The sequence below is a fragment of the Nocardia rhamnosiphila NBRC 108938 genome (assembly GCF_000720425.1).
GTDB lineage: Bacteria > Actinomycetota > Actinomycetes > Mycobacteriales > Mycobacteriaceae > Nocardia > Nocardia rhamnosiphila.
In genome coordinates this window covers 399,781-457,451 of the sequence record NZ_JOAJ01000007.1, presented here as the reverse complement: position 1 = coordinate 457,451, position 57,671 = coordinate 399,781, and the positions used below count along the sequence as shown (strand labels likewise).

Sequence of the window (57,671 nt, the reverse complement as noted above, 5' to 3'; positions counted from 1 at the left end):
ACCCCGAAAACCTTCTAATATCGAGAAGACGGATTGGATAGGCTGCAACTTCCCGACTATGCCTACCGATCCGGCCGGCCACTGCGGTGCCGAGTTTTCGGTCCGGAGTGTGCGAGTTGTTTGCCGAGGGAGCTTGCGTTGGGCGTACGTGGAGAAATAGCGGAGGTCCGGATCCGGTCGGCCGTGCGAGAAGCGGTCGATCATGCAGACGCGGTTATGGATATCACCGGATTACGGGCGTTGCGGGTCTTGCTGCACGCCGGGGTGAGTGCCTACTGGCCGCTGGTCAAGTCGACGCCGGTGCAGCAGATCCACGCCTACTCCAAGACCGTGCAGACCCTGTGCCGGCACTGGGATTCGACCGCGGAGTATGTACCCGACCCGGTGGTCTCCAAGCGGCAGCGCGCCCAGCAACGCGATGTGATCGAATGGCTCGAGCTGTGTGCCGCCCGGTCGGGTACCCGCTGGATCGAGCCGGTCGAATCGGTGGCGTCCTACGTGATCATGGTGGTCCAGGGTTCGGTGCTGCGGTGGCTGGCCGATTGTGACGACGAGGTCGTCCTGGTCGCCTTCGACGATCTGGTCTCCAATCTGGTCACCCGGGCGATCGACGCCGGAAACTCGTCCCGATAAAGCTGGACGTTCGACCAGTACGGTGGTTGAGTGGTCGCGTGAGTGTGACCTCGCCGATCGCCCCCCTGCATGCGGCCACCGCGGATCTCGATCCGCCGCTGGCCGCGGTGGACCTCACCGCCCTGCGGGCCAATGCCGCCGACCTGGTGCGCCGGGCCGCGGGGCGGCCCATCCGGGTGGCCAGTAAATCCGTGCGCTGTCGCGCGGTCCTGGAAGAAGTGCTCGGCGCCGGACTGACCGCCGTGGGCGGTTTCGCGGGCCTCATGTCGTATTCGCTCAGCGAGGCGATCTGGCTGGTCCGGCAGGGCGCTCGCGATGTGCTGCTCGGGTACCCGAGTGCCGATCGCACGGCGCTGGCCGAACTCGGCGGCGACCCGGTCCTGCTCGGGGCGATCACGCTGATGATCGATGATGTGGCGCAGCTGGATCTCGTCCGTGCCGCGGTCGGCAGCGCGACCGTACATCCCCGGGTCTGCCTGGATGTGGACGCCTCGCTGCGGATCGGTCCCGTGCATCTCGGGGTGCGCCGCTCGCCGATCCGGACTCCGGAACAGGCCGCCGAACTGGCCGAGACGGCCGTCGCCCGCGGGTTCCGGGTGGTCGGGCTGATGACCTACGAGGCGCAGATCGCCGGACTACCGGACACCTCGCTGCCGGTGCGCCTGGTGAAGAAGGCCTCCGCCCGGGAGATCGGCCGGCGCCGGGGCGCGGTGCTGGACGCCGTGCGTGCGGTGACCGGTCCGCTCGAGATCGTCAACAGCGGTGGTACGGGTTCGATCGAATTGTCCGCCGCCGCACCGGGAGTCACCGAGATCACCGCGGGGTCGGGGCTGTATGTGCCGACGCTGTTCGACGGATATCGATCGTTCCGCCCAAGGCCCGCACTGTATTTCGCGTTACCGATCCTGCGCCGGCCCGCGTCCGGAATGGTCACGGTATTCGCCGGGGGATATATCGCCTCCGGACCGGCGGGGGCTTCTCGTGTACCTGAACCAGTGTGGCCCAAGGGATTGCGGCTGCTCGGTACGGAAGGGGCGGGCGAGGTGCAGACACCGCTGGCCGGAGCCGCGGATCTGTCGATCGGGGACCGGGTGTGGTTCCGGCACGCCAAGGCCGGTGAGCTGTGTGAACGGTTCGACCGGTTGTATCTGGTGGACGGTGACGGCTCGCGCGTGGCGGTACCGACATATCGTGGCGAAGGTAAATGTTTCGGATGAGCGGTGACCGAATCCGATACGGCGGGGACGCATTATTCCGGCAGTAATTCCCATTGCTTCCGCGTAATTCCGGGAACTGCGCCGACTGTCCCAGCAGGACGAAAAGGTCCGCGAATGCCTAACGATTATCCAGTCGGACGAATCGTGAAATATCCGCCGATTCGTCGAGGGTCTCCGGCAGGAATTCGGTGAGCAGTGGGGAGCGTACGATCACCGCTCGCCGGCGGGCCCGGCCCACCGCGTCGTGTACCAGCGCGGGCGACAGCAGGGCGCCGACGGGAATCGGCGAATCCTCGGGACTCGACGCCGCCAGAGAGAGCAGGACCACCGCCGCCTCGCGGCCCCGGAGCAGATCCGGAGTGCCCACCAGCACCTCCTCGAATCGTGCCCGTGCCAGCAGGTTCCGGATCCGGCCCACCTGGGCGCGGTAGGGGGACACCACGACGATGTCGTGCGGTTGCAGCAGCCGGGGCCCGGTGCCGTCGTCCCATCGCTGTCCCAGCAGGTCTCGGATCTGGTGCAGGACCTCGCGGGCTTCGGCGTCGGAGGCGGTGCTGTTGCCGTGGTGATCCACCGGCACCGTGACGATTCCGGGTTCGACGGCGTCGGCGAACGGCTCGGCGGGCGGCGGGTACGCCCGTAACCGGCCTTCGAAATAGAGAGGTGACAGTGCCTCGCTCAGCCGCGGATGCAGGCGCCGGGTCCGGCCCAGGAAGTAGCCGTGGGTGGCGGGCAGCGTCACGTGACCGGAACTCGGCCAGGTGAGGGCCGGGGTGTGCACCGGTTCCGGATGCGGCCCCGGGTCGGGGTCGTACCGGGCGGCCGGGTCGCCGGTGAGCAGCAGGTTGCGGGCACTCACCGAGACCGCGGCCGTGGCCGCCAGCGGGAGGGCGTTCGCGTCCGCGATCACCAGGAGGTCCAGCGAATCACGCGGGATCCGCAGGGGGTCGGTGAAGTCGGCGGGCGTACCCCCCACGACGCAGCCGCGGATCGCGTTCGCCAGGAACCGGAGGTAACGGTCGGCTTCGAGGATCAGCCATTCGGGGGCCACGGCCACCGAATCACTCTTGGCGACCAGTTCGGGCAGCACGCCCGCGCGCACGACGGCGTCGAGCAGGTTCTCGACCGGCGCCGCGGTCGGCGCGACGATACCTATCCGCCAGTTGTCCTCGGTGACCAGCGCGGCCAGTACATCGGCCAGGACGGCGGTCCGGCCGGTCCCGGTGGGTGCCTGCACAGCGAGATACGAGCGGTCCAGGTCGCGCAGCGCCGCGGTGATCGCGGCCCGCGGATCTTCCCCGGCGGGCGGGAGATGTGGCCCGGCGGAATCCGGGGTGGTGGCACCGAGGCGGGGTGGGCGGCGGGTCAGCAGGTCGAACAGCGGTGTCGCGGGGATCGCGGGCAGCGAGACGAGTAGCTGCCGGCCGATATCCTCTATCGCGTCCGCCGCGGCGACGGGCGGGTCCGGCAGTGCCGGTGCCAGCGCGACCGGTAGTTCGTCGTGCGGTTCGGCCCCAGGCGCCAGGGTCTCCTCCAGGCGCACGGTATCGGTGAAATCGGTGTCCGCCGCCCAGCCGAGGACCGTGGCGGTCCCACAGGTACGGATGGCCCGCGGCGCGCGTCCCGCGGGTTCGTAGACCACGCAGACCGTGGTGCCCGGCGCGAGACCCGGACCGGCCAGCCGGCCGGTGAGCCGCAGGAAGCGGCGCACCATATCACCGGGACCGATATGCCATTTCGTATCGACCGCGGCCGAATCGGCCACCATGACCCCGGGTTCGGCGGCCCAGTCGGCCGGCGGATGGGTCAACCGGTCGATATGCGCCCACCAGGCGGTCTGCTGTTCCCGCCGGTGATAGCCGAGCAGCGCGGCGGTCAGCGCGGCGACCCGGTGCGGTGCGGCCGGGTCCTCCGCTGCCGGGTCCGGGTGCCGGGCGGCGAATTCGGCCAGGGCGGCCTCGGTGGACGAGGGTTGCGCCGAGGGCGTGTCGCGCAGCAGGCGCTCCAGCGTCTGGACATGCCCGGCCGGCGGGTCGCTCCTCTGCGCACGCAACCGGTCCGCGAGCCGCAGCACAGTACGGGCCCCGGAATCCTCCGAGGTGCCCTCGAGCACCGCCGCGACGGCGGGCAGCGCGTAGGTCTGCGATCCGGCGACGAAAGCGCCCCGGATTATCGGATACAGGTCCACCAGGGTGCCCGCCCGCAGCAGCACGTCCACGGTTTCCTCGCCGAAGCCGAGCCGGGCACCGCTGTGCAGCAGGAACGTACGGGCCGCGGCGGTGTAGTGGTAGATGTGCAGATCGGGATCGGCCAGCAGCGGTTCGGTGAGCGCGGCGAGGATATCGGTGAAGGCCCGGCGCCCGGCGGCACGCAGTTCGTGCCGTCGCGCGAGGACCGGCGTGACACAGGGGAATTCGAGGCGGATCTCACGGGTCAGGCGGACGGTATCGCGGGCGGCGACCTCGATCCGTAACCGGCCGGGGGCGATCTCGTCCACGTGGAGTGCCAGGTCGCCGGGGGTGGCGGCGGGCAGCATGTCCAGGGCGGACGGGTCGGCGGTGACGTATTCGCCGCGGCCGGAATGTTCCTGGCGCAGCTGGACGACGGCCTGGGTGCGCAATCGGGTCAGCACTCGCGGGGGTATCTCCGGCGCGGCGACGGTGCGGGTGGTGAGCCGGTCGATGGTGGTGACACCGGCCGCCCGCAGCGCGGCCCGTGTGGGCAGATCCATCCCGGCGACCAGCAGCAGATCCCGGGCCTCGGCGCGAGCGGCGCGGCAGACGGCGCACCGATGGCAGGCACGGAAGCGGGGATCGCCCCACTGCACCGGCAGTAGTTCGCTGGAATGCTCGGCCAGGATCTCGGTGATCCGGCGCCGACGGGCCAGATACACCGGCCGGGTGTCGGAAAGCGCGACCGCCCGGCTTCCGGTTTCCGAGTGCACCGACAACTGCGGGTCGACCCGGATCGACCGTTGCTCGAACAGTGCGGCGGCGACGGTGATCCGCAGCGCCGTGGCGACCGGTCCGGAACTGCCGGTATCGACACCGTGCAACCGGATACCGTCGGCGGTGCGGGTCAGCAGATCGGCGGATGCGAACACCTCACCGTCGAAGACGACCGGGTTGCGCACCGCCGGCGCGCCGGTCTCGACGGCGGCGAGGGTCTCGGTATGCGCGGTGGACACTGCCGCGAGCGAATCGGGAAGTGCTCTCGGCGGGGAGATCTCGATCAGCGTGCCCGTGTACCGCTGCCCGATATCACCGAGTACCCGGTCCAATACCGTGGCCTCGTCGATATCGCGCGCGTGATCCGCTGTCGCGCAGTCGCTGTCGGCACCGGGGAGCGGGCCTACAGTGCCCAGTTCGGTGTCGAGCGCACGCAGCAGCGCGAATTCGCAGCGCGCGGCGCGCACCAGATCCGTGGCGCCGTACACCACCCGATCACCGACAACGAACAACTATGGCCCTCCTGCGCCCAGTGCCACCCCGGCCGGCGCTCGCGCGCGGGCCGGACGGGCCCCACTGTAGCCACCGGGTCGGACCTGGTGGAACGGGCCGTGCGTCAGGAACGCGGTTTCCGGCGATCCTGACGTTTGGGGCCGTCGCGGCGGGGGCCGCGGCCGATCGAGCGATGCCCGGGCGGGCCCTGATCGAGCTGCAGCTGGATCAGCACACCGCTGATGCGGGTGCTGCGCAAGGCCTCCAGCGTCTCCGGCGGCAACTGGGCGGGCAGTTCCACCAGGCTGTGGTCCGGCCGGATACTGATATGCCCGAAATCGCTACGCCGCAGGCCGCCCTCGTTGGCGATGGCGCCGACGATCGCGCCGGGCACCACCCGGTGCCGTTTGCCCACGCTGATGCGGTAGGTGGCCAGCTCCGCGTCGGTCGCGCGATGCCGGGACGGACCGCGACGCTCCTCGAAACCACCACCCTCCTCGAACCGGCGCGGCGCCCGTTCACGGCGCGGCCGCTCCACCGGCTCCGGTTCGGGTTCGAGGAAGAAGCTCTCACCGTCGTGCGCCGCCACCGCCAGCGCGGCCGCGATATCGGCCAGCGGGGTGTTGTGCTCCTGCTCGTAGTCCTCGATCAGTTTGCGGAACAGGGCGAGGTTGTCCGAGCTGAGGTTCTCGGTGATGGCGTCGCCGAACTTCGCGACCCGCTGGGCGTTCACATCGTCGACGCTGGGCAGCTGCATCTCGGTCAGCGGATGCCGGGTGGCGCGTTCGATGGATTTGAGCAGATGGCGTTCGCGCGGGGCGACGAACAGCAGGGCCTCGCCGCTGCGGCCCGCGCGGCCGGTGCGGCCGATGCGGTGCACGTAGGACTCGGTGTCGTGCGGGATGTCGTAGTTCACGACATGGGAGATCCGGTCCACGTCGAGTCCGCGGGCGGCGACATCGGTGGCGACCAGGATGTCGAGGGTGCCTGCCTTCAGCTGGCCGATGGTCCGTTCCCGCTGGGCCTGGGCGATATCGCCGTTGATGGCCGCGGCGGAGAAACCGCGGGCGCGCAGTTTCTCGGCCAGCTCCTCGGTGGCCTGTTTGGTGCGCACGAAAATAATCATGGCCTCGAAGGACTCCACCTCGAGGATCCGGGTGAGCGCGTCGAGTTTGCGCTGATGCGATACCAGCACCCAGCGCTGGGCGATATTGGTGGCGGTGCTGGTCTTGGCCTTGACCGTGATCTCGACCGGTTCGCGCAGGTACTGCTTGGAGATCTTGCGGATGGCCGCGGGCATGGTCGCGGAGAACAGTGCCACCTGCTTCTCGGCCGGGGTGTCGGCGAGGATGCGCTCCACATCCTCCTGGAACCCCATCTTCAGCATCTCGTCGGCCTCGTCGAGCACCAGATAGCGCAGCTTCGACAGGTCCAGGGTGCCCTTTTCCAGATGATCGATCACGCGGCCCGGCGTGCCCACCACGACCTGGGCGCCGCGCCGGAGACCGGACAGCTGGACCCCGTAGCTCTGGCCGCCGTAGATCGGCAGGACATGGGTGCCCGGCATATGCGTCGCGTAGCGGCCGAACGCCTCGGCGACCTGGATCGCCAGTTCCCGGGTGGGCGCGAGCACCAGCGCGGCCGGCTGTTTGCCGGTGGGATGCTCCTGCAACAGGCCCATCAGGATGGGGATGGCGAAGGCCGCAGTCTTACCGGTGCCGGTCTGCGCCAGACCGACCACATCCGTGCCCTCCAGCAGCGGCGGGATGGTCGCGGCCTGGATGGGGGAAGGCGATTCGTAGCCGACGTCGGCGATGGCCGAAAGGATGCGGTCATCGATACCGAGATCTGCGAAGGACGGTCCGGCGGTTTCGGGTTCGGTCTCGCCGGGGTGCTCGCCCAGGTTGTCGTCGCCCTCATTGGTGCTCATTGACCAGGAGTTTACTGGTACGGCCTGGTCGTCCGGCCCACCGGCCCATACGGTGTGAGCATGAACGCCGCCCCCACCGAGCTCTCCGACCCCCCGCACGACGGCGCGACGGTCCTCGCGGTCGTGCAGTTCGCACCGCATACCGATATAGATGCCAATCTCGTCGCACTCACCGCGCGGGTGCGGGCCGCGGCCGAGGAGGGCGCCCGGATCGTGGTGGCTCCCGAGTACTCGATGTTCGCGCTCGGCCGGCTCGACGAGCGGGCCCTGGCCGCCGCGCAACCGCTCGACGGCCCGTATGTCACCGCATTGGCCGGACTGGCCGCCGAAACGGGGGTGTACCTGGTCGCCGGGGTGGTGGAGACGGCCCCGCCCGGGGACGAACGGATATACAACACCCTGGTCGTGCTCGGTCCCGACGGATCGCTGCGGACGCGTTATCGCAAGGTGCACCTCTACGATGCGTTCGGTCAGCGCGAATCGGAGGTGGTGGCGCCCGGGCCGGTGGACGAACCGGCGCTGTTCACCGCCGACGGGCTCACCTTCGGCCTGCAGACCTGTTTCGATCTCCGGTTCCCGGAAGGGTTCCGGCGGCTCGCCGTGGCCGGCGCGCAGGTCCTGCTGCTGCCCGCGCAGTGGATTCCCGGACCGGGCAAGGTCGACCAATGGACCACTCTGTTGCGCGCCCGGGCCATCGAGAACACGGTGTATGTGGCCGGGGCCGACCAGTGCGGGCCGCGCGGCGCCGGCGCCTCGATGATCGTCGACCCCGCGGGCCGGGTGCTGGCCGAACTGGCCGATGCGCCCGGTGTCGCCGTCGCCGAGCTGGAGTCCGGCCTGGTAAACCGGGTCCGCCGCACCAATCCGAGCCTTGCGCTGCGCAGATTCGTGGTGACCGCGCCGGAAGCGAGTAGCGTCGAAAGGTAATGCTCTACGCCGACCGTCTCACCGCCGGGCGCGCACTGGGAAGCGAACTGACGCACCTGCGTGCGGAGAACCCGCTGGTGCTCGGACTGCCCCGGGGCGGGGTCCCGGTGGCGGCGGCGGTCCGCGATATCGTCGGCGGCGACCTCGACATCCTGCTGGTCCGCAAACTCGGGGTGCCCTGGCAGCCGGAACTCGCGGCGGGCGCGATCGGCGAGGAAGGCGCGCGGGTGCTCAATGCCGATGTCCTGCGCCAGACCGGACTGGATCGGGCGCGGCTCGAGGCCATCGAAGCGGACGAACGCGCCGAACTGGACCGCCGCCGCATCGTGTGGCGCGGTGATATCCCGCCGATCCCGCTGCGGGACCGGACGGTGGTGATCGTCGACGACGGGGTGGCCACGGGGGCGACCGTGGTCGTGGCCTGCCGGGTGGCCCGGGCCCGGCAACCGCGGCGGATCGTGGTCGCGGTACCGGTGTCGGCGCCCGAGGCGCTCGACCGGATCCGCGCCGAAGCCGACGAGGTCGTGTGCCCGCAGGCGCCGTCGGCGCTGGCCGGGGTCGGCGGGGCCTACCGCGATTTCCACCAGCTCGACGACGCCGAGGTGACCGACCTGCTCCGGCCGGACGCCCGGTGAACGGTACCGGGCGTCCGGGGCCGGGTGGGCCGGGTTACAGCTCCGGCTGGGCGTAGTCGGCGACCTGCGCGGTCAGCACCCGCAGATGCTCCAGCGAGCTACCGAGGGTGCGCTCGATGGCGGTGAGCCGGGCCACATAGTGGCTCACCGGGTACTCGGACGTGACGCCGATACCGCCGTGCATCTGGATCGCTTCCTGGCCGATATGCTTCGCCGACCGGCTGACCTGCAACCGTGCCCGGGACGCGATGACCGGGTTCCCGGCATCGTCGACCAGCGACGCCGTGAGGTAGTAACTCATACTGCGGGCCAGCTCGAGCGAAACGTACATATTCGCGGCGCGCTGGGTGAGGGTCTGGAACTTCGACAGCGTGACACCGAACTGTTTACGGGTCTTCAGATAGTCGGTGGTCAGCCGCAGCGACTCCTCCATCGCCCCGATCGATTCCGCGCACAACCCGGCCTGGGCCCGGGCGAGCACCTCGTCCACGACACTCGTGGCGTCGCCGCCGGTACCGAGCAGTTCGGCGGCCGCGCCGTCGAGGACGATCTGGGCGCCACGCAGGCCGTCGACCGTCGCGTAGGAGGTACGGGTCACCCCGGTGGCGTCGGCGGCGACCAGGAACAGGCCCACACCGCCGTCGGGCAGGGTCGCGCTGACCACCAGATCGTCGGCGCAGTCGCCGTGCGGTACCGGGTTCTTGGTTCCGCTGAGCGTGTAGCCCTCGCCCTGGGCGGTGGCCGTGGTGGCGATCGCGTGGTCGGGCCAGCGGGTGCCGGGTTCACCGTGCGCGAAGGCCAGCAGTTTCGACCCGGCGGCGACCTCGGGCAGGATGCGCTGGCGCTGGTCGGGCGTGCCCACCGCGCTGATCAGCCCGCCCGGTACCAGGACCGCGTCGAGTAGCGGTTCCGGCGCCAGCCGCCGCCCGATCTCCTCGAGCACCAGCATGGTCTCCACCGGGCCCGCCTCCATACCGCCATCCTTCTCGGCGAAGCTCAGCCCGAGCACGCCCAGTTCGGCGAGCTGATTCCAGACCTGACGGCTCCAGCCGAGGTCGGTGCCGATGACCTGCAGCCGGGATTCCGGGTTGTAATGGCGATTCAGCAGGTCGCGCACCGTGTCGCGGAGCAGGGCCTGTTCATCGGTGAGATCGAAATCCATTACCTGACCTCACAATCCGAGGATCGAGGAGGCGATGATGGTGCGCTGCACCTCGCTGGAACCTCCGTAGATGGTTGTCTTGCGGTAGTTGAGATAGCTCGGACCCGAGCGCTGCGCCCAGTCCGGCGAGGCGATATCCGCGGCGTGTACCGGCAGCGCGTCGGGGCCGGCGATATCGAGCAGCAGCTCGGTGGCGGCCTGCTGCAGTTCCGAACCGCGCATCTTCAGCACCGACGACGCGGGGTTGGGTTTGCCCTCGGTCGAGTTCGACACCACCCGCAACTGGGTGAGTTCCAGCGCGAGCAGCTCGTTCTCCAGTTCGGCGATGCGCGCCGCGAACAGCGGGTCCTCCAGCAGGGTCCCGGAACCCGATGTGGTGGCGGCCGCGTATTCCTTGGCCACGCCGATCCGCACCTTGGTGCGGGCGACGGCGGTGATCCCGGTGCGCTCGTTGCCGAGCAGGAACTTGGCGTAGGTCCAGCCCATGTTCTCCTCGCCGACCAGCTGATCGGCCGGGACGCGCACGTTCTCGAAGAAGACCTCGTTGACCTCGTAGCCGCCGTCGATGAGTTTGATCGGCCGGATGGTGACACCGGGCGATTTCACGTCGAACAGCAGGAAGGAGATCCCGGCCTGCTTCTTCGGGGCGTTCGGGTCGGTGCGGACCAGGCAGAAGATCCAATCCGCCCACTGGGCGAGGGTGGTCCAGATCTTCTGGCCGTTGACGATGTAGGAGTCACCGTCGCGCACGGCCGTGGTGCGCAGCGAGGCCAGGTCCGAACCGGCGTCGGGTTCGGAGAAGCCCTGACACCACCAGATGTCGAGGTTGGCGGTGGCCGGCAGGAAACGCTTCTTGAGTTCCTCGGAGCCGAACTGCGCGATGACCGGGCCGACCATGGTGGCGTTGAAGGTCAGCGGGTCCGGCACGCTGGCCAGCTGCATCTCGTCCTGCCACAGATGCCGCTGCATCGGGGTCCAGTCCTTGCCACCCCATTCGACCGGCCAGTTCGGTACGGCCAGGCCGTGCTCGTTGAGGATCCGATGGGAGGTCACGACGTCCTCGCGGGACAGTTCGTGACCGTATTTCACGCGTTCCCGGATCTCGGCCGGGATCGCGGTGGTGTAGATCTTCCGCAGCTCGTCACGGAAGGCGACCTCGTCGGGAGACAGAGTTAATTTCATACACATCTCCAAATATGTCTCGATTGTCCCGCATAGAATTTACACCCCTCCCCGATCCTGCCGTGTCGAGTGCATCACATGTGCCGGGAGCGCAGGGCCGATCACAGCGGACGAGAGCGGAGTGTGACCGGGCGGCGACCGGACCGGCCTGGTACTTTGCTGCGGTGGGCGGGGGGTCGCCGGCCGGATCCGGCACCGTCGCCCCGATCGGATGTAGGGAGTCAGCAGTGCACAACAAAATTGTCGCGCGCACCGCGGCCACGGCAGCCGCCCTCGGAATCAGCGCAGCGCTCGCCTTCACACCGGCGGCCGCCGCACCCGCGCCGACCCCGGCCGAAGCGGCGATGCAGGCGCTCACCGAGCAGACCGCCGGCAAACCGGAAACGCACGCCGGTGTGGACGCGCTGGACCGCTATGCCGACTACGTCGCGGCCAACCACATCAGCACCATCGGCCTGTACACACCCTTCGTCTACGCGGCACCCACCTTCGGCTGCGGCAGCAACGGCCTGATCACGACCATCATCGCGGCCGGCACCGCCAACGGTCCCAGCGCCAACATCGGCGGTACTCCCGGAACTCTGACCTTCCACGCGACCCCCGGGCATCCGGGCATCCCGCAGGCCTCCGGCCTGGTCGTCGCCTGGATCAATATCAACAACGGGCGCAGCGGTCTCGACATACTCGACGATCTGACCGAGTTCGGCACCCCGTCACTGTCCCGGACCGTGGACAGCGGTCCGGGTACCGTCCTCGCGTCCATGTGGGGCACCATCGACTACCCGGGCGCGCTCTGTGTGATGACGCCCACGGTCGGCATGTTCCCGGTGCCCGAGGCGCCCGCGCCGGCGCCGCAGTCCGCGCCCGCCGCGCCGCCCGCGGAACCTGGCGCTCCGGCTCCCGCACCTGCGCCTGCGCCGGAACCGGCGCCCGCGCCCGCCCCGGCCTAGATCCCCGGCGCGGACGATACGGTCCGCGGTAGCCGGCCACCGCCGCCGATCGTGGGCCACCAACGGCCTGTCATTCTTTGCCAGAATCCGGCCATGGGTTTCTTCGACGGCGTGCGCGGCCGCCTGCACTATCGGAACCGGCCGGTCGGTGGGGCCGCGACGGGCCTGGTGTTGCTGCCGGGAACCGGCCAGCACAGCGGGCACTACCACGAGTTCGCCCGGCAGCTGAACGGGGCGGGGATCGCCATCTGGACGCTGGACCCGGCGGGCCAGGGCCTCAGTGAAGGTGATCCCGGCGCCCGGCCGGTCCTGTCCGAACTCGTCGCCGACGCGGCCACGTTCTTCGCCCTGGCGCGGGCGCAGGCTCCGGAACTCCCGCTCATGCTCATGGGGCATTCACTCGGGGCGATCACCGCGCTCGCGACGCTGGGCGCCACCCCGCCCGCCCTGGACCCCGCCGTCGCGGCGACCCCGGCCGTTCCCGCCGACCTGCCGGCCGGACTGGTGCTGTGCGGTACTCCGGCGCGCGCCCTCGACGATCGCGCCGATGCCGCCGGGCCGCGGCTCCCACCCGTCCTGGCCGTCCACGGGGTGGACGACCGCCGGGCGCCGATCGACCCGGTCCGGGCGTGGGCGCGGCGGCGCGAGGCGGTGGAACTGCGCGAATACGCCGATGCCGGACACGATCTGCTGCACGAGCGCGTGCGCGCCCGGGTGACGGCGGATATCGTGCAGTGGACGCAGGAGATCGTCGCGGGGCCGGTGCGACGACCGTGAAATCCGCTGTGTGACAGCGGAGCAGGAAGGGGGACACGATGCAGCCGAATGCGATCACCACGCTCGATTCCGCCGTCGAAGACGGGCAGCTGTGGATCGACGGCGTCCTGGTGGCCGAGGGTGCGCCGGAACAGTGCGCACTGCGCTACGAACAACTCGCCGACCAGGTGGACGCGCAGATCGACACACTGTCCGCGGCGGTATCGCTGCCCGGCTTCGGGGGATTCGATTCGGGTGCGGCACTACGCTCCGGATTCGAGGGCAAGGCCACCGACGCGATCGCGGCGCTGCGCCGGTACTCCGATACCGCCCGGCAGCTCGCGCACACCTTCCGGGCCGCCGCGGCGGCCTACCGCGAATCCGATACCGATATCGCCGCGGCGCTCGGCGCCGCCGAACCGACGGGAGCCTCCGGTGCGTGAACTACCCCGCGCCGGGGCACGCGGTGTGCACTACCGCGTCGATCCCGAATACGCGCCCACCGTGGAAGTATTCGACAACCTCACCCACCCGCAGATCCACGCCGGGGTGGCCGCCATGAACCCGTCGGTGCTACAGAGCGGCGGGCAGGCCTGGCAGGGCGCGGCGACCGGCCTCACCGACGCGGTGGCGCAGGCGCATACCGAGATCCGCGGCGCCATCGCCGACGGCTGGCGCGGTTCGGCGGCCGGTCTGGCCGCGGCCGCGGTCCGCGATTTCGAGGCCGCCGGCCGGCACCTCGCCGATGTGCTCGCCACCGTAGGGCAGCGGCTCGGCCGGGCCGGCGACGCCGCGGAAACACTGCGCGCCGCAGTCCCCGAACCCGCCGGCACCGAACCGGATCTCGCGGCGGCGCTGCTGGACCCGCATGCGGCCACCGGCAATATCGCCGCGCAGCGGACCGCCGACGACGATCGCGCCGAGGTGGTCCGGGTGATGGACAGCGTCTACACCGGCGCCTTCATTCCGACCGGCGCCCGGATCCCCGCGTTTCCCGACCTCCCGGAGGCGCTGCACGGCACCGAGGTGCCGGCCGGTGCGGCCCCGGCCGCTCCCGTGGCACCGAGCCCGGAAACCACGGCGGGACAGCGGCCTCCCGCCGCGCTCGGGGGGACGACCGTGGCGGACCGGCAGCCGGCCACGGCTCCGGCCGGAGTCGCGGCCCCGGACGAACCCGGTTCGCCGGCGGTCACGGTCTCCGGTGTCCGGTCCGATACTCCGCACCTCGCTCCGGCCGGGTCCGGCCCCGAGAGCACGACCGCAGCGGCCACCGGGCAGATCGCCGCGCCCGCCACCGCGCCCGCGGCGGCGCCGGTCACCACCGCGGCCGCGTCGGCGAGTCCGGCCACGGCGGCGGGTGTCCCACTGTTCGCCGCCCCGGTCCGCCCGGCGGGCACGACCGGTGACCAGGAACGTTCCCGGGACGAACAGCAGCGGGCCGCGGGCGGCGAGGCGGTCACCGGAATGGGCGCGGGGGCCATCGGTGGGTTGATGGGCGGTGCCATGGCGGCCGATACGGTCCGGTCCGGCGCCCCGGTGGCGCCGCGCACCGAGCGGACCGCTCCGGCCGAGGACGATCTCCACTTCGCCGACGAGGAACTCACCTATCTGGAAGTGGGCGAACCGGCCGGGCAGTTGATCGGCGCCCTGGAGCCCACCATTCCGCCGGTGCTGGGTGAGTGGACGGAAGAGGAGTGAACTGGCTCCTCACCCCGGACCAGTTCGCGCTGGCATGGGAACGGACCGTCGGCGACCGTATTCCCTATCCGCTGGCGGTACGCCTGTCGGCTCGCGATTCCATCGAGCGCACCGCCCAACTGCCCGCTCTGCGGCAGTGGTGCGAAGGCACTCTCGACGCCGACCTGGAGGCCGCGCTACGCGTGCTGGCCGGCCCCGAGGTGAGTGTGGAGACGTTCGGACAGGACGGTGACCGGACTCCGGCCGTGCGGATACTCGCCGCCTCGGCGGGCCGTATCGGGGTGGTCGCCACCCAGCGGCGGGGCCCGCAGCCGGACCGGGGCGGTGAACTGCGGATCACTGCCGGCACCGCCACCTCGCTGCCGGTCCGGGTGATCGCGGCCCTGCCGGCCGTGGCCGCCGGCGCCGGGGGGCGGCTGCGCGCGGCGCGCAGCGAGGTTGTCGAGGACGGCCGGGACCGGGTGACCGTTCCGGTGTCCGGGCCCACCGTGGCGACCCGGATCCGTAAGCGGCTCACACTTCCCCGCGACGGAATCGGCCAGATCGTGGTGTCGGTGCACCGGCGCACCGGGCCGGCGCCGTTCGGTGTTTTGTGCTGGGTGGATATCACCGGCGACGGCCGTTACGCGGTCCACACCGGCAAGGATGTCGAGATCGCCCCGGTGGGCGCCGAAGGTTTCACCAACGCCCTGCGGCCCATGATCGCCGCCGCCCAGCGGTCGGTCGCCTACGCCGAACACTGAGTTTCGAGACCTGCTCCCGGAGCCTGCAATTCGAAGTTCGGCCGCCGCCGGCCGCGGGCGGCGCGATAGCCGGGGCGGTGGTTCGACGTCCTGCATCCTCTTCGAGTGTCAGGCCGCCCGGCGTGGCCGTCGGGACCATCGGCCGCAGTCGGAGTACCTGCCGACCGACCGTGCGAACCGGCCGGACCCGACCGCGCCGGTGATGACCGTGCTGATCGGTGGCCCGTGGCTGCTGGTGCGACCTAGTGCACTGTTCGCGGCGGTGCGCAGCTGTCGAAACAGCGTGATCGGCTCTCTCGGCGGCGGGAGGCAGAAGCAGCAGCCGGCACTCGTGGCCTGCCGGTGGGTCAGTTACCGGGTGCGACGGTGCCGGTCGGGGTGGGCAGGGGCGGTTCTTCGGCGACGTCCGGTGTGGTCACCTCGCCGGTCGTGGGTGCGGCGACCCGGGGCGCGACGGGGGCCTGTGTGGGCGTGGATTCCGCCGGGACGTCTTCCGCCGGGACCGTTTCCGGGTACCCCGGTTCGTCTCCCGCGGCCGGAGGTTCGGCCGGCACCGGGGCCGGAGGTTCGGCGGGCGGGGTCAGGGGTTCACTGGGTGGTGGTGCCAGCGGGGGTTCGACGGGCGGCGGGCCCGCACCCTCGGGCGGAACCGGGTCGATCACCACGGTGGTGACCGGAGACGGTGCGGGCAGCGGGGATTCGGTGTGGGCCGGTTCCAGCGGCGGGCTCGGCAGCGAGGCGGTGGTCCAACCGGGCTCGGCCGGGCCGGCCGGGTCGGGCGTGGCGGACAGGGTGACCCGGCGGGTGGTCTCGCCGGCGGTCGGCTCGGCGCCGGGGCCGGTGGATGCGGTGACCGAGATCCGGTATTCGGGCGGGAGGGTGCGCCGGGGCGGCGGCTCCGGGGCCATCCGCCACGACGGGGACGGCGGTATCAGCACTTTCGCGACACTGGTGGAGGGTTCGCCGGTGAACCCCGCCGGTTCCGCGGCCTGCGGACCGGAGCGGATCGGGGGCGGCGGCACGTAGGTGTCCTCTTGGCCGATTCCGCACGCGCCGATGAGCACCAGCCCGAGGGAAACCGCCCCGGCGGCCGCCAGGGGTCCGGCGACCTTCGTTTTGCTCTCCATCGGTGACGCTCCTGTGATATGTCAGTGGCCCAACCTTAATTCAGCGCGCCGGGGAGAACTAGACCCCCATCTGCTGATCCCCTGGTTACCGGGTGTAGAACGGCGGAGAAAGGGTACGGTTCAGGTATCGAATTGATATCAGCCGCGTGTCGCGGGCTTGTGTCGCGTAACAATCTTCGGGTTGTGGTCGTAGCGTATGTTGCTGAAGTGACGCATGAGGCACCGGTGTTTCTCGGTGACCGTGCACTGAAGTGGTAGGCGCGAAACGATTTCCGGATCGGCGCCATCGAGGAGTAGATGATGGGAGACCAGACCACCACCGACCTGCCGGGCGCGGCGGAGGAATCCGCCGCAGCGGAGGCTTCGGAGCCGGCGGATCCTGTATCGGGTGGTACGGGTGCGACAGTGGGCAGAGTACTGGGCTGGCTGGTCTTCGCCGGTGGGCTCGGTGCGGCGGCCTTCGGGATCGGCACCCTGCACGTGATCATGACCGTGATCGGTCTCATCCTGGCGTGCACCGCGGGGCTGACCCTGTTGAAGTTGCGCGCCGACGGGCCCGGTCCCGAACCCGAGGCGGGTATCGCCGGCTGAGTCGGCGATCGCGGCCCGTTCCTCTTTTCGGCACTCGCGATCCGAGCGGTCGCGCGGGTTCGGGCGGCTGCGATTGCGCACTGAGTGGGACACGTGTCCGATCAGTTTTTCGGACAGCTGTTCACTCCTCCATGTGGCCCGTCGTGGCTCGTTTTCCGGTTGATCGGGCGTTTGCTCGACTTCGGCTTCGTCGGTACTTTGGGCTCCGGTCGGGTGGGATCGGAAGGAAGAGAAGAACATGATCGAAGCCGGGTCCGCGGCCCTGAATCTGGCGAATCTCGTCACGTCCATCGCCGCCAATGTGACCTATCTGCTGCAGGCCTGGGGAGTTCTCTGAGTGTTTGCCGACAGTGTGGCGGTGCGCCCGGCAGGTGCGCCGCCACACTGCGTTCCGGCCGCTCGTTCGTTGCTGATCGCCCCGGGAGACGGCCCGCCGGGCGCGGTGGGCACTGCCCGTGCGGCGTGCGGGCGGATAACGTATGCGCTATCGCGCATCGTCGTATTACCGCCCGAGAGGAGATGCTGTGCCACAGCAGGTTCGAGGTGTCATCGCCCGCAGTTCCGGTGCCCCGGTCGAGCTGGTCCCGATCGTCATACCCGACCCGGGTCCCCGGGACGTGGTGGTGAAGATCCAGGCGTGCGGGGTCTGCCACACCGATCTCACCTACCGCGAAGGCGGGATCAACGACGAGTTCCCGTTCCTGCTCGGCCACGAGGCCGCGGGTGTGGTGGAAACGGTGGGTTCGGCGGTTACCCATGTGGAACCGGGTGATTTCGTCGTCCTGAACTGGCGGGCGGTCTGTGGCCAGTGCCGCGCGTGTAGGCGCGGCCGCCCCTGGTATTGCTTCGACACCTTCAACGCCAGTGTGCCCATGACGCTCGAGGACGGCACCGAACTCACCCCGGCGCTCGGTATCGGCGCCTTCGCCGACAAAACCCTCGTCCACGAGGGACAGTGCACCAAGGTCGATCCGGCGACCGATCCGGCGGTGGCCGGTCTGCTGGGCTGTGGCGTGATGGCGGGTCTGGGCGCGGCAGTGAACACCGGCAATGTCGGCCGCGGCGATTCGGTGGCGGTGCTGGGCTGCGGTGGGGTCGGCGACGCGGCGATCGCCGGCGCCCGGCTGGCCGGCGCGGGCACCATCATCGCGGTGGACACCGACCCCCGGAAACTCGGCTGGGCACGCGAACTCGGCGCGACCCACACCATCGATGCGTCCGCCACCGACGCGGTCGCCGGAATCCAGGACCTCACCGGGGGATTCGGCGCCGATGTGGTGATCGACGCGGTCGGCCGCCCGGAGACCTGGAAGCAGGCGTTCTACGCGCGCGATCTGGCCGGCACCGTGGTGCTGGTCGGGGTGCCGACCCCGGATATGACGCTGGAGATGCCGCTGATCGATTTCTTCAGCCGCGGTGGGGCGCTGAAATCGTCCTGGTACGGGGATTGCCTGCCGGAAAGGGATTTTCCGATGCTGATCGATCTGTACCGGCAGGGCCGGTTGCCGCTGGACAAGTTCGTGACCGAGCGGATCGGGCTGGACGCGGTGGAGCAGGCCTTCCACACCATGCACGGTGGACAGGTCCTGCGCTCGGTGGTGGTCCTGTGACGGCCCGGGTCGAACGGATCGTCACCGAGGGGCAGTTCTGCCTCGACGGCGGCTGCTGGGATGTGGCGAACAATATCTGGCTCGTCGGCGACGACAACGAAGTACTGATCATCGACGCCGCGCACGACGCGCAGCCGATTCTCGGCGCCGTGGCCGGGCGCCGGGTGACCGCCGTAGTGTGCACGCACGCGCACAACGATCACGTCACCGTGGCGCCCACCTTGTCGGCGGCGACGGGTGCGCCGATCTTCCTGCATCCCGACGACGATGTGCTCTGGCAGCAGACCCATCCCGGCGTGGAGTACCGGCCGCTGGCCGACGGTGAGGTGTTCCGGGTCGGTGGCGCGGAACTACGGGTCCTGCACACGCCGGGGCATTCACCGGGGTCGTGCTGCCTGTACTCCGCGGCGAGCGGTGAGGTCTTCAGCGGCGATACGTTGTTCGAGGGCGGCCCCGGCGCGACGGGCCGGTCCTATTCCGACTATCCGACCATCCTCGCCTCCATCAACGAGCGACTGTTCGCGCTACCCGAGCAGACGGTGGTCCACACCGGGCACGGACCCGACACCACCCTCGGCGCCGAGCGGGCAAATGTGCCCGCGCAGGCCTGAGAAGTACGCAGTTTGCCGAGACGGCGGCATCCGCACCGGTTGCCGCCGTTCGTGTCCGTGGACTCGGGCGGCAGTGCGCGACCCGGAGTCGTCGGTATGATCCATCCCGATGCCAGGTCGGCCCCGCCGAGCGGATCGGACTTGCGGGCGTCTCGGGGTCGGCGCCCGCCTACGCCGACGTTCTTCCTCGCAGGCATGGAGGGGGTCCGGTGAATCCGGGCGCGATATCCGTTCGGGACCGCAGGAACCGTCAGGTGGTGCGGGGTACCAGCACGAACACCGGGATACGGCGTTCGGTCCACGACTGGTAGTTGTCGAAATCCGCGTACAGTTCGAGCAGTTTCGGCCACAGCCGGTCGCGTTCGGCGTCGTCGGCGAGGCGTGCTCGTACCGGGATCCGGTCTTTGCCGATCTGCACGGTGGTATCCGGGGCCGCGACGAGGTTGTGGTACCACTGCGGGTTCTTCGGCATCCCGCCCTGCGAGGCGACCACGATGATGTTCGCGTCGTCGCGCAGGAACAGCAGCGGCACTGTGAACTGCTTACCGGATTTGCGGCCGGTGTGTTCCAGCAGCAGCGTGGGCACCGGTTTGCGGAAACCCGCCCCGACGCGCCAGGTGCCGCCGACGCGGCCCCCGGTTTTCCGATAGGTCCAGGTATTCACCTTGGACATGTACTTGATGACGGTCTGCACCAAGGGCGAGTCGAGCTGTTTGGGGCGGTTGTTCATAGTTACTCCAAGCTCCGATGCTCAGCGCAGGATCAACAGCGCGGATTTCTCGATGAGGTCGGCGATATCGGCGTAGGAGGCATAGCCCATACCGGCCCGGACGAGTGCGCCCGCGTAGACCAGTTCCAGCGAGACGACCACCTCCGGGTCCGGATCGGGTCCCAGCGCGCGCTCGATCCGGGTGCGGATCTCCAGGCCGATGCGGGCGCGCAGATGGGCCACATCGGGATCGCGGCCGAGCATGGCGCTGGTGACCGCGCCGGAGACCTCTTGGTCGTCGGCGACCAGCATGGCGATGGCACGCAGCTCGGCCACCACCCGGACCGTGGGATCGGGATCCTCGCTGACCGGTGAGGGCGCCGCCACCAGCCGGCGCCAGAAGATCTCGGCGACCAGATGTTCCTTCGACGAAAAATAGGTGTACGCGGTGGCGGTGCCGACCCCGGCCGCGGCGGCGACCATCCGGATGGTCATTCCCGCGAACCCCTCGCGGGTCAGCACCTCCACCGCGGCCTTCGTCAGTTTGTCGACCGTATCGGCCTGTTTCGCGGACAGCCGCCGACGGGTCGCCTCCACGACGACGGGTTCACCTTCGGACATGTGTCTAAAGGTACCGTTCAGTTCTTCGCGGCCGTAATCCCGGCCCGGCGGCCGTAGAAACTGCCGTCACCCAGCGAGGTCCCGCTGGCGTATCCGCCCGCGCAGACACCGGAGGTGCAGCGACCGGCGGCGAACAGTCCGGGGATGGGTTCGCCGTTCACGTGCAGGACCCGGGAATCCAGATCGGTACGCAGACCGCCCAGGGTGAATCCCGCGGTGAAGCCGCGCATATCGAATGCGGCGAAGGGGCCCTCCAGCGGTTTCGTCCACTCCGCCTTCTTGCCCAGCAGCGGGTCCTGGCCGTTCGCGGCATGCTTGTTGTACAGCTCGACCGTGGTCTGCAGGGCCAGTTCGGGCAGGCCGATATCGGATTCGAGTTCGGCGATCGTCTCCGCCGCCCAGGTCGGCGGCTGGCGGAAGAACGGGGTGGAGGTCTCGGTGGTCAGCGATTCCTCGTAGGCGGCCTCGCCGATGATCAGGAACGCCTGGTTCTCCTGGTGGAACAGGGTCATCTGCCCGATCCGGCCGGGGTAGGTGTCCTCGGGGACGTACCGCTGGCCGCGGCCGTTCACCAGGATGCCGCGCGCCATCATCTGCGGATCACCGAAGAACGCGACCTCGGTGGCGTCCATATGGGCCAGATCGGCGCCGAGCGCCTGCGCGATCCGGATGGCGATCCCGTCGTGTTCCTCGATGGCGGCGCCCGGGCGGCCGATGAGCCGCGGCGCGAAGCCCTCGATCATCTGGTCGTGGTAGGCGAAACTGCCGGTGGCCAGGACGACTCCGCGCTCGGCTCGGATGGTCAGTTCCTTGCCGTACTGTTTGGCGACCACTCCGACGACCCGGTCGCCGTCGACGATCAGGCGCTGGATCCGGGTGTCGTAAACGGCTGCGACACCGAGCTTCTCGGCGGTTTCGGCCAGCGGTTTCATCAGCATGTAGCCGCCGCCCTTGGAGCCGGTCCGCTTATTGCTCATCTGCGGGACGTGGCCGCGCGGAGCGGGGTCGGCGACGGTGTTGAACGGGGCCGCGTTCTCCCCGCCGGAATACATCAGTCCCTCGTCGTGCGGGGGTTCCCAGCCGGGTTCGCCCCAGAATTCCGCTTTGAAGGGCACGCCGTTGGCGACCAGCCATTCGTAGTGCTCGACACTGCCGCGGCAGTAGTCGGCGATCTTCGCGCGGTCCACCCCCGGACCCAGCGCGGCGACCATGAACTTCTCCATGTTCTCCGGGCTGTCCGCGAAACCGAGTGCCTTCTGCAACGGCGTGCCGCCACCGAGGTAGATGAAACCGCCGGCCAGCGCCGCCGCACCGCCCCAGCCGCTGGTGCGTTCCAGGATCAACACATTCGACCCGGCGCGCGCCGCCTCGATCGCGGCGCAGACACCGGCGATCCCGTAGCCGGCCACGACCACATCGGCGGTCCGGTCCCACTCGGTGACCTCGGCGGAGGGTATTGGTCGGAGAGAGGTGGCGTCGGCCATTATTCGGATTCCTTACTGTCGTTCTGCGCGCCGGCTGCCGGGGCCCCCGGGGCGGCCTGCTGTGCGGCGATGGTGGCACGTCCCGGTGCGTGGGTGGAGTGGCCGTCCCGCTCAGCGGTGGGGGTGTCTTGCGGGGCGGCGGTGGCTCCATGCCGTGCGGCGGCGATCTCGCCCTGCCCGACGCCCAGCCCCGCGCCGAGGCGCGTCAGCGCCAGCGCGGCCAGGGGCAGCTCGGTATCGACCCGCTCGCCGAGGTCGAGAGCCAGGGACAGATCCTTCTCCCCGAGCTCCCGGACATGGGTGAGGATCGGCAGCCAGAAATCGCCCTCCGCGATGGGGGCGGTGGTATCGCGCAGCATGATCGAACCCGCCCCGCCGGTCACCGCGTCGGAATGGCGGACCACCTTGCCCAGCGCGGTGATATCGAGCCCGGCGGCCTCGGCCAGCCGCTGTGCCTCGGTGGCGGCGGTGAACGAGATGAAATGCAGCAGGTTGCGGGCCAGCTTCATGCGGGTGCCGGCCCCGATCTCACCGGCGTGCACCACCAGATCGGCGAAGCAGCCGAAGGGTTCGCGCACCGCCGCGACGGCGTCGGCGCTGCCGCCGATCATCACGGCCAGCCGGCCGCTGTTCGCGCCCGCGGCGCCGCCGCTGATCGGGGCATCGACCAGGTGCACGCCGCGTTCGGCGCAGAGCCGGGCGAATTCCACCGCGGACTCGTCGCCGATGGTGGAGTGCACGGCCACCACCGTGCCCGGCGCGGCGGTGCTCAATACCCCGTGCTCGCCGGTGAGTACGGCGCGGACCTGCCGGTCGTTCACCACCGCGATACTGATGACCCCGCATTTCGCGGCCAGTTCGGCCGCGGTGGCGGCGGCCTCGGCGCCCGCGGCGGTGAACGGTTCCACCGCCTCGGGCCGGGTATCGCAGACGGTGAGACCGCCGGACCAGTCCAGCAGTTTCTTCGCCATCGGCGCGCCCATATCGCCCAGGCCGATGAAACCGACCCGGGTGCTGCCGGCGGAGTCCGCGCTCACTACCGGATCACCTGGCCGCCGTCGACGCAGAAGATCTGCCCGGTGACCCAGGAGGCGTCGTCGGAGAGCAGGTAGAGCAGGGCGCCGGCCATATCGTCGGGTGTGCCCATCCGCTTGAGCGGCAACCGGTTCACCATATCCTTGACCATGCTCGCGGGCGTGGTGGTCTTGGTGGCCTCGGTATCGGTGGGCCCCGGGGCGATCGCGTTGACCCGGATATTCGAGCCGCCGAGTTCGGTGGCCAGCTGCTGGGTGAGTCCGTTGATCCCGACCTTCGCCAGACCGTAGAAGCCGGAGTACACCCAGGCCGCCGTGGAGGACTGGTTGACGATCGAACCGCCGCCGTTGGCCGCCATGTTCTCCCAGACCGCGCGGGTCATCACGAGCGCGCCGTCCAGGTTCACCGACATGAACTTCTTGTAGTAGTCCCAGGGCACGGTGAGCAGCAGATCGAGTTTCATCCCGCCGTAGATGGCGGCGTTGTTGACCAGATGGTCGATCCTGCCGTACTTCTCGACGGTGAAATCTGCCAGGGCCTTGGCCGATTCGGGATCCGAGACGTCGACGGTGTGGAACGACGCGGTACCGCCGTCGGCCACGATCTTCTCGGCGACGGCGGTACCGCCCTCTTCGTTCAGATCCGCGACGACGACCGACGCGCCCTCGGCGGCCAGCGCCTGCGCGTAGACCTCGCCGATACCGCGGGCGGCGCCGGTGACGATGGCGGTCCTACCGGTGAAACGAGCCATGGGATGAGCTCCTCGTTGATCGGGAAAGCATGGTCGGAAAAGGTTCCGCTGCCGGGGGCCGGCCGCGCGACTACTGCGCGGTGGCGACGAGTTTGGTCTCCAGGTACTCCTCGAAGCCGGCGACGCCCATCTCGCGGCCGATACCGGACTGTTTGTAGCCACCGAAGGGCGCGTCGGCGCTGTACCACATACCGCCGTTGACGCCGAGCGTGCCGGTGCGTACCCGGTCGGTGACCCGGCGGATCCGCTCGGGGTCGTTACCCCACACCGCGCCGGACAGGCCGTAGGGGGAATCGTTGGCGATCCGGACGGCGTCGTCGTCGCCGTCGTAGGGGAGGACCACCAGGACCGGGCCGAAGATCTCCTCCTGGGCGGCCTTGGCGCTGTTGTCCAGGTCGGCGATGACGGTGGGTTCGACGTAGAAACCGCGGTCGTGTTCGGCCGGGCGGCCGCCGCCGGCCACGATCCGGCCGCCGTCGGCGCGGGCGCTGTCGATATAGCCGAGTACCCGGGTGCGCTGGCGGTCGGAGATCACCGGACCGCAGACGGTGCCGGGGTTCGTCGGATCGCCGGGACGGATACCGCGCATGGTGTTCGCGGCGGCCTCCAACGCTTCCTCGTATTTGTGCCGCGGTACCAGCAGGCGCGTGGACAGGGCGCAGCCCTGGCCGGCGTGGACACACAGCGAGAAACCGGCGTAGCCCACCGCGGTGGCGAGGTCGGCGTCGTCGAGCACGATGAATGCCGACTTTCCGCCGAGTTCGAGAAAGGTCTTCTTGAGATTGGCCGCGGCCGACGCCATCACGGCGCGACCGGTGTTGGTGGACCCGGTGAAACTGATCAGGTCGACCCGTGGATCACCGGAGAGCTGTGCGCCGAGGCCGTGATCGGCGGAGGTGACGATATTGACCACCCCGGGCGGGATCTCGGTCTCCTCGGTGATGATCGAGGCCAGCGCCGCCGCGCACCACGGGGTGTCCGGGGCGGGTTTGAGGACGACGGTGTTGCCGGCGGCCAGCGCCGGGCCCAATTTCGCGAAATTGATCTGGTGCGGGAAGTTCCACGGGGTGATCGCGCCGACCACGCCGACCGCTTCGCGGCGCAGCGCCCGGTGGGTGCTGATGCCCATCGGCGCGGCCACACCGAGTTCGGTTTCCCATTCGTAGTTCGCGGCCAGCCGGGTGGCGAAGCTCAGGTCCTCGACGGGTCCGTCGAGCTGGGGTCCACTGGTGAACATGATCGGCGCGCCCACCTCGGCGACGGTGATCTCCCGCAGCTCCTCCGCGTGCGCCTTCAGACCGGCCTGCAATTGCTCCAGGCAGCGCACCCGGAACGCGTGGTCCCGGGACCAGTCGGTGTCGTCGAAGGCGGTGCGGGCGGCGGCGATGGCGGCGTTCATATCGGCGGCGTCCGCGTCGGCCGCGGTGCCGATGACCTCTTCGGTCGCCGGGTTCACATTCTCGAACACGCCGTTGCCGCCGGGCACGAGGCTGCCGCCGATCAGCAGTCGAGAACTGTCGCCGGGCAGAAGACTGTTCATGAAAGACCCCAATACTGTCTGGACAGGTGTATGGAATATAGTCCGGACTCTTTCTCGAGTGCAAGAACGGGTTCTATCGTTCAGTGCTCCGTGCTGATCGTGCCGCAAACTCGGCGGGATCGGCGGTTGTGGGCCGGATTGCCGGCGCTCGCGGCTGTGGCCGCGCTTCTGAGCAGTCGATTCCCGTACGATCATTGTCGCGGAGGCGCGCCGCTGGTACCGTCCAGACACATGTCCAGCTATGTGTCTCTCCCCGGCGGCCGATCGGTCGCGCCCGGCGAGAACTCGTTATCGAAACAGAGGTGGGTCCGATGACGGCCGCATCGTTGGAGCCGGTGGCGTTCGATCCCTACGACTACGTCTTCCACGAAGACCCGTACCCGGTCTACGCCCGGCTGCGCGCGGAGGCGCCGCTCTACTACAACGCCGAACTCGACTTCTACGCGCTGTCGCGGCACGCGGATGTCACCGCGGGATTCCGCAACGCCGCCGCACTGTCGAATGCCAACGGCGTCTCGCTCGACCCCGCGGCCTGGGGTCCGCACGCGCACAAGACCATGTCGTTCCTCGCCATGGACGACCCCCGGCATATGCGAATGCGCAAGCTGGTGTTCAAAGGTTTCACCCCCAAGCGGGTGGCCGATATGGAGACCCGCATCCGGGAGCTGACGCTGGAATACCTGGAACCGGCGCTCGAGCGGGGCGAATTCGACTGGATCCAGGACTTCGCGGGCAAACTGCCGATGGACGTCATCTCCGAGCTGATGGGGGTACCGGCCGCCGACCGCGACGAGATCCGCCATATGGCCGATATGGTCATGCATCGCGAGGACGGGGTGACCGATGTCCCGGATTCGGCGATCGAGGCCTCGCTGAACCTGGTGGTCTACTACTCGGACATGGTCGCGCAGCGCCGGGAGAAGCCCACCGACGACCTCACCTCCGCGCTGCTCGGCGCCGAGATCGACGGAGACCGGCTCACCGACGACGAGATCATCGGCTTCATGTTCCTGATGGTGGTGGCCGGGAACGAGACCACCACCAAACTGCTGGGCAACGCCCTGTACTGGGCCGGCCACAACCCGGCGGAATACGCCAAGGTCGCCGCCGATCCGGAGCGGGTCCCGGACTGGGTCGAGGAGACCCTGCGCTACGACACCTCGAGCCAGATCGTCGCGCGGACCGCCACCGAGGATCTGGAGTACCACGGCCGGGTCGTCCCGGCGGGGTCCAAGGTGCTGCTGCTGATCGGTTCGGCCAACCGGGACGGCGAGGTCTTCGACAATGCCGACAGCTACGACCTGGACCGCGCCGAGAAGGGCAATCTGGCCAGCTTCGGCGCCGGTGTGCACTTCTGCCTCGGCGCCCATCTGGCCCGCCTGGAAGCGACGGTCGCCCTGCGCGAATTCGCCGCGCGGGTGAAGTCCTACCGGGTGCGCGAGGACGAATTCGTCCGCGTCCACTCGTCCAATGTGCGGGGCTTCGCCAAGCTCCCGATCTCCGTGGAGGTGCGGTAATGCCCCGGTTCGACCCCCATCCCGAGAAGCGGCCGACCATCGTGGCCGGCGCGTCGTCGGGTATCGGCGCCGCCACCGCCGTGGAGTTGGCCGCGCAGGGCCATCCGGTGGCGCTCGGCGCGCGCCGGGTGGAGATCCTGGAAGAACTGGCCGGGAAGATCCGGGCCGACGGCGGTACCGCGTTCGCCCACCGCCTCGATGTGACCGACCAGGCCTCGGTGGACGAATTCGTCGCCGCGGCCGAGGCGGCCATCGGGCCCACCGAGATCCTGGTCTCCGGGGCCGGTGATATCGAATTCGGCCTCATCCAGGACATGGACCCGGCCGATTTCGCGCATCAGGTGCAGATCCATCTGATCGGCGCGCACCGGATGGCCCATGCGGTGCTGCCCGGCATGCTGGCCCGCCGGCGCGGCGACGTGGTGCTCATCAGTTCCGACTGCGCGCCGCTGCCGCGGCCGTGGAACGGGGCCTACAGCGCCGCCAAGGCCGGAGTCGAGGCGATGGTGCAGCAGCTGCGGATGGAACTCGAGGGCACCGGTATCCGGGCCTCGCTGGTCCGGCCCGGACCGACCGTCACCGGGATGGGGATGAACGCCTCGCCCGAGGTGGTGGGGCCGCTGCTGGAGTCCTGGCAGGCCTGGGGGCTGGCGCGGCATCCGTACATGTTGCGTGCCTCCGATCTGGCCCGGGCGGTGTCCGCGGTCGTCGGCACCCCGCGAGGTGCCCATCTCGTGCTGGTCGAGGTGCAACCGGAAGCGCCGCTGCGACCGCTCCCGGAAGATGGAAAGGACTCCTGATGACAACCGCACTGCCCCCGGGTTTCGATTTCACCGACCCCGCACTGTGGGCCGATCGCAGTCCGGTCGAGGAATTCGCGCTCCTGCGCCGGACGGCGCCGGTGTGGTGGAACGCCCAATCCGACGAGACCTCGGGTGGTTTCAACGACGGCGGCTACTGGGTGGTCAGCACACTGGAGGACGTCAAGGAGCTGTCCCGCAACCCGGAGTTGTACTCCTCGCAGCAGAAGGGGTCCATCGTCCGGTTGCCCGGCGATATCACCCCCGATCAGATGCAGCTCACCGAAGCGCTGCTGGTGAACATGGATCCCCCGAAGCATTCCAAGGTGCGGCGGATCATCTCCAAAGGTTTCACCCCGCGGGCGGTGGAGGGTTTGCGCGCGGCCCTCACCGAGCGCGCGCACCGCATCGTGCACGAGGCGAAGAAGAGCGGCGGTGGCGATTTCGTCACCCAGGTCGCCTGCGAACTGCCCCTGCAGGCGATCGCCGAACTGCTCGGGGTCCCGCAGGAGGACCGGCGCAAGGTGTTCGACTGGTCGAACCAGATGCTCAACTACGACGATCCCGAATACGGCGACCCGACCGTGGCCTCGGCGGAGATCCTCGGCTACGCCTGGAACATGGCCGAACAGCGGCGGTCGTGTCCGGCCGACGATATCGTGACCCAGCTGGTCGATGCCGATGTCGACGGGGAGGGGCTGGCCTCCGACGAGTTCGGGTTCTTCGTCATCCTGCTCGCGGTGGCCGGTAACGAGACCACTCGCAATGCCATCACCCACGGGATGAAGGCGTTCGTGGACAACCCGGAACAGTGGGCGCTGTACCGGGAGCAGCGGCCCCGGACCGCCCCGGACGAGATTGTGCGCTGGGCCACTCCGGTGACCGCGTTCCAGCGCACCGCCACCGCCGATCACGTCCTGGGCGGACAGGAGATCAAGAAGGGGCAGCGCCTCGGATTGTTCTACAGCTCGGCCAATTTCGACGAAGAAGGGTTCGACGAGCCGTTCACCTTCGATATCCTGCGCGATCCGAATCCGCATGTCGGATTCGGCGGTACCGGCACCCATTACTGTGTGGGCGCCAATCTGGCCCGGCTGGAAATCGACCTGATGTTCAATGCGATCGCCGATGCCATGCCCGACCTGGAATCCGTTTCCGATCCGGTACGGTTGCGATCGGGGTGGATCAACGGAATCAAGAGTTGGCAGGTGCGGTACGAATGAACGTTCGGGATATTCCGGTGAACACGCTGTCGGGTTCGGCGTCCACGCTCGGTGAGCTGGTCGGCGACCGGGTGGTGCTGCTGGTCAACGTCGCGTCGAAATGCGGTCTCACCCCGCAGTACACCGGATTGGTCGAACTGCAGAAGAGCTACGGCGACCGCGGTTTCAGTGTGGTCGGTGTGCCGTGCAACCAGTTCATGGGGCAGGAGCCGGGCAGCGCCGAGGAGATCCAGCAGTTCTGTTCCACCACCTACGGTGTGGACTTCCCCCTGTTGGAGAAGGTCGAGGTGAACGGCGACGGCCGGCATCCGCTGTACCGGGAGATCATCGAAACCCCCGACGCCGAGGGTGCGGCCGGTGATGTGCAGTGGAACTTCGAGAAGTTCCTGATCGACCGGGACGGCAGTGTGGTGGGGCGTTTCCGGCCCACCACCACACCGGATGCGGACACGCTGGTCGCGGCGATCGAGAAAGCGCTGTAACCGATGCCGTAACGGCTTATGATCGAGGCCCGCTCACCCAGTTGTGAGCGGGCCTTTTTCACTTTCTACCTGCGAGAACAGCGTGATACGGCGCAATCCGGACGTGATCGGTGAAAACCGCCCGCCCAGATTGAATCGGCCATAACATGGACAACTGTCTGGACATAAATCCGGTTCAGTTCGGCACGCCGGGGTGCCGAACGGCTCGAGGCAGGTGAGTGGTGGTACCGATACACAATCGGTCCGATCGGCCGACAACGACACTGCACAAGGTCTGGGCCGTCGTGCGGTACAAGCTCGCGGCACTGGGGATGGTGCTGGTCATCGCCCTGGCCGTGGTCTTCTCGCTGGTCATGTTCTTCGGCGGGTTCACGCCGAAGGAACCGGTGTCGGTCGTGGTCCCGCGCAGCGGGCTGGTGATGGATCCCGACGCCAAGGTGAAATTCCGGGGCGCGGAGGTCGGCCGGGTCGGCAAGATCGAATCCGGTAACGGGGAGGTCCGCCTCGAACTCGATATGAACCCGGACCTGATGCGTCTGGTCCCTGGTAACGCCGGGGTCGATATTCGCTCCACCACGGTGTTCGGCGCCAAATACGTGAACTTCGTGGAACCGGCCCAGCCCGCCGGCCGCCTGCAACCGGGCCAGGTCCTGCGCGGCGAATCGGTGACCGTCGAATTCAACACGCTGTTCGAGCGGCTCACCGAAGTCCTGAACATGGTCGAACCGACGAAACTGAACGCCACGCTCACCGCGCTCGGTACCGCACTCCAGGGGCGCGGCGAGCGACTCGGCGATCTGCTGGTGAACGCGGACCGGCTGTTACGCGAGATCAATCCGAGCATCCCCGCGCTCCAGCACGATTTCCAGGCCACCGCCGCGGTGACGAACCTCTACGCCGATACCGCGCCGGATCTGCTGCGCACGGTGGACAATGCCACCACCCTGAGTCATACGCTCACCGACAACGAGCAGAGCTTCGACGCCTTGCTGCTGGATACGATCGGCCTGTCCGATACCACCGGCGCGGTCCTGACCGAGAACGAACAGAACCTGGCCACCGCGCTGGACCTGCTCCGGCCCACCACCGAACTGCTCGACGCCTACAAACCTTCCCTGGACTGCGTCATTCGCGGTCTGGCCAAAGCGATGCCGCTGGCCGACGACCTGATGGGCGGCCGCAACCCGGGCGCCTCGTTCAACGCCAGCTTCATGTACGGGGCCGAGGCCTACCAGTACCCGAACGATCTACCCAAGGTGAACGCCACCGGCGGGCCGCGCTGCGCGGGCGTCCTGGACCGGGTGCCGGGCAGCCACTCCGATTACGTGGTCACCGACACCTCGGAGGTCAATCCGTTCATCCCGTCCACCCGGATCTATCAGAACCATCCGACCGTGTTCGAGTTCCTCTTCGCCGGTATGCCCGGTATGCGCTGAGTCCGCGCCGGGCCACCTTCCGTCGCGGTGCCGGCCGTTCTGCAGTGCGGGTTCGCTGGCTCCTGTCAGGAGCCGTTCTCGGGCTGCCCCGGCCCGGGACGGACGCACATCACGCCGCCGCAGGGCTTGTCACTGAGGCTCGCGGGGGTGGGATGGACCGTCGGCCGGCGGTGCGCGGGGGCGCGGAGTTCGTGGCGGTTGCGGTCCCGTGGGCCGCGGGCAGTACGACGTCGTTTCACCGCGCGACCTCCGCAGCGCCGCCACGAGGGGTCCGGACCCGGTCCGCGACACCGGCCCCGCAATCGGCCGGGAAGGCCCCGGTAGCGCCCGGTGCCGTAGAGGGCGAACCTGTCGGTGGCCAGTAGTTCATGGCCCCCAGTCTGGCGGATGCCCCCGTGGCCGGTCGCACCCGGGTTTGCCCCACGGACCTCGGCGCTCGCCGCGGCCGCGGGGCCTACCGGCTCACGAGGCCAGCGCGCGCGGTGCCTCGACCACCGAGTAGTGACCGGCGTCACCGGTGATGACGGTGCTCGGCCGGCCGTCGACACCCACCGGGATATCACCGGCAAGGGTGATCCGGGTCAGCCGGCGCGGCTGTCCGTCGTAATCGTTGACCGCGTAGTGCTGGGTGGCGCGGTTGTCCCAGATCGCGACATCACCGAGCTGCCAATCCCAGCGCACCGTGTGCTCCAGCCGGATCACCCGGTCCTGGAGGATCCGGAACAGCGCCTGTGATTCGGTGGTCGAGAAACCGGCGAAGTTCCGCACGAAATGACCGAGCAGCAGCGCGCGCTCGCCGCTCTCCGGATGGACCCGCACCACCGGGTGCTCGGTTTCGTAGAGCGAGGACTCGAACTCGGCGCGGTGCTCCTTGGTCTTCTCGTCCGGGTGCTCACCGTGGCGGCCCACATAGTCGTAGACATTGGTGTGCACCGCCCGCAGGTTCTCCGCCAGCAGCCGCAGCGGCTCGGGCAGCGAATCGTAGGCGGCCACAGTGGAGGCCCAGGTGGTGGAACCGCCGTAGGGCGGCAGGGTCACCGCCCGCAGGATCGACGCCTTCGGGATACGGTCCACGAACGTGACATCGGTGTGCCAGCTGTTGGCGCTGCCGTACTCGGAGTCGATGGCCAGGGTCTTCTCGCCGTGCGAGGTGACCGTCGGATGCGGGGTGGTCGGGCTGCCGAGCAGTTCGGCGAACTCGTACTGGCCGTCCTCGGTGAGCTGGTCCTGGCCGCGGAAGAAGATCACCTTGTGTTCCACCAGCGCCTTACGAATGGCTTCGACGGCCGCCGGACCGAGGTCACCGCCCAGCCGCACCCCGTCGATACGCGCTCCGATCCTGGACCCGAGCTTGACCACGGTGGGGAGGGTGGCGGGGGTGGCGTTTTCGGATGTCATGAGCACCTCACGGATCGAGAGCGGAATCGTTCGCCTCTCGAGCACACCACCGAGCCCCGGCACCGAACAGGATTGCGGTCGCACTGATCACAACGCTGCGCCACCAGGTCTCGGGGTGTGTTGTGCTTATTTCGGGGTTGCCTGCGGACGCGCACGGCCGGAGCGAAGGCGGAGGTACGCATAACGCGCACGGCCGGAGCGAAGGCGGAGGTACGCCTAACCCAGATGTTCGCGCAGATAGGCCAGATCGTCGGCGATACCCTCGGCGGGGGTCTCCAGCACCACCGGCGCGTCGGCGGTCCGGCACACCTCGGTGAGCAGGTCCGGATCGATGGTGCCCTCGGCGAAATTGGCATGCCGGTCCGCGCCCGAATCGAACGCGTCCCGGGAGGAGTTGAGGTGCACCAGATCGATCCGGCCCGTGATGCCCCGGATCCGCTCCACCACGCCGACCAGATGTTCCCCGCCCGCCCAGGCGTGACAGGTATCGAGGCAGAACCCGGCCCCGTATTCGCCGACCGCATCCCAGAGGCGGGCGATATTGTCGAAATGCCGGGCCATGGCGTGGTTGCCGCCGGCGGTGTTCTCGATCAGGATCGGGACCGCGAAACCGCCCTTGTCCTGCTGGCGCTCGAACAGTTTGCGCCAGTTGACGAAACCGACCTCCATCTCGTCGTCGTTGCGCACATGACCGCCGTGCACGACCAGCCCGAACGCGCCGAGATCGGCCGCCGCCCGCGCCTGCTGGGCCACCGCGTTACGCGAGGGCATCCGCAGCCGGTTGTTGGTGCTGGCCACATTGATCTGATAGGAGGAATGGACCACCACATCGATCGGGCTGGCCAGGATCTGCTCGGTCGCCGGATGCGGTGCGGGTTTGTCCCAGCTCTGCGGATCCACCACGAACAATTGGACGACATCGGCGCCGAGTCGCTCGCCGTACCCGATCGGGTCGCTGTCCGTGCGGACATGTGCTCCAATGCGCATGGCGTCAGACTATCGGCCCGAACCGACAACCGGCTCTCGTGTTGCGCCCGGGCGGTGCGGGAAGATACACCGGAAGACACGCGTACGACCCGACGAGGGGGAATCGGCCATGCTCGAGCCCGGTGACGACTTCGCGGGCTATGCCATCCGGCGGCGGCTGGGCGTCGGCGGTATGGGCATGGTATTCCTCGCCCGGCACCCGCGGCTTCCGCGGCTGGTCGCGCTGAAACTGCTCAACCCGGACCTGTACTCGGACAGGGAGATCCGCCTGCGGTTCGAACGGGAATCCGAACTCGCGGGCCGGCTCGAACATCCCAATATCGTCACCGTCTACGACCGCGGTGCCGAGGGTAAACAGCTCTGGATCTCGATGCAGTACGTGCCGGGTTCGGATGCCTCGCTGGTGGATCTGCACGTCCTCGATCCCCGGCGGGCCGTCCAGATCGTCGCCGATACCGGGATCGCCCTGGACTTCGCCCACGCCAACGGAGTGCTGCACCGGGATGTGAAACCGGGCAACATCCTGCTCGCGAAGCCGCCCATCGGGCAGCCGGAACGGGTGCTGCTCACCGATTTCGGGATCGCGGGGGTGCGCGACGCCGAAACCACCATCGCCGCGGCGGACACCATCACCGCGACCCTGGCCTATGCCGCACCCGAACAGCTGACCGGCGCGAAACTCGATCACCGCGGCGACCAGTACTCACTGGCCTGCACCCTGTTCTGGCTGCTCACCGGGTCGGGGCCGTATCGCGGCAACAATCCGGCCGAGCTCATCCAGGCTCATCTGACCGCACCGGTGCCCCGGCTCACCCGGATCCGGCCCGGGCTGCCCCCGGGGCTCGACGAGGTCCTCGCGCGGGCCCTGGCCAAGAATCCCGCCGACCGGTTCCTCAGCTGTACCGAATTCGCGACGGCCGCCGCGCGCACACTGCGCCCGCCGGGACCACGTGGCGGGCCGCCGGGGGTCAGATTACGGCCCGCCCAGCGGTATCCGGCGCCGACCGGACCCGCACCGGGGTACGGATCGGGAGAGTTCCGGCAGCCCGGAACGCGGGGCGTGCCGGCGTATCCCTCCACCGAACACCGCCGCCCCGGTCCGCCGCCGCCGAGGTATCCGTCCACCGAGTACCCGCATCCGGGCGGGGCCCCGCCCTACCGGTCCGCCGAATACCGGCAGCCCGGGCCGCCCCCCGGACCCGGCGGTCACCGGCCCCCCGCCGGACCACAACCGGGTTCGGCCGAGTTCCGGCAGCCGGGCCCCGATGCCCGGCACGCGCCCGACACCGCCTCCCCGGCGGATGAACGGGCCACCCGCCCCGACCGGGCGCACCGTTCGAGTTCGGCCGAACCGGCGATGATCGATCTGCCCGGATTTCGCAACCGTCCCGGGATGACCCCGCCGGTGGCCCAACCTCCCCGGCCGCCCCGGGATCCGGGCGCGACGCCGTAGCGCCGGGATCCCGGGTATCCGCGGTGGGTCGGCCCGGCACCGGCAGTCCTGCGGCGAGCCGGTAGCGCGGTCTCGCTGTAGCGACCGTGTTGCGGCTGCGTATGCGGACCGGTGAGAGCCCTCGGCGCTCCATCCACTGCTGCTATGGTTTCGATGATTTCGCGTGCCCGGACCGCTGCGGTCCGGACACGCTTTTCGTCTACGCCTGCGTACCGGTGGGTCCCGGTCCCGCAGGCGGGAATTGGAGCAGACATGCTGGCCAACGGCGATGTTTTCGCCGGCTATGTCATCGACCGGCAACTCGGCCGGGGTGGGATGGGCTCGGTCTACCTCGCGAAACATCCGCGGCTGCCGCGGATGACAGCGCTCAAGCTGCTGAACCGCGAGATGTTCTTCGACAAGGAGGTGCGCGCCAGGTTCGAACGGGAGGCCGATCTGGTCGCCCGCCTGGACCACCCCAATATCGTCACGGTCTACGACCGCGGTCTCGAAGACGAACAGCTGTGGATCTCGATGCAGTACATCGACGGTATCGACGCCGCCTCGGTGGATCCGCAGAAGTTGCCGCCCGAACGTGCTGTCCAGATCATCGCCGAAACCGCATCCGCGCTCGACTACGCGCACGGTATGGGGGTGATGCACCGGGATGTGAAACCGGCCAATATCCTGCTGGCGCGCTCGACCGGCGGCCGTGGCGAACGGGTCTACCTGACCGATTTCGGTATCGCGCGCCTGCGCGACGACACCGGACACCTCACCCAGACCGGTACGTTCACGGCCACGCTGGCCTACGCCTCACCCGAACAGCTCACCGGCGCCGACCTCGATCACCGCTCGGACCAGTATTCGCTGGCCTGTTCGCTGTACTGGTTGCTCACCGGCAGCGGACCGTTCACCTCCACGAACCCGGCGGGGGTCATCCAGGGGCATCTGCAGTCGCCGCCGCCGTCGCTGAGCGCGGCCCGGCCGGAACTGCCGCCGTCGCTGGACGCGGTCCTGGCCAAGGCGATGGCGAAGCGTCCCGACGACCGGTTCACCTCGTGCACCGAATTCGCCGAAGCAGCCAAACAGGCCCTCACCTCGCCGAGTTCCCCGGCGATCCCGCTGGCCGTACCGCCGCCCACCATGGTGAACCCGTCCTATCAGTCCGGGCCGTACAACAGCGGGGCGAATCAGTACCCGAGCACCGCGGCGCCCCAGCCCTACGCCGGGGGAGTACCGGCGCAGCCCTATGCGAGCAATGTGCAGGGCCAGTCCTATGCCAGCGGTGTCCAGGGCCAGCCCTATGGCGGCGGGGCGCCGGGCCAGCAGTACGCGAGCGGATTCCAGCAGGGCCCCGGCGACGGGCACCAGCAGCCCTACGGTGGCACTCTCGGGTACACCACGCCCGTCGGCCAGCCGTACGGCGGCGGAACACCGGGTGGATACACCCAGCCCACGAGCTATCCGCAGCCGATGGCCCAGGTCCAGCAGGCGCCGCGCCCGCCCAAGTCGAACACCGGGCTCATCGTCGCCATCTGTGTCGGGCTCGTGGTGTTGATCGGTGTCGTCATCGGCGTGGTGGCCCTCGCCGGGAGCGACGGAGGCGGCGGAACCGACCCCACGGCCGCCGGCACCAGCACCCAGACCACCGTGGCCCCGGTACCCGCGACCGCGGACTCCATCAGCAAGGAATTCCCGCGGCTGGTGCCCGGGTCGACGTCCGAAGAGGTCGGGTACCACGACGCGAAATGCTGGGAGACCGACAGCAGCTACACACCCAGCCCCGACGACGGCGAACCCGACTTCGGTAAATGGGCCTGGCAGTGGCGCTGCTACGGCGGTAACAACAACGACGACCCGTTCTACCGGATCTACGCCTACGCCTCCGCGGCCGAGGTGGAATCGGTGGTCAAGGGACTGCCCGCGACCTCGGAGAAATCCACCGACGCCAATGGCGGCCAGAGCTACACCAACTACACATGGGACAGCGACGGCCCGAAGATGGTCACGGTGTTCACCAACCATCCCGAACGAGCCCAATACCTGATGTACACCGACGGCATCGTCGGCACCATCGACGAGATGTTGACCTGGTGGAAGTCGGCACCGCTGAACTGAGTGACGTAGCGATAACGGCGGGTCCCACGGCCGGTGGGGCCCGCCGTTTCGTCTTCCACCGGTGGGTGTCATCCCACCCGCGTATCCGGCGACCCCTCAGGGGTACGAGCGGTCAGGGCGATCCCGGATGGCGCGGCTCGCGGCGGCCCGACACACTGGACCCATGACTGCTCACGCTGTCGACGTGGACCCGGCCGAGCCGGGCACCCCGTCCACCGTCGCCGCCGGCGCCATCGAACTGACCAAGGTCTACGGGTCCGGGGATACGCGGGTCACCGCGCTGGACGCGGTAACGGTCGATTTCGCGCGGGGCGAGTTCACCGCGATCATGGGGCCGTCCGGCTCCGGGAAGTCGACCCTCATGCACTGTCTGGCGGGGTTGGACGAGGCCAGTTCGGGCCGGGTGCGGATCGGTGACACCGAGCTCACCGACCTGTCCGACAAACAGATGACCGCCCTGCGGCGGGACCGCGTCGGCTTCGTGTTCCAGGCGTTCAACCTGGTCCCGACGCTGACCGCGCTGGAGAACATCACCCTGCCGCTCGATATCGCCGGCCGGGCCCCGGACTCGGACTGGATCGACACGGTGCTGAAGCGGCTCGGCCTGGAAGACCGGCTGGGCCACCGGCCCAGCGAACTGTCCGGCGGCCAGCAGCAGCGGGTTGCCTGTGCGCGGGCGCTGGCGGGTAAACCGCAAATCATCTTCGGCGACGAACCGACCGGCAACCTGGATTCCCACTCCTCCGGCGAAGTGCTGGCGATCCTGCGGGCGGCGGTGGACGAATTCGGTCAGACGGTCGTCATCGTCACCCACGAACCCACCGCCGCGGCCTACGCGGACCGCGTGATCTTCCTGGCCGACGGCCGGATCGTGGACGAGATGCGGGATCCGACCGCCGACTCGGTGCTGGACCGGATGAAAGCCCTGGAGGTCCGGTGACGCACCCCGGAATGTGCGCGCGGCCCCGACCGGCGCAGGCGGTCCGGTAGTGGCCGCCAATCCCATGCGCAGGGTGGCGTTGCGCAATCTCGCCGCGCACAAGGTGCGGCTCGTCCTGACGCTGCTGTCGGTGGTCCTCGGGACCGCGTTCATCGCGGGGTCGTTCGTTTTCACCGATACGCTGCAGCGCACCTTCGACGGGATCTTCGCCAACGAGGCCAAGGGCGTCGATGTGCGGGTGAGCCCGGAGGAGCGGCAGTCCGCGGGTATTCCCCAGGACGTGGTCGACCGGATCGCCGGCATGGACGGGGTCCGCACCGTGGCCCCCGGTATCGAGGGGTCGGTGGTGCTGCTCGATCCGTCGGGGAAGAAAGCGGTGCAGACCGGCGGCGCGCCCAGCTCGGGACAGGCCTACATCCCGCCGCAGCGGGCGGTCGCCGAGCCCGATCCGTTCGTCGCCGGCGTACCCCCTGCCGAACCCGGCCAGATAGCCCTCAACACCGGTGCCGCCGAACGGGCCGGCCTGAAGGTCGGGGACCGCACCAAGGTGCTCGTCCCCTCCCACGGCGGACCGATCGATGTCACGCTCACCGGCATCTACGCGCCGCCGTCGGATACCGGCGGTTTCATCGGGCTGCAGTTCACCGAGGCGCAGGCCCGGGAACTGTTCACCGACGGCACCCATGTCGCCTACGTCGATATCGCGGCCGAGGGCATACCCGGGGACACCCTGCGTGACCGGCTGTCCATGCTGTACCCGGACTACAAGGTGCAGAACGGCGACCAGGTGCGCGCCGATATGCGGGCCCAGCTCTCCGAGGCGCTGAACTTCCTGAACTACTTCCTGCTGGCCTTCGGCGCCATCGCGCTGATCGTCGGCACCTTCATCATCTACAACACCTTCTCGATGCTGGTGGCGCAGCGGTTGCGCGAACTCGCGCTGCTGCGGGCCGTCGGCGCGAGCCGCGGTCAGGTGGGCCGGTCGGTGGTCGGGGAGGCACTGGTCGTCGGCGTGCTCGGCAGCCTGCTCGGCCTGCTGGCCGGTATCGGGCTCGCCTACGGGCTCGCCGGGCTGCTGAACGCGTTCGATCTCGGCTTGCCGACAGGCCGGATGGCCGTCCTGCCCCGGACCGTGGCGGTCGCCTTCGCGGTCGGCCTGCTGGTGACGGTGGTGAGTGCGTACGCGCCGGCCCGCCGTGCCTCCCGAATCCCGCCGGTGCAGGCCATGCGCGAGGAGTTCGCCTCGGCCGGTGACACGTTGCGGGCGCGCACGGTGACCGGCGTGGTACTGGCGGTCGCCGGCATTCTGCTGGTGGTGCTGGGTGCCCGTAACACCGGCGGCGGGGCGGCCGCCGTGGTGGGCGTCGGGGCGCTGAGCCTGATCCTGGCGGTGCTGTTCGCCTCGCCCGCGCTGTCACGCCCGGTGCTGGCCGGACTGGGCGTGCTCACCCGGCCGTTCGGATCGATCGGGCGGATGGCGCGCAACAATGCGACCCGCAATCCCCGCCGTACGGCTGCCACCGCCTTCGCGCTGACCCTGGGACTCATGCTGGTCACCGCCATCGGCATGCTCGGTGAATCGGCGAAGGTCAGCATCTCCCGGGTGGTGGACCAGGGGATCGAAGCCGACTACGTCCTCACCGGGCCGCAGATGATGGGTGTGCCGACCGGCGCCGCCGACGCGGTGCGGGCGAAGGTGCCCGAGGCGGCGCAGACCGTGGGCCTGCGCGGACTGGCGCTGAAGATCGGTGACGACGACGAATTCGGCACCTCGCCCGACGGCCCCTTGGACCAGGTCGTGAACCTCGACATGCTGAGCGGTGCGGCGACTCTCGGCGACTCCGAAATCCTGCTCGGCCAGGACGAGGCGACCGAGCACGGGGTGACCACCGGTGACCGGCTACCGGTGAAAACCCTCGACGGTACGGAGATCCCGTTGACGGTGGCCGGGGTCTACGCGGATTCGCGGGTCCTGGGGCCGCTGATGGTGCCGTCGACGGTCTACGAGCGGGCGGTTCCGATATCCCTGCGGGCCGATGTCGCGGTACTGGTCAAGGCCCGCTCGGGGGCCGACCTCGCGTCCATGCGCACCGATCTGGAGCGTGCCACGGAGGAATTCGTGATCGTGCAGGTGATGGACCGTGAGGAGTTCAAGGGCGAGAACGCCAAGCAGATCAACAATCTGCTGGCCATCCTCTACGGGCTGCTCGCACTGGCAGTGGTGATCGCGGTACTGGGCATCGTGAACACGTTGGCGCTTTCGGTGGTGGAGCGCCGCCGGGAGATCGGTATGCTGCGCGCGGTGGGCACCCAGCGGGCGCAGGTACGCCGCACGATCTACCTGGAATCCATGTTGATCGCGGTGTTCGGTGCCCTCGTCGGGGCGGTCCTGGGCCTGGGCCTGGGCGTCGGATTCCTGCGCACCCTGCGGGATCTCGGCCTGGACCGGATCGCGGTGCCGTGGGATCAGCTGGTGTACATGCTGGTCGGTTCCGCGATCGTAGGAGTGCTGGCCGCGCTCTGGCCGGCGATCCGTGCCGCCCGCACCCCACCGCTGGCCGCGATCGCCGACCTGTGAGTCCGGTTCCGTGATCCGGCCCGCTCGGGCCGGATCACGGAGTGCGCGCCGGTTTCAGCGGTGCTCGGTTCCCCAGCGCATGAGATCCCCCCGGTTCAGCGCCTGGGCCAGCAGATCCGGGAACCGGTCGGGGGTGCAGGCGAAGGCCGGCACGCCGAGTGCCGCCAGCGCCGCGGCGTTCTCGCGATCGTAAGAGGGCGCCCCGTCATCGGAGAGCGCCAGCAGTACCACCACCTGCACACCCGATTCCTTCATGGCGTGCACGCGGCGCAGCATCTCCTCCCGGACCCCGCCCTCGTAGAGGTCGGAGATCAGGAAGAACAGGCTGTCGGTGGGGCGGGTGACGAGCGACTGGCAGTAGGCGATGGCCCGGTTGATGTAGGTCCCGCCGCCGAGCTGGGTGCCGAACAGCACATCGACCGGGTCGGACAGCTTTTCGGTGAGGTCCACGACCTCGGTGTCGAAAACCACCAGTGAGGTGCGCAGCGACCGCATCGAGGCCAGGACCGCGCCGAACACCGAGGAGTACACCACGCTGGAGGCCATGGAACCGGATTGGTCGATCGCCAGGATCACATCACGGTGCACCGCCTGGGCCCGCCGGCCGTAACCCACCAGCCGTTCGGCGATGATGGTGCGTTGCTCGGGCAGGTAATTGGCAAGGTTCTTGCGGATGGTGCGGTCGAAATCGATATCGCGCGGTTTGGGCCGGGAGGTGCGGGTGGACCGGTTGAGCGCCCCGCTCACCGCGGCCACGGTACGGGTCGCTATCCGTTCCTCGATCTGCTTGACCACCTTCGACACCACCATCCGGGCGGTGGCCTTGGTGGTTTCCGGGATGACCCGGTTCAGGCTCAGCAGCGTGCCGACCAGGTGCACATCGGGTTCGACCGCCTCCATGAGCTCCGGCTCCAGCAGCAGCTGGGTGAGGTTCAGCCGCTCCACCGCGTCCCGCTGCACCACCTCGACCACCGTCGACGGGAAGTAGGTGCGGATATCACCGAGCCACCGCGCGACCCGCGGCGCCGACCCGCCCAGGCCGCCGGCCCGATCACCACGGGAGCCGCCACTGTTGTCGTAGACCGCGCCGAGGGCTTTGTCGATGGCCTTGTCGTCGGCGGTGCCGAGGCCGCCGAGCGCCGGCTCGGCGGCCGCGCCGAGGACGAGGCGCCAGCGGCGCAGCCGGGCCTCATCGGTGAGACCGTGCGGTGTGGTGGTGTTCAAGCGGGGACTCCCAGGATGTCGGCGACGGTGCGCAGGGCGAGCAGGCCGCGGGCCGGATCGGTTTCGGCGGCCCCGGGAGCGGTCGCGGCCGGGCGGCCGTCGCGCACGGCTTCGCCGATGGCGCGGCGCTCCCCGGATTCGAAGGCGCCGAAGGTCCGGCGCAGCAGCGGTACGACCTCGACGAACTGCTCCTCGGACAGACCGGCGAGCCAGCCGTCGATGAGCCGCAGCAGAGCACGATCGTGGACCAGCACCAGGCCGCGGCCGCCGACGAAACCATCGACCCAGGCGGCCTTCGCGGGGGCGGGGTGGCCGACCGACAGCGCCGCCGCCAGCCGCCGGGCCGCCTCCTCGGTATCGATCCGGTCGGCGTCGCTGAGCAGGCGCACCGTCCGGCCGACCAGCAGGCCGTGCACATCGGGCCGGTCGGCCAGCCGGGCCAGGACCGACAGCCACTGTTCGGTGGATTCGGCGTGGTCCCGGGTGTGGATCGCGGTGGTGGCGATATCGAGCTGATCGCGCAGCGCCGCGGCGGTGTCGTCGCCGAGTCCGGTGACCGCGGCGGGCAGGCCGGCGCAGATACGGACCAGCATGCTGTCGGCGACATGGGTCAGCGCCGAGGTGTCGGTGCCGCGGACGTCCCCGTACCGCAGCGTGCGCAGCAGACCGGGCAGTGCGGCCAGCAGATGGGTCATATCGTGGTCCACCGCGGCCGCCGAACCGAGCCGGGTGATCAGCCCGTCGAGTGCGCCCGGGAGTTCGGCGAGCAACGCGAATTCCAGCGCTTCGGTGAGTTCGGTGACCCCGCTGCCGGACCGCGCGGCCGTATCGAGGATCTTCGCCTCGGCCGCCGCCTGCACCGTGGTACCCCACCGGGAGGCCTCGATCACCCGGACCGCGAACTCCGGTTCCCAGCGCAGTTCCCAGGTCTCCCGGAACGTGCCTTTCGACTGCACGGTACCGGCGCCGGGCGTGCCCCAGTGCACGCCGAGCAACCCGAGCCGGTGCAGCAGTCTCGATCTGCCGATATCGCGTTCTTTTCGCAGGTCCAGATCCAGTGTGCGGACCAGCGCTTCCTGTTTCAGGCGCAGGCCACGGGCCGTGGCGCGCAGGTCGGCTTCCAGCGGTACGGTCGGCGCCTCGGGCGGTACCGCGCCGAGTGCTTCGCCCACCACCAGTTCGGTCCCGACCAGGCGCAGCGCCGTATCGTCGCCCTCGCACAGCACCGCGCGGGTCGCCTCGGTGACCTCGGAGAGCCCGGCCAGCGGCCGTGCCCGCAGGGCCGCGAGCGTTTCCGCGAGCCGCACGGCCTCGATGATGTGAGCACTCGAAACCGGCAGGTCGTGGCCGCGCAGTACGCCCGCCACCTTGGTGAGCCAGGACGCGATCGGGCGCTCGGTCTCGGTGAACAGATGGTGATACCACCCGGGTGAGGTGATTCCCGCGCCGTAACCGGACGCGGCGGCGAGCCGCGAATGCGTCCACGGCACCCAGGTCAGGGTGGCTTTGACCTTGGGCAAGCCTTTCAACAGGCGGAGATCCGCGGCGGCGGGTCCGAGCGGTTCCTGGAGCGCGGGGGCGTGCCAGGCGCCGCAGACCACGGCGATCCGGCGGGCGCCGTCCTTGCGTGCCTTGCGCAATACCTGCCGCATATGGGCTTCGCGGATCAGGGTGTGCCGGTCGAGGATCAGCGGCTCGGGCTGTGGTGGTTCCGGCTCGCCGACCTCATCGGGCGCCGGGAACTCGCCGGAAAGTTCGGAGGCCGCCGGGGCACCGGGGTGGCCATCGCCGACTTCATCGGCGGAAGCGGCCCGCAACTCGCCGGCCGGCGGAGCCTCCGAAACCTCGTCGCCGGGACCGGATTCGGGTACACCGGTCGGGCCGTCGCCTGGTCCGGTCTCCGGTTCGATGATCGCGGTCTCGCGGAGCGCGGCCATGGCCTCGGTGATGGCCTCGAACGTTCCGATATCCGAGGTCGATTCGACCACCGCGTCCCACCAGCGTTCGGCATCGTCGTAGCCGCCCGCGGCCGCCAGTTCGGCCAGCGCGTCGCGGCCACCGGTGCGGTCGTCGACGGCCAGGACCTGGGCGGCGGGTAGATCGCAGAATCGGACGGGTACCTCGTTGTCGACCGCGTAGCGCAGCGCCTGCCATTCCGGAGAGAACACCGCGTACGGCCAGAACGCGGCCCGGGCCGGTTCGTCGGAGACATAACCGAGCAGGGCGACCGGCGGTGCCATCGACGCGGCGGCGGTATGGACCACGAGGGGGTCGGCGTCCGCCGGGCCCTCGATCAGGATGGTGTCGGGCCGGAACTGTTCCAGCGCCAGGCGTAACGACCGCGCCGAACCGGGGCCGTGATGCCGTATCCCGAAAACCCGGGTCTCGCCGGGTTCGGCCGCCTGCGCGGGGCTCATCCGTTGATCTCCCGGCAGGCGCGGTAGAAATCGGCCCATTCGCGGCGTTCGCGCACCACGGCCTCGAGGTATTCGGTCCACACCACCGAATCGGCCACCGGATCCTTGACGACCGAACCGATGACCGCGCCCGCGATATCGGCGGCCCGCAGCACACCGTCACCGAAATGCGCCGACAGCGCCATACCGTTGGTGATCACCGAGATGGCCTCGGCCGTGGAGAGCGTGCCCGACGGAGACTTCAGCTTGGTCCGGCCGTCGGCGGTGAGGCCCGCGCGCAGCTCCCGGAAGATACGCACCACCCGGCGCACCTCCTCGGCGGCGGCCGGGACCTCGGGCAGTTCCAGCGCCGAACCCAGCTGCTCGACCCGGCGGGTCACGATATCGATCTCGTCGGCTTCGCTGCCCGGCAGCGGGAGGACGACGGTGTTGAACCGGCGGCGCAGTGCGGAGGACAGTTCGTTCACGCCGCGGTCGCGGTCGTTGGCGGTCGCGATGATGTTGAAACCTTTGGCAGCCTGCACTTCCATCCCGAGCTCGGGAACCGGCAGGGTCTTCTCCGACAGGATGGTGATCAGCGCGTCCTGGACATCCGACGGGATCCGGGTGAGTTCCTCGAGCCGGGCGATGGCGCCGGTGCGCATCGCGTTCAGAATCGGCGAGGGCACCAGCGCGGCATCGCTGGGACCCTCGGCGAGCAGCCGGGCGTAGTTCCAGCCGTAGCGGATGGCTTCCTCGGCGGTCCCCGAGGTGCCCTGGACCAGCAGAGTGGACGACCCGCTGATGGCGGCCGCGAGATGTTCGGAGACCCAGGTCTTCGCGGTGCCGGGGACGCCGAGCAGCAGCAGGGCGCGATCGGTGGCGAGGGTCGCGACGGCGACCTCCATCAGCCGGCGCGGTCCCACGTATTTGGGGCTGATCACGGTGCCGTCGGACAGGGCGCCGCCCAGCAGATAGGTGACCACCGCCCACGGTGACATGGTCCATGACGGCGGGCGTGGGCGATCGTCCACGGCGATCAGGGCACGCAGTTCGTCGGCGAAGGCCTGTTCGGCGTGCGGGCGCAGCAGCGCCGGGGCGGGTTCGGTGACGGCGGTGGTCATATGAGCTCCTCGAGCATTGCGGATCGTTGGTGGAGGTCGTGGGCGAGCAGTCCGAGGGCCGCGGCCCAGTCGTCGGCTTCGCAGCGGCCCGCCAGCGCGGTGACCTCGCCCGCGCATTCGGGCGGTAGATGGAGGGTGGCGGTGTGCAACAGCGAACGGTGTGCGCTGGGGTAGGTGCCCGGCGCGCCCCGCCGGGCCGCGGCGGTCCGGGCCCGCTCCTCGAACAGATGCAGGAGATGCCGGGCCAGTTCCGGTGGCCAGGGATGGGCCACCGCGGGCAGCAGGGATTCCAGTTCGGACAGCCAGGAGGTACCGAGCCGCAGCAGATGACGCAGCTGGTCGCCGGGCGGGAGCAGCGCGAACAGTTCACGCCGGCGCAGGATCGCCAGATTCGACGGCATCCCGGCGGTGAACAGCGCCTCTCCCCAGCGGGTATCGCGCTGGGCGAGGGCGGCATCCATCCAGCCGTCGAACAGCGGCTGCCGGAAACGGTCGTCCACGTGCGTCACGACCGCGCGTACCGGCGAACCCAGGGGACCGGTCCAGTAGCTCAGCGGTAGCGCGGCCACCAGTTTCCGCAGCCGGGTCGCCGCGAGATCGGGCTGCCCGTTCCAGCGGTAACCGAATTCCGTGGTGCCGTCGGTGAAACCGTCGCGGGTCGCCGATTCGTCCAGTGTCTCCGGAATGCCGACGAACAGCTCGGATCCCCGGCCCGCACCGGCCTCGCCGCATTTGATCCAGTCGGCGGCGCGCGCGGCCATCCGCTCGGCGAACGCCGAGGCGGGGAGCCGGGCCAGCAACTCGGCGGCGGTACGGCGCACATCACCGCGGCGATCGCCCAGCGCCCGCTCGAGCAGTTCCTCGTCCGCGGCGCTCAGTCCATCGGCGAGTACTCCGAGCAGTTCGGCCTTCGGCGCGCCCGATTCGCGCGGCCACGCCTCGGTCAGGGCCGTGCGTGCGGCAGCCGGATCCCGGTGCCGCAGCGCGGTGAGCCAGGCGAGCCGTTCCGGCGGCCGGCCCAGGTGCCAGGTCTCCTCGGTGGGTTCGGGCTCGGCGGTATTCCGCCGCGCCAGGTCGTGCCAGCGCGGAATCCACTCGGCCAGCCAGCGGCCGCGGGCGCCGGCCAACCGCAGCGCCGCCTCGCGTGATTCGCCGTTGCCCGCCGCGAATTCGAGCAGCGGTCCCACCAGCCGGTGCGGGGCGCGGTACTCGTGCGGCGCGGCGGCGGCGAACCATTCGGGCAGGAATTCGGGCCGGGATTCGATCAGCAGGGCCAGCCGGTCGGCGGCCGCACGGGGAAGTTCCGGTCGGGGATCGGCGGCGGCCGGCACACCGGATACCTCGGCCCGGCGGGGCAGATAGCCGCCGCGCGCCCAGGCCATCTCCAGCGCGGTGGTCGCGAGCAGGCGCTGCGCGGCATCCCGCTCCGGAAGCGCCGCGACGGCCGCGGCGACCTGTGCACCGATTCCCGACGGTGTGCCCGCACCGCGCGCGGTACCCAGCAGGGCGATCGACGCCGCCTCCGGTGTGGCGGCGACGGCGGAGCCGGCAGCGTCCGCGGCGGGCCCGGCATCGTGGAAATCCCCGTCGGCCAGGACGGAGATCAGCTCCAGTCGCCGGCCTGTCCAGAGACCGAAGACGGTCACCGGCCGGCCGCCGGACAGCGCGAGCAGCCGCCACGGTTGTGCGGGCTCCGCCAGTGGCAGCGCGGTACCGTCGGATTCGCCGAGCAGCCAGTCCTCGCCCTGCCGGACAGGTGTCACCTCGCGCAGCAGTACGGGCCAGGACTCCAGCCACGGATCGGCGGCCGCCGCCGTCGCGAAATCCGTCAGCGCCGCGGCGACGGTCCCCGTTCCGGCGGTCTCCGCCGGCTCTGCGGCGGTGGCTGCCGCCTCGTCCCGGGCCGATCCGGTCATCGCGCGCAGCGGCGCCGCGACCGGATAGAAGTGCACCGCGTACTCGGCCGCGAGACCGATCGGCGGGGTGTTCGCGGGGAAGACAGGGGAGCCGAAAGAATGCTCCACCAGCAGTGCCCACCGGCCGGTACGCATACCGTGGAGCCAGGTCCGGCGGGTGTGCAGCCGGTCTTCTTCCTCGGTGCGCATGCCGACGGTCAGCCACCGATCGGTCACCGCGGGTTCGGCCTGCACCGTTTCCGCCGGAACCGGATAGCCGATATGGCCGCGGACGGCGGCCGCCAGCGGCGCGGGCAGCGTGTCCGATCGCGTATGGGCGGTGATGAGCAGGTGCAGCCACGCGAACCGGCCCAACAGCACTTCCGGCCAGTTCGCCCGGCGCACCACCGCGTCGGGCAGGCGGCGCACCGCGGCGGCCGGGCCGGGCGCCTGAGCGTCCACCAAGCGCGCGGCCACCGCCTCGAACGCCGCATGGGAGCGATCTGTCTGGGCCAGTCCGGTGCGGATCTGGTCGGTGAGCCAGGTATCTAATTCGGCCAGACCGGCTTTCACCCTTTCCTGCCGCTGCTGCGCGGTGGCCGGATCGCCGCCGCGCGGCTGCTTCGGCGGAGCGGCCGCCTTCGCGGCGCGCCGGCCGATCCACTCGGCGGCGAAATCGGCTGTTTCGCCGGACTCCGCGACCGTGCCCGCCGACCAGATCAGCAGTAGTGACAGGGCGTGCTTGCACGGGAATTTGCGGCTCGGGCAGGAGCAGCGGAAAGCGGGCCCGGCCAGATCGACGATCGTCTGGTACGGGGTTTGCCCGCTGCCCTTGCACAAGCCCCACAGTGTGGCCCCGGACCAGCCGGTGCCGGACCATTTCCCGGCCAGTTTGCGGGCGGCGGTGAGGGAACTCGTATCGGGCGCGAGCGCTGTCACCTGGTTCTCGCTCCACCGTGGTGTCATCCGGCGGACTCGTTTCGGTCGGTCATGATGCCCTGTCTCTCGGTCGAGAGATTTCTATCGCACCGCACCGACAGAATCTCTCCGCGGCATGGTCACCGATGGAAGAGCTTGGCGCCGAACCGGATTCGAGGCGCCTAGCAATATCGTAAATGTTGCGTGATCCGATCGAGTCTGGCATTCTGTCCTGTTCGGCCAGACCGAGCCACCCCTGAAGGGTGACACACCGACGAGCTGCCCGACGGGGTTGGCGAGGGGTGGCCATCGGCAGCCGGTCGGGTCGGCCGATGACCAGATCCCATCCCCGCGGGCACGTTCGAGCCGCCGGCCGTGCGTACTTCCCCGCGCCCGGTTCCGGCGTGGTGTATCGCAACCGTCCGGGACGGAGCCGAGAACCGGCTCTGTCCGGAACGGCCGCTATCGGGTAGCGTTTCGCACAGCTTTCGACCGTACGACCACACACGGGGGCTCGGCAGGCGTGTGGCCTCGAGGGGGTGGAGAACTTCCGTGAACTCTGTGCGTGAGGAATCCGGGGCGGCATCCGTCCGGCCCGCCGACGTGATAACGCGGCGCATCGATGCGGATCCGGATATTCCCGCCGCGGTGGCCGCGCTCGTGCGCGCGGCCCTCGATCCACCGCCCGGCTCCGCCGAATCGGCGGCGAGCGCAACGAGTTCCGGCCTCGACGGCGTCTTCCTGCACGCCATCCGGGTGCGCGGGTTCCGCGGTATCGGGCCGGAGACCACGCTCGAACTGCCCACCGGCCCGGGGCTGACGCTGGTGACCGGCCGCAACGGCAGCGGGAAATCGAGTTTCGCCGAAGCCGCGGAACTCGCGTTGACCGGCGGCAACCGGCGCTGGGACGGCCGTTCGACCGCGTGGCGCGAGGGCTGGCGCAACCTGCACCGGTCCGGCCCGGTCCGGGTGGAACTGGAACTGCGCACCGACGGTCCGGAGCCCGCGCTGACCGTCGCCCGGGAATGGGACGCCGAGGAACCGCTGCCGGGCGGCACCTGGACCCAGCGGCGCGGGGACGGGCCCGCGCAGGTTTTCGCCGGCGGTGACTGGGCGCTGCCCATGGAGTTGTACCGGCCGTTCCTGTCCTACAGCGAACTCGGCGCGCTGGTGGACGGGAAGCCCAGTGAACTGTTCGACGCGCTGCACCAGTTGCTCGGTCTGGACGAACTGATCGTCGCGCACGAGCGGATCCGGGTCCGCCGCCTGGACCTCGAACGCGCGGCCCGGACCGCGCGCCGGGACAGGCAGACCCTGCTGACCGAACTCGCCGAGGTCACCGATCATCGTGCGCGGCGCGCGATCGCGCTGTTGCGCGAGCCGGCCCCTGATATCGCCGCGCTCGAGACTTTGGTGGGCGATACCGCCGGCGGGCCGGAACCGGCCGCGTTGCGCGCGGTACTCGCCCTCGAGCTGCCGCCGGCCGAGCGGATAGCGGCGCTGGCGGCCCGGATCTCCACCGCGGCTGCCGCGGTCGCCGCGGCGACCTCACCCGAAATGACCGCGGACCTGCGTGTCCTCGACGTATTGCGGGCCGCGTATGCGCATGTCACCACGCGCGGGCAGTCCGGGACGCCCGCTGCCGATCCGGCGTTCTCCGCGGCCGGACCCCGGACGAGCCCGGATACCGACGGCCACAGCACGCCGTGCCCCGTCTGCGGTGGCGGCACGCTGGATCGGCAGTGGCTGCTCGATACCGCGGCCGCGATCGACGGACTGTCGGTGCGGACGGCGGATCTCGTCCGGGCCCGCGACGAGCTCACCCGGGCGCTGGCGGAACTGCGGGTGCTCACGGGCGAACTTCCGCCGGCCCTGGCCGCGGCGGATACGGCAGGCCTCGATACCGTGGCGCTGGGCCGGGCCTGGGGCCGCTGGGTCGGTCTACCCGAATCGGGGCAGCCGCACGACCTGCCCGACCGGTTACGTGCCGAGCACGAGTATCTGTCCGCGGAGCTGGATTTCGCCCAGCAGTGCGCCGGTAAGGAGCTGGACCGGCTCGACGAGGCCTGGGCGCCGTTCGCGCCGCGCCTGAGTGCCTGGCTCGAACTCACCCGCACGGTCACCGCGCAGGCCGCGGAACGACAGACCGCCCGCGCGGCCGAGGAGTGGTTGAAGGCGGCCACCGCACGGGTGCGTGACGAGCGGCTGGCCCCCCTGGCCGGGACCGCCCGGTGGGTGTGGCAGACCTTGCGCCAGCAGAGCAGCGTCGAACTCGGCGGCATCCATCTGCAGGGCAACGCGAACAGCGCGCGCCGGGTGCAGCTGGAGGTGACCGTGGACGATGTGGACGGCGCCGCGCTCGGGGTGATGAGCCAGGGTGAGTTGCATGCGCTCGGCCTGGCCCTGTTCCTGCCGCGCGCGACCGTCGCGGCGAGCCCCTTCCGGTTCGTGGTGATCGACGATCCGGTCCAGGCGATGGATCCCGCCAAAGTGGACGGGCTGGCCCGGGTACTGGCCACCGTCGCCTGGGAACGCCAGGTGGTGGTGTTCACCCACGACGACCGGCTCGCCGAGGCGGTGCGCCGGATGCAGATCGACGCCCGGATCGTCGAGGTACAGCGCCGGGAACGCTCGGTGGTGGAGGTCCGGCTGTCCAGCGACCCCGTCCACCGCTACCTCGACGACGCGCGCGCTCTGCTGCGCACTCCGCAGCTGCCCCGGACCATCGCCGACGAACTCGTCGCGACCTGCTGCCGTTCCGCGCTGGAGGCGGCGAGCCTGGCCCGGGCAAAGCGGGTGCTGCTGGCCGGCGGTATGGACCACCGGGAGGTGCAGCGGCGGATCGACCGGGCCCAATCGACCCGGGCAATGGTCACCCTCGCGGTGCTGGGTCCCGGGCACCGGATCGAGGATCTGAACAAACAGCTGGCCAAGGAGGGTCGCTGGGCGGTCGAGGTCGTGCGCGATGCCACCGCCGGTGCCCATGTACCGATCGACCGTGATCTCGCCGAGCTGATCGCCGATACCGAACGTTTCGCCGAGTGGCTGGCGGGGTGAGCGGAGGCCGGGACCGGGGCTCGGGGCGACGCGGAGGTGGCGGCCGCGGCCCGCGGACCGACAGCCGGCCGGTGCGGCCCCGCGCCGCCGAGGACCCCGCGCCACGGCCCGGTATCGGGGACAGGCTGGCGGTGGCGGATCGGCTGCTGGAGGGATCGGTACCCGCCGCCGGCGGGGTCTGGTCGCGCGCGACCGCGTGGATCCTGCGGATCGCGCTCGAACAGTCGGTGGACGATCTGTGGTCGCGGACCGAACCCGACCTCGCGCGCTGTCCGATGCGGGCCCAGCTCCTGGCGCTGCGGGTGGTGACCGATCCGCTCACCGCCGCCCGGATCGCCGCCCTGTGGACCGCGCTGTCGCATGCCACCCATCATCACGACTACGAGCTCGCGCCCGGTGTCACCGAGTTGCGCCGCTGGCGCGACGATACTGCCCGGATCGCCACCGAACTTGCCGCCGTACCCGGATGAGCGGGCGATCTCCGAGGCGGCCGGCGCCCGCCGGGCACAATCGAGACGTGGACCATACGAAGCCGTGCCCGTGCCGCCGCGGCGATATTTTCGGAGAATGCTGCGGGCCGCTGCTGGCCGGCCGCCCGGCGCCCACCGCCGAAGCGCTGATGCGGTCCCGGTTCACCGCGTTCGCGGTGGGCGATACCGACTACCTGCGGCGAACCTGGCACGCCGGTACGCGCCCCGCCGAACTCGATCTCGACCCCGCCCGGCGCTGGCTGTTCGTGGAGATCCTGCACACGGCCGGAGGCGGTCCGTTCGATGAATCCGGGACCGTCGAATTCTCCGCGCACTATCGGGACCCGGGCGGCCGGGGCCGGTTGCACGAGACAAGCCGGTTCCTGCGGGTCGACGGATGCTGGCAGTACGTGGACGGGGAGGTCGACCGATGGTGACCGCACCGGCCGGCCGCCCGGCCACCTGTCCCGTCCGCCGGTAATGTGCCTGTCGTGTCGCGTATCGCCATCGAATACTGCACCCAGTGCCGCTGGCTGCTGCGGGCGAGCTGGATGGCCCAGGAACTGCTGACCACTTTCACCACCGATATCGGCGAGGTCGCGTTGATTCCCGGGGAAGGCGGCGTCTTCCGCATCACGGTCGACGACACCCAGGTGTGGGAGCGCCGGGCCGACGGGGGATTTCCGGATATCGCCGTCCTCAAACAGCGGGTCCGCGACCGGATCGCCCCGGAGCGCGATCTCGGCCATATCGACCGCGGCGGCGCGGATCCCGGCATCGCGGGATGATCCGTGCGCCGGGCCGCAGCAGGAAAGACGTCACGCCGCGCCGCGGACCCGCCGGGCCGGGCCGCCGGGCGGCGGTCCGGTGCGGGACGTGGATCAGGCGCAGCAACCGCCACCGCAGCAGCCACCGCCGGTAGGCGCGGCGGGCGCGGAGACGGCCGGAGCGGCCGCGCGGCCGGTGGTCGCGAAGGTGGTCAGCAGTTTCACGGTGTCGTCGTGGCCGTGCGGGCAACGGGCCGGATGCGACGCCTGCGCCATCGGTCGGTTGATCTCGAAAGTGTCGCCGCAGCTGCGGCAGCGGAACTCGTAACTCGGCATGGCCGAATTCTAGGGCGACCCGGCGCCCCTTTTTTGCGATGCAACGCGACATTTCTGGAACCGAAGTGTAACCACTTCGGTCGTACCCTCGAATGCACAGGTAGAGGAGGTCTGTGATGAACGTCCAGTGCTTCGAGGGGACGCCTGCGGTGGGCGACGAGCGCGCCCCGGTGGCGCGGACCGAGTTCGGCGCGGTCCGCGGTAGCCGGGAGGGCGCGGTCTCGGTCTGGCGGGGTGTTCCCTACGCCGCCGCACCCGCCGGACCTCGCAGGTTCCGGCCCCCGCGGGCCCCGGAACGCTGGGACGGGCTCCGCGACTGCCTGGTCGCCGGGCAGATCGCGCCGCAGGATATGGCCAACACCGTGCCCATGGACCGCTCGCTGGCCATGGGCGAGGACTGCCTGTGGCTCAATGTCTGGGCGCCGGCCACCGCGTCGGAGGAACCGCGGCCGGTGATGGTGTGGCTGCACGGCGGCGCCTACTGCCTCGGCTCCGCGGCCCAGGGCGTCTACGACGGTCGCCACCTGGCCGAGATGGGTGACGTGGTGGTGGTGACGGTGAACTACCGGGTGGGCGCGTTCGGGTTCCTGGATCTTTCGTCGCTGTCCGACGAGTTCGTTCCCAATCTGGGCCTCCTCGACCAGCTGGCGGCCCTGGAATGGGTGCGCGACAATATCGGCGCCTTCGGCGGCGACCCGGGGAATGTGACCCTCTTCGGGGAATCCTCCGGGGCCGGCTGTGTCACCGCGCTGCTCACCGCGCCGCGGGCCGCCGGTCTGTTCCAGCGCGCCATCGCGCAGAGCCCGCCCGCCACGACCGTGTACGGGAAGGAACGCGCGGCCGGGGTGGCCGAACGTTTCCGTGAACTGGTCGACCTGCCCCGCGCCCGGATCGGCGAACTGCTCGAATGCCCGCTCGAGCGGATCGTGCGGGCCGCCGCGGTCCTGATCGACGAGGTGCCGCTGCAGGCGCCCGGCACCCTGGCCGCCGCCCCGGTCGTCGACGAGGATCTGCTGCCCGGCTATCCCACCGACCGCTTCCGGGACGGGCGGTCACATCGGGTACCGCTCATCATCGGCACCAACAAGGACGAGGCGTCGCTGTTCCGGCTGTTCCGGTCGCCGATCATGCCGGTGACCCCGCAAGCGGTGAACACGATGCTCGAACAGGTACAGGCCGGGCATCCCGGGCTGACGGCGGAACGGCTCGCGGAGATCACCGCGGTGTATCCCGACCTGGCGAAGCCCCGGGGTGCGCTGGCCATGTCCACCGACGCGGCGTTCCGGATGCCGGCCCTGTGGGTGGCCGACGGCCACGCCCAGCACTCACGGACCTGGATGTACCGGTTCGACCACGCCACGCCCATGCTGCGGGCGGCCCGGGTCGGCGCCGGGCACGCCACCGAACTGCCGTACGTGTTCGGCAACTTCGGCACCTTCGACCACGACCCCACCTTCTGGCTCGGCGGCCGGAAACAGGCCGTCGAGGTCTCGGGCCGGATGATGCGTCGCTGGCTGGCCTTCGCCGCGCACGGCGTACCGGCCGCGCTGGACGGCTCGAAACACTGGCCGCCCTACCATCCGGAGTCGCGGGACACGCTGCTGATCGACTCCATCGACCGCGTGGTACCGGACCCGGAGGGCGACCTGCTCACCGCATGGGGAGAACGCGCGGTCGGCTTCGCGTAACTCTCACACGTCGGTGGAGAAGCGGATCCCGCCGTCGGGGATCTCCACTCCCGGCCACACCCGGGCGCCGCGCAGCAGTTCGCAGCGGGCGCCCACGCTGGCGCCGTCGCCGATCACTCCGTCGCGGACCAGGGCGCGGGGGCCGATGCGGGCGCCGAAACCGATGATGGAGCGTTCCACCGTGGCCCCGGCCTCCACCTTGGCGCCGTCGAACAGGATGGCGCCGTCGAGACGGGCACCGGCGCCCACTTCCGCGCCGCGGCCCACCACGGTGCCGCCGATGAGCAGGGCGCCCGGGGCGATCCCGGCGCCTTCGTGCACGAGGGATTCCCCGCGCTGGCCGGGGAGCGCGGGGGAGGGGGCGATACCGCGGACCAGGTCCGCGGAACCGCGGACGAAGTCCTCCGGAGTGCCCATATCCCGCCAGTACGAGGTGTCGACGTGACCCTGGACACGGGCGCCCTCGGTCAGTAGCGCGGGGAAGACTTCGCGCTCCACCGAGACCGGGCGCCCGGCCGGGATCTTTTCGATGTATTCGCGCCGGAAGACGTAGCAGCCGGCGTTGATCTGGTCGGTCGGCGGGTCCTGGGTCTTCTCCAGGAAGGCCGTGACCCGGCCGTCGGCGTCGGTCGGTACGCAGCCGAAGGCGCGCGGATCGCTGACCCGCACCAGGTGCAGGGTGACGTCGGCCCGGGTCTTCTCGTGGGTCTCCAGAATGGACGTCAGGTCGGTGCCGCCGAGGACGTCACCGTTGAACACCATGACGTTGTCCGCGGTGAGCCGGGACAGCACATTGCGGATCCCGCCGCCGGTGCCCAGAGGTTCGGTCTCGGTGACGTATTCGAGCTCGAGGCCGAATTCCGCGCCGTCGCCGAAATACTCCTCGAAGACCTCGGCCTTGTAGGAGGTGCTGAGCACCACATGGGTGATGCCCGCGCCCGCGATCCGGGTCAGCAGATGGGTCAGGAACGGCAGCCCGGCGGTCGGGAGCATCGGCTTGGGCGCCGACAGGGTCAGCGGCCGCAGCCGTGTCCCCTTTCCGCCGACCAGAATCACCGCGTCAGCGCCTGCTTGTGATGCCATGGAGCTCCCTTGTTCCCATCCGATCATCGACCCGGCACGGTAACGGTCGGTTGTCTATCCGGCCTGCTCCCGATCCCGTGCACGCAGAGCGGATCGAACCGCAATCCGGCAGCGCACCGCAAGTCCGGCCTTCAGCGCCCAGCGCAGCGGGGCCTGCCACCAGTGCGGATGCCGGTCGGCCTGGAAGCGGTAGGCGCTGGCGTGGTGGGCGGGCAGCATCGTCTCGGGGTGGCGTCCGGCCGCGTGCCCCTTGGCGTGGGTGACCTCGGCGTCGGGCACGAAGACGTTGTGCCAGCCGGCCCGGCCCATCCGGTCACCGAAGTCGACATCCTCCATGTACATGAAGTACCGCGAGTCGAAGCCCTCGATCGAATCGAACGCCGCGCGCCGCACCAGCAGGCACGACCCGGACAGCCAGCCGACGGTGCGTTCGGAGATCTCCTCGTTCTCCTGGCGGTAGCGCCGGGTCCACGGGTTGGTCTTCCAGACGGCGCCGAGGATCGCGTGACCCGCGCCGTCCATGATCCCGGGTACCGAGCGGGCCGAGGGGTAGACGCTGCCGTCGGGTTCGCGGACCATGGGCCCGATGGCGCCGGCCCGGGGCCATCGCTGGGCCGCTTCGAGCATGATGTCGATGGAATCGTTGCCCCACCGGATATCCGGGTTGGCGATCAATACGTACTCGAGTTCGGGGTCGATTTCGGCGACGGCCCGGTTGATGGCGCCGCCGTATCCGATATTGCCGCCGGTCGGTAGGAAGCGCACATGGGCATTGGCGTCGGCCACGAGTTCGGGGACACCGTCGGTGGAGCCGTTATCGGCCAGGATGACCTGCGGCTTCTCCGCGGTGGCCGTGGCCAGGGTGCTGATGAAATGCTCGAGATGTTCGCCCGGCGAATAGGTGACCGTGACCACGGCCAGACGTGGCCGGTCGTGCGGGGTATCGGAAGCGCTCACAGCGCACCACCCTAACGGGCGGCCCGGTTCAGTGCCTCGGTCAGCGCGGATTCCCACGGGCGCAAAGGTGTCAGTCCGGCCTCGCGCCAAGCGGTCCCGGACAGCACCGAGAAAGCGGGCCGGGCGGCGGGCCGGGGAAAATCCGCGGTGGTGCACGGCCGGACCCGCTCCGGGTCGGCGCCGATACCGGCGAATACCGCGCGGGCCAGGTCGTACCAGCTGGCCCGGCCGGAGTTCGTGGCGTGCAGCACAGCGGGTGCCGTGGGCGTCGCGGCCAGTTCGAGCAGTCCGGCGGCGAGGTCGGCGGCGAAGGTGGGGGAGCCGATCTGATCGTTCACCACGGATACGGTGTCGCGTTCCTTCTCCAGCCGGCGCATGGTGGCCACGAAATCGGTGCCGGTCCCGGCGTATACCCAGGCCGTCCGCACGATATGGGACTCCGGGCACAGTTCACGCACCGCGCGTTCCCCGGCGAGTTTCGAACGGCCGTACACCGTGGTGGGCCCGGTGGGATCGGACGGTTCGTAGGGGCTGTCGGCGGTGCCGGGGAAGACATAGTCGGTGGAGAGGTGGATCAGCCGGGCGCCGGCGCGCGCGCAGGCCGCGGCGAGTACCGCCGGGCCGGTCTCGTTACCGGCGAAGGCGGTTCCGGGTTCCGATTCGGCTCGGTCGACCGCGGTGAACGCGGCACAATTGAGGACGATATCGCCGGGACGGACCACTGATTCCACCGCTGTTCGATCGGTGATGTCGAGCCCGGACCGGGTGAAGGCCCGGAGAGCGGGTATCAGCCGGAGTAGTTCACCACCCACCTGACCGCCCGCCCCGGTGACGAGGAGACGGTCGGCTACTTCGGTTGCGGTCGGTAGTGCGGCGTTCACCGGCCCAGTCTGGCACGCCGTCGGTCGCCGAATCGGGGTCACCGGGGCTGCTGTTGGTTAGCCTGCGTGGTGCGGAAGGTGTTTCGACGGCATACGCGAAGTGGGTCGGGGTCCTCGACCGATCCGTAAGGGGAGAGGAAGTCCAAGGTGGCGCAGCGTGGGGAGCCGACGTTGTGGAGCCCGGTGCGGGTACTGGTCGCATCGGTTGCTCTGATGGTGCTGGTGGCGACCGGGTTCGCCTGGCGCGGGGTGGATTCCCTGGTCTCGAATATCGAGCGGATCAGCGATCTGGGCCTGGGTGGGCATACCGACGGCGCGGTCGACATCCTGCTCGTCGGCGTGGATTCGCGGACCGACGCCAAAGGCAACCCCCTCACCGACGCCGAACGGGCCATGCTGCACGCCGGTGACGAGATAGGCACCAATACCGACACCATCGTGCTGGTGCGTGTGCCCAACGACGGGCGCTCGGCCACGGCCATCTCGATACCCCGCGACGCCTACGTCGATATTCCCGGCCTGGGCAAGGGCAAGATCAATTCCGCCTACGGGGTCACCAAACAGACCGTGCAGGACGATCTGCTCGCCGAGGGGGTCTCGGCGGACGAC

General features: G+C 69.7%; 48 protein-coding genes (1 of these 48 running past the window's edge). 27 read left to right on the top strand and 21 right to left on the bottom strand.

All coding sequences use genetic code 11. The annotated features are described in order from the left end of the window. Positions 1-216 precede the first annotated feature (216 nt). Positions 217-633 (top strand): TetR family transcriptional regulator, encoded by a 417-nt coding sequence (locus IG75_RS0124275; protein ID WP_245713260.1) that lies wholly within the window; start codon positions 217-219, stop codon positions 631-633. Positions 634-671: 38 nt separating this feature from the next. Further along, complete coding sequence (locus tag IG75_RS0124270) at positions 672-1,850, top strand: amino acid deaminase/aldolase (protein WP_373863765.1); 1,179 nt, start codon at positions 672-674, stop codon at positions 1,848-1,850. 118 nt (positions 1,851-1,968) lie between these two features. On the opposite strand, the gene IG75_RS0124265 is transcribed toward IG75_RS0124270, so the two are convergent. Next, a complete protein-coding gene (locus tag IG75_RS0124265) occupies positions 1,969-5,310 on the bottom strand; it encodes an AAA domain-containing protein (RefSeq protein WP_030523288.1) in 3,342 nt (1,113 codons plus the stop codon). Between the two features lie 104 nt (positions 5,311-5,414). After that, complete coding sequence (locus IG75_RS0124260) at positions 5,415-7,220, bottom strand: DEAD/DEAH box helicase (protein ID WP_030523289.1); 1,806 nt, start codon at positions 7,218-7,220, stop codon at positions 5,415-5,417. A 60-nt stretch (positions 7,221-7,280) separates the two neighbouring features. Between IG75_RS0124260 and IG75_RS0124255 the strand changes: the two genes are divergently transcribed. Continuing rightward, entirely contained in the window at positions 7,281-8,147 is an 867-nt protein-coding gene (locus IG75_RS0124255; protein ID WP_051714865.1) for a carbon-nitrogen hydrolase family protein, read from the top strand. Continuing rightward, positions 8,147-8,782: a phosphoribosyltransferase gene (locus tag IG75_RS0124250; RefSeq protein ID WP_030523291.1), complete on the top strand. Its 636-nt coding sequence runs from the start codon at positions 8,147-8,149 to the stop codon at positions 8,780-8,782. Before IG75_RS0124255 ends, IG75_RS0124250 begins: the two co-directional genes overlap by 1 nt. A gap of 34 nt (positions 8,783-8,816) precedes the next feature. Here the strand turns inward: IG75_RS0124250 and IG75_RS0124245 are convergent, their stop codons facing one another. Continuing rightward, positions 8,817-9,944: an acyl-CoA dehydrogenase family protein gene (locus IG75_RS0124245; protein WP_030523292.1), complete on the bottom strand. Its 1,128-nt coding sequence runs from the start codon at positions 9,942-9,944 to the stop codon at positions 8,817-8,819. A gap of 9 nt (positions 9,945-9,953) precedes the next feature. Next, on the bottom strand, positions 9,954-11,126 hold the full coding sequence (locus tag IG75_RS0124240) for an acyl-CoA dehydrogenase family protein (protein ID WP_030523293.1): 1,173 nt from the start codon (positions 11,124-11,126) through the stop codon (positions 9,954-9,956). 227 nt (positions 11,127-11,353) lie between these two features. Between IG75_RS0124240 and IG75_RS0124235 the strand changes: the two genes are divergently transcribed. The 5 genes from IG75_RS0124235 to IG75_RS0124215 all read left to right on the top strand — a co-directional run bounded on the left by IG75_RS0124235 (position 11,354) and on the right by IG75_RS0124215 (position 15,273). Continuing rightward, entirely contained in the window at positions 11,354-12,076 is a 723-nt protein-coding gene (locus tag IG75_RS0124235) for a hypothetical protein (protein WP_030523294.1), read from the top strand. A gap of 93 nt (positions 12,077-12,169) precedes the next feature. After that, entirely contained in the window at positions 12,170-12,853 is a 684-nt protein-coding gene (locus tag IG75_RS0124230; protein WP_036514958.1) for an alpha/beta hydrolase, read from the top strand. Between the two features lie 38 nt (positions 12,854-12,891). Beyond that, positions 12,892-13,275 (top strand): hypothetical protein, encoded by a 384-nt coding sequence (locus tag IG75_RS0124225; RefSeq protein WP_030523296.1) that lies wholly within the window; start codon positions 12,892-12,894, stop codon positions 13,273-13,275. Next, positions 13,268-14,530 carry a WXG100 family type VII secretion target gene (locus IG75_RS0124220; RefSeq protein WP_030523297.1) on the top strand — a complete coding sequence of 421 codons (1,263 nt, stop codon included), beginning with the start codon at positions 13,268-13,270 and terminating at the stop codon, positions 14,528-14,530. The genes IG75_RS0124225 and IG75_RS0124220 overlap by 8 nt, the downstream gene beginning before the upstream one ends. After that, the gene (locus IG75_RS0124215; RefSeq protein ID WP_030523298.1) at positions 14,527-15,273 is read left to right on the top strand and encodes an ESX secretion-associated protein EspG; all 747 of its coding nucleotides are present in this window, start codon (positions 14,527-14,529) and stop codon (positions 15,271-15,273) included. The genes IG75_RS0124220 and IG75_RS0124215 overlap by 4 nt, the downstream gene beginning before the upstream one ends. A gap of 347 nt (positions 15,274-15,620) precedes the next feature. On the opposite strand, the gene IG75_RS0124210 is transcribed toward IG75_RS0124215, so the two are convergent. Next, positions 15,621-16,400 (bottom strand): hypothetical protein, encoded by a 780-nt coding sequence (locus tag IG75_RS0124210; RefSeq protein ID WP_030523299.1) that lies wholly within the window; start codon positions 16,398-16,400, stop codon positions 15,621-15,623. Positions 16,401-16,700: 300 nt separating this feature from the next. Here IG75_RS0124210 and IG75_RS40400 point away from each other — a divergent pair, with 300 nt between their 5' ends. The 3 genes from IG75_RS40400 to IG75_RS0124190 all read left to right on the top strand — a co-directional run bounded on the left by IG75_RS40400 (position 16,701) and on the right by IG75_RS0124190 (position 19,212). Beyond that, positions 16,701-16,991, top strand: a complete 291-nt coding sequence (locus IG75_RS40400; RefSeq protein ID WP_245713261.1) for a hypothetical protein — start codon at positions 16,701-16,703, stop codon at positions 16,989-16,991. Positions 16,992-17,515: 524 nt separating this feature from the next. Continuing rightward, on the top strand, positions 17,516-18,601 hold the full coding sequence (locus tag IG75_RS0124195) for an S-(hydroxymethyl)mycothiol dehydrogenase (protein ID WP_030523300.1): 1,086 nt from the start codon (positions 17,516-17,518) through the stop codon (positions 18,599-18,601). After that, complete coding sequence (locus IG75_RS0124190) at positions 18,598-19,212, top strand: MBL fold metallo-hydrolase (RefSeq protein WP_030523301.1); 615 nt, start codon at positions 18,598-18,600, stop codon at positions 19,210-19,212. Before IG75_RS0124195 ends, IG75_RS0124190 begins: the two co-directional genes overlap by 4 nt. 250 nt (positions 19,213-19,462) lie before the next feature. Here the strand turns inward: IG75_RS0124190 and IG75_RS0124185 are convergent, their stop codons facing one another. The 6 genes from IG75_RS0124185 to IG75_RS0124160 form a co-directional block, all read right to left on the bottom strand. After that, the gene (locus tag IG75_RS0124185) at positions 19,463-19,942 is read right to left on the bottom strand and encodes a nitroreductase family deazaflavin-dependent oxidoreductase (RefSeq protein WP_030523302.1); all 480 of its coding nucleotides are present in this window, start codon (positions 19,940-19,942) and stop codon (positions 19,463-19,465) included. 21 nt (positions 19,943-19,963) lie between these two features. Continuing rightward, positions 19,964-20,542, bottom strand: a complete 579-nt coding sequence (locus IG75_RS0124180) for a TetR/AcrR family transcriptional regulator (RefSeq protein ID WP_030523303.1) — start codon at positions 20,540-20,542, stop codon at positions 19,964-19,966. 17 nt (positions 20,543-20,559) lie between these two features. Then, positions 20,560-22,026, bottom strand: a complete 1,467-nt coding sequence (locus tag IG75_RS0124175) for an FAD-dependent oxidoreductase (protein ID WP_030523304.1) — start codon at positions 22,024-22,026, stop codon at positions 20,560-20,562. Then, positions 22,026-23,063, bottom strand: a complete 1,038-nt coding sequence (locus IG75_RS0124170; RefSeq protein WP_307687819.1) for an NAD(P)-dependent oxidoreductase — start codon at positions 23,061-23,063, stop codon at positions 22,026-22,028. Before IG75_RS0124170 ends, IG75_RS0124175 begins: the two co-directional genes overlap by 1 nt. After that, on the bottom strand, positions 23,063-23,812 hold the full coding sequence (locus tag IG75_RS0124165; protein WP_030523306.1) for an SDR family oxidoreductase: 750 nt from the start codon (positions 23,810-23,812) through the stop codon (positions 23,063-23,065). The genes IG75_RS0124170 and IG75_RS0124165 overlap by 1 nt, the downstream gene beginning before the upstream one ends. A 70-nt stretch (positions 23,813-23,882) precedes the next feature. Further along, on the bottom strand, positions 23,883-25,352 hold the full coding sequence (locus IG75_RS0124160) for an aldehyde dehydrogenase (RefSeq protein WP_030523307.1): 1,470 nt from the start codon (positions 25,350-25,352) through the stop codon (positions 23,883-23,885). 311 nt (positions 25,353-25,663) lie between these two features. On the opposite strand from IG75_RS0124160, the gene IG75_RS0124155 reads away from it, so the two are divergent. The 5 genes from IG75_RS0124155 to IG75_RS0124135 all read left to right on the top strand — a co-directional run bounded on the left by IG75_RS0124155 (position 25,664) and on the right by IG75_RS0124135 (position 30,810). Next, a complete protein-coding gene (locus tag IG75_RS0124155; RefSeq protein ID WP_030523308.1) occupies positions 25,664-26,869 on the top strand; it encodes a cytochrome P450 in 1,206 nt (401 codons plus the stop codon). After that, positions 26,869-27,669, top strand: a complete 801-nt coding sequence (locus IG75_RS0124150) for an SDR family oxidoreductase (protein ID WP_030523309.1) — start codon at positions 26,869-26,871, stop codon at positions 27,667-27,669. The genes IG75_RS0124155 and IG75_RS0124150 overlap by 1 nt, the downstream gene beginning before the upstream one ends. Next, positions 27,669-28,892 carry a cytochrome P450 gene (locus IG75_RS0124145; protein ID WP_030523310.1) on the top strand — a complete coding sequence of 408 codons (1,224 nt, stop codon included), beginning with the start codon at positions 27,669-27,671 and terminating at the stop codon, positions 28,890-28,892. The genes IG75_RS0124150 and IG75_RS0124145 overlap by 1 nt, the downstream gene beginning before the upstream one ends. Further along, positions 28,889-29,374: a glutathione peroxidase gene (locus IG75_RS0124140; RefSeq protein WP_030523311.1), complete on the top strand. Its 486-nt coding sequence runs from the start codon at positions 28,889-28,891 to the stop codon at positions 29,372-29,374. The genes IG75_RS0124145 and IG75_RS0124140 overlap by 4 nt, the downstream gene beginning before the upstream one ends. A gap of 284 nt (positions 29,375-29,658) precedes the next feature. Then, positions 29,659-30,810: an MCE family protein gene (locus IG75_RS0124135; protein WP_030523312.1), complete on the top strand. Its 1,152-nt coding sequence runs from the start codon at positions 29,659-29,661 to the stop codon at positions 30,808-30,810. A gap of 462 nt (positions 30,811-31,272) precedes the next feature. Here the strand turns inward: IG75_RS0124135 and IG75_RS0124130 are convergent, their stop codons facing one another. Both IG75_RS0124130 and IG75_RS0124125 read right to left on the bottom strand, forming a co-directional pair. Then, positions 31,273-32,208 carry a TauD/TfdA dioxygenase family protein gene (locus IG75_RS0124130; RefSeq protein ID WP_036515042.1) on the bottom strand — a complete coding sequence of 312 codons (936 nt, stop codon included), beginning with the start codon at positions 32,206-32,208 and terminating at the stop codon, positions 31,273-31,275. A 216-nt stretch (positions 32,209-32,424) separates the two neighbouring features. Then, on the bottom strand, positions 32,425-33,195 hold the full coding sequence (locus IG75_RS0124125) for a deoxyribonuclease IV (protein ID WP_030523314.1): 771 nt from the start codon (positions 33,193-33,195) through the stop codon (positions 32,425-32,427). Between the two features lie 109 nt (positions 33,196-33,304). Between IG75_RS0124125 and IG75_RS38485 the strand changes: the two genes are divergently transcribed. From IG75_RS38485 to IG75_RS0124105, 4 genes are all read left to right on the top strand, one after another. Beyond that, on the top strand, positions 33,305-34,648 hold the full coding sequence (locus IG75_RS38485; RefSeq protein WP_081877059.1) for a serine/threonine-protein kinase: 1,344 nt from the start codon (positions 33,305-33,307) through the stop codon (positions 34,646-34,648). 252 nt (positions 34,649-34,900) lie between these two features. After that, positions 34,901-36,748 carry a protein kinase domain-containing protein gene (locus IG75_RS0124115; protein WP_030523316.1) on the top strand — a complete coding sequence of 616 codons (1,848 nt, stop codon included), beginning with the start codon at positions 34,901-34,903 and terminating at the stop codon, positions 36,746-36,748. A gap of 163 nt (positions 36,749-36,911) precedes the next feature. Continuing rightward, on the top strand, positions 36,912-37,688 hold the full coding sequence (locus tag IG75_RS0124110; protein WP_030523317.1) for an ABC transporter ATP-binding protein: 777 nt from the start codon (positions 36,912-36,914) through the stop codon (positions 37,686-37,688). Between the two features lie 64 nt (positions 37,689-37,752). Then, positions 37,753-40,266, top strand: coding sequence for an ABC transporter permease (locus IG75_RS0124105; RefSeq protein WP_030523318.1), 2,514 nt, complete (start codon positions 37,753-37,755; stop codon positions 40,264-40,266). 54 nt (positions 40,267-40,320) lie between these two features. Here the strand turns inward: IG75_RS0124105 and IG75_RS0124100 are convergent, their stop codons facing one another. The 4 genes from IG75_RS0124100 to IG75_RS0124085 are packed head-to-tail and all read right to left on the bottom strand — an operon-like array spanning position 40,321 to position 47,871. Further along, positions 40,321-41,490 (bottom strand): VWA domain-containing protein, encoded by a 1,170-nt coding sequence (locus IG75_RS0124100; protein ID WP_030523319.1) that lies wholly within the window; start codon positions 41,488-41,490, stop codon positions 40,321-40,323. Next, positions 41,487-43,907 (bottom strand): DUF5682 family protein, encoded by a 2,421-nt coding sequence (locus IG75_RS0124095; RefSeq protein WP_030523320.1) that lies wholly within the window; start codon positions 43,905-43,907, stop codon positions 41,487-41,489. Before IG75_RS0124095 ends, IG75_RS0124100 begins: the two co-directional genes overlap by 4 nt. Continuing rightward, positions 43,904-45,010, bottom strand: coding sequence for an ATP-binding protein (locus tag IG75_RS0124090; RefSeq protein ID WP_030523321.1), 1,107 nt, complete (start codon positions 45,008-45,010; stop codon positions 43,904-43,906). The genes IG75_RS0124095 and IG75_RS0124090 overlap by 4 nt, the downstream gene beginning before the upstream one ends. Next, on the bottom strand, positions 45,007-47,871 hold the full coding sequence (locus tag IG75_RS0124085; protein ID WP_030523322.1) for an SWIM zinc finger family protein: 2,865 nt from the start codon (positions 47,869-47,871) through the stop codon (positions 45,007-45,009). Before IG75_RS0124085 ends, IG75_RS0124090 begins: the two co-directional genes overlap by 4 nt. Positions 47,872-48,375: 504 nt before the next feature. On the opposite strand from IG75_RS0124085, the gene IG75_RS0124080 reads away from it, so the two are divergent. The 4 genes from IG75_RS0124080 to IG75_RS0124065 all read left to right on the top strand — a co-directional run bounded on the left by IG75_RS0124080 (position 48,376) and on the right by IG75_RS0124065 (position 52,138). After that, complete coding sequence (locus IG75_RS0124080; protein WP_245713262.1) at positions 48,376-50,880, top strand: AAA family ATPase; 2,505 nt, start codon at positions 48,376-48,378, stop codon at positions 50,878-50,880. 71 nt (positions 50,881-50,951) lie between these two features. Continuing rightward, positions 50,952-51,350 (top strand): hypothetical protein, encoded by a 399-nt coding sequence (locus tag IG75_RS0124075; protein ID WP_051714864.1) that lies wholly within the window; start codon positions 50,952-50,954, stop codon positions 51,348-51,350. Further along, on the top strand, positions 51,347-51,787 hold the full coding sequence (locus IG75_RS0124070) for a YchJ family protein (RefSeq protein WP_081877060.1): 441 nt from the start codon (positions 51,347-51,349) through the stop codon (positions 51,785-51,787). Before IG75_RS0124075 ends, IG75_RS0124070 begins: the two co-directional genes overlap by 4 nt. A gap of 54 nt (positions 51,788-51,841) precedes the next feature. After that, complete coding sequence (locus IG75_RS0124065; RefSeq protein WP_030523326.1) at positions 51,842-52,138, top strand: Rdx family protein; 297 nt, start codon at positions 51,842-51,844, stop codon at positions 52,136-52,138. A gap of 93 nt (positions 52,139-52,231) precedes the next feature. Here IG75_RS0124065 and IG75_RS0124060 read toward each other — a convergent pair whose 3' ends face one another. Then, positions 52,232-52,453 carry an FmdB family zinc ribbon protein gene (locus IG75_RS0124060; protein WP_030523327.1) on the bottom strand — a complete coding sequence of 74 codons (222 nt, stop codon included), beginning with the start codon at positions 52,451-52,453 and terminating at the stop codon, positions 52,232-52,234. A gap of 116 nt (positions 52,454-52,569) precedes the next feature. Here IG75_RS0124060 and IG75_RS0124055 point away from each other — a divergent pair, with 116 nt between their 5' ends. Continuing rightward, complete coding sequence (locus IG75_RS0124055; protein ID WP_030523328.1) at positions 52,570-54,141, top strand: carboxylesterase/lipase family protein; 1,572 nt, start codon at positions 52,570-52,572, stop codon at positions 54,139-54,141. Positions 54,142-54,144: 3 nt separating this feature from the next. Here the strand turns inward: IG75_RS0124055 and manB are convergent, their stop codons facing one another. Genes manB through rfbD form a run of 3 tightly spaced genes read right to left on the bottom strand, consistent with a single transcriptional unit; the run spans position 54,145 to position 57,062 of the window. Then, on the bottom strand, positions 54,145-55,224 hold the full coding sequence (gene manB, locus IG75_RS0124050) for a mannose-1-phosphate guanylyltransferase (protein WP_030523329.1): 1,080 nt from the start codon (positions 55,222-55,224) through the stop codon (positions 54,145-54,147). 54 nt (positions 55,225-55,278) lie between these two features. Continuing rightward, a complete protein-coding gene (locus IG75_RS0124045) occupies positions 55,279-56,181 on the bottom strand; it encodes a glycosyltransferase family 2 protein (protein WP_036514966.1) in 903 nt (300 codons plus the stop codon). Positions 56,182-56,192: 11 nt separating this feature from the next. Beyond that, positions 56,193-57,062, bottom strand: a complete 870-nt coding sequence (gene rfbD, locus IG75_RS0124040) for a dTDP-4-dehydrorhamnose reductase (protein WP_030523331.1) — start codon at positions 57,060-57,062, stop codon at positions 56,193-56,195. A 213-nt stretch (positions 57,063-57,275) separates the two neighbouring features. Here rfbD and IG75_RS0124035 point away from each other — a divergent pair, with 213 nt between their 5' ends. Beyond that, positions 57,276-57,671, top strand: the 5' end (the start) of a protein-coding gene (locus IG75_RS0124035; RefSeq protein WP_081877061.1) for an LCP family protein. 1,011 nt of this gene lie beyond the right edge of the window; 396 of the gene's 1,407 nt are visible here — the first part of the coding sequence; it begins with the start codon at positions 57,276-57,278; its stop codon lies off the right edge, out of view.

Coding starts and splice junctions, on each gene's coding strand:
- IG75_RS0124125 (WP_030523314.1), bottom strand. CDS start 33,195: ATGCGCATTGGAGCACATGTCCGCACGGACAGCGACCCGATCGGGTAC.
- IG75_RS0124160 (WP_030523307.1), bottom strand. CDS start 25,352: ATGAACAGTCTTCTGCCCGGCGACAGTTCTCGACTGCTGATCGGCGGC.
- IG75_RS0124130 (WP_036515042.1), bottom strand. CDS start 32,208: ATGACATCCGAAAACGCCACCCCCGCCACCCTCCCCACCGTGGTCAAG.
- IG75_RS0124090 (WP_030523321.1), bottom strand. CDS start 45,010: ATGACCACCGCCGTCACCGAACCCGCCCCGGCGCTGCTGCGCCCGCAC.
- IG75_RS0124055 (WP_030523328.1), top strand. CDS start 52,570: ATGAACGTCCAGTGCTTCGAGGGGACGCCTGCGGTGGGCGACGAGCGC.
- IG75_RS0124240 (WP_030523293.1), bottom strand. CDS start 11,126: ATGAAATTAACTCTGTCTCCCGACGAGGTCGCCTTCCGTGACGAGCTG.
- IG75_RS0124145 (WP_030523310.1), top strand. CDS start 27,669: ATGACAACCGCACTGCCCCCGGGTTTCGATTTCACCGACCCCGCACTG.
- IG75_RS0124275 (WP_245713260.1), top strand. CDS start 217: ATGGATATCACCGGATTACGGGCGTTGCGGGTCTTGCTGCACGCCGGG.
- IG75_RS0124105 (WP_030523318.1), top strand. CDS start 37,753: ATGCGCAGGGTGGCGTTGCGCAATCTCGCCGCGCACAAGGTGCGGCTC.
- IG75_RS0124150 (WP_030523309.1), top strand. CDS start 26,869: ATGCCCCGGTTCGACCCCCATCCCGAGAAGCGGCCGACCATCGTGGCC.
- IG75_RS0124225 (WP_030523296.1), top strand. CDS start 12,892: ATGCAGCCGAATGCGATCACCACGCTCGATTCCGCCGTCGAAGACGGG.
- IG75_RS38485 (WP_081877059.1), top strand. CDS start 33,305: ATGCTCGAGCCCGGTGACGACTTCGCGGGCTATGCCATCCGGCGGCGG.
- IG75_RS0124250 (WP_030523291.1), top strand. CDS start 8,147: ATGCTCTACGCCGACCGTCTCACCGCCGGGCGCGCACTGGGAAGCGAA.
- IG75_RS40400 (WP_245713261.1), top strand. CDS start 16,701: ATGGGAGACCAGACCACCACCGACCTGCCGGGCGCGGCGGAGGAATCC.
- IG75_RS0124260 (WP_030523289.1), bottom strand. CDS start 7,220: ATGAGCACCAATGAGGGCGACGACAACCTGGGCGAGCACCCCGGCGAG.
- IG75_RS0124155 (WP_030523308.1), top strand. CDS start 25,664: ATGACGGCCGCATCGTTGGAGCCGGTGGCGTTCGATCCCTACGACTAC.
- IG75_RS0124140 (WP_030523311.1), top strand. CDS start 28,889: ATGAACGTTCGGGATATTCCGGTGAACACGCTGTCGGGTTCGGCGTCC.
- IG75_RS0124180 (WP_030523303.1), bottom strand. CDS start 20,542: ATGTCCGAAGGTGAACCCGTCGTCGTGGAGGCGACCCGTCGGCGGCTG.
- IG75_RS0124165 (WP_030523306.1), bottom strand. CDS start 23,812: ATGGCTCGTTTCACCGGTAGGACCGCCATCGTCACCGGCGCCGCCCGC.
- IG75_RS0124110 (WP_030523317.1), top strand. CDS start 36,912: ATGACTGCTCACGCTGTCGACGTGGACCCGGCCGAGCCGGGCACCCCG.
- IG75_RS0124210 (WP_030523299.1), bottom strand. CDS start 16,400: ATGGAGAGCAAAACGAAGGTCGCCGGACCCCTGGCGGCCGCCGGGGCG.
- IG75_RS0124115 (WP_030523316.1), top strand. CDS start 34,901: ATGCTGGCCAACGGCGATGTTTTCGCCGGCTATGTCATCGACCGGCAA.
- IG75_RS0124175 (WP_030523304.1), bottom strand. CDS start 22,026: ATGGCCGACGCCACCTCTCTCCGACCAATACCCTCCGCCGAGGTCACC.
- IG75_RS0124245 (WP_030523292.1), bottom strand. CDS start 9,944: ATGGATTTCGATCTCACCGATGAACAGGCCCTGCTCCGCGACACGGTG.
- IG75_RS0124070 (WP_081877060.1), top strand. CDS start 51,347: ATGAGCGGGCGATCTCCGAGGCGGCCGGCGCCCGCCGGGCACAATCGA.
- IG75_RS0124085 (WP_030523322.1), bottom strand. CDS start 47,871: ATGACACCACGGTGGAGCGAGAACCAGGTGACAGCGCTCGCGCCCGAT.
- IG75_RS0124255 (WP_051714865.1), top strand. CDS start 7,281: ATGAACGCCGCCCCCACCGAGCTCTCCGACCCCCCGCACGACGGCGCG.
- manB (WP_030523329.1), bottom strand. CDS start 55,224: ATGGCATCACAAGCAGGCGCTGACGCGGTGATTCTGGTCGGCGGAAAG.
- IG75_RS0124095 (WP_030523320.1), bottom strand. CDS start 43,907: ATGAGCCCCGCGCAGGCGGCCGAACCCGGCGAGACCCGGGTTTTCGGG.
- IG75_RS0124230 (WP_036514958.1), top strand. CDS start 12,170: ATGGGTTTCTTCGACGGCGTGCGCGGCCGCCTGCACTATCGGAACCGG.
- IG75_RS0124185 (WP_030523302.1), bottom strand. CDS start 19,942: ATGAACAACCGCCCCAAACAGCTCGACTCGCCCTTGGTGCAGACCGTC.
- IG75_RS0124060 (WP_030523327.1), bottom strand. CDS start 52,453: ATGCCGAGTTACGAGTTCCGCTGCCGCAGCTGCGGCGACACTTTCGAG.